General features: G+C 41.7%; 58 protein-coding genes and 2 pseudogenes (2 of these 60 running past the window's edge). 28 read left to right on the forward strand and 32 right to left on the reverse strand.

Annotated elements, in window-relative coordinates:
• The 7 genes from V7L05_RS16420 to V7L05_RS16450 form a co-directional block, all read left to right on the forward strand.
• Positions 1–1177: the 3' end of an NACHT domain-containing protein gene (locus V7L05_RS16420; protein WP_335165492.1), read on the forward strand. It extends 1334 nt beyond the left edge of the window; the window shows 1177 of its 2511 coding nt (coding positions 1335–2511); the start codon falls outside the window, past its left edge; it ends in the stop codon at positions 1175–1177.
• A gap of 41 nt (positions 1178–1218) precedes the next feature.
• On the forward strand, positions 1219–1458 hold the full coding sequence (locus tag V7L05_RS16425) for a type II toxin-antitoxin system HicB family antitoxin (protein WP_335165494.1): 240 nt from the start codon (positions 1219–1221) through the stop codon (positions 1456–1458).
• Positions 1459–1486: 28 nt separating this feature from the next.
• On the forward strand, positions 1487–1702 hold the full coding sequence (locus V7L05_RS16430) for a type II toxin-antitoxin system HicA family toxin (RefSeq protein WP_335165625.1): 216 nt from the start codon (positions 1487–1489) through the stop codon (positions 1700–1702).
• A gap of 388 nt (positions 1703–2090) precedes the next feature.
• Positions 2091–3527 carry a carotenoid oxygenase family protein gene (locus V7L05_RS16435; protein WP_335165495.1) on the forward strand — a complete coding sequence of 479 codons (1437 nt, stop codon included), beginning with the start codon at positions 2091–2093 and terminating at the stop codon, positions 3525–3527.
• Between the two features lie 128 nt (positions 3528–3655).
• Positions 3656–4237 (forward strand): Uma2 family endonuclease, encoded by a 582-nt coding sequence (locus V7L05_RS16440; protein ID WP_335165497.1) that lies wholly within the window; start codon positions 3656–3658, stop codon positions 4235–4237.
• Positions 4238–4309: 72 nt separating this feature from the next.
• Positions 4310–5674: a tRNA (N6-isopentenyl adenosine(37)-C2)-methylthiotransferase MiaB gene (miaB, locus tag V7L05_RS16445; protein WP_335165499.1), complete on the forward strand. Its 1365-nt coding sequence runs from the start codon at positions 4310–4312 to the stop codon at positions 5672–5674.
• 735 nt (positions 5675–6409) lie between these two features.
• Positions 6410–7096: a DUF6875 domain-containing protein gene (locus tag V7L05_RS16450; protein WP_335165501.1), complete on the forward strand. Its 687-nt coding sequence runs from the start codon at positions 6410–6412 to the stop codon at positions 7094–7096.
• 251 nt (positions 7097–7347) lie between these two features.
• Here V7L05_RS16450 and V7L05_RS16455 read toward each other — a convergent pair whose 3' ends face one another.
• The 4 genes from V7L05_RS16455 to V7L05_RS16470 form a co-directional block, all read right to left on the reverse strand.
• The gene (locus V7L05_RS16455; RefSeq protein ID WP_335165502.1) at positions 7348–7761 is read right to left on the reverse strand and encodes a hypothetical protein; all 414 of its coding nucleotides are present in this window, start codon (positions 7759–7761) and stop codon (positions 7348–7350) included.
• Between the two features lie 3 nt (positions 7762–7764).
• Positions 7765–8619, reverse strand: coding sequence for an FAD-binding domain-containing protein (locus tag V7L05_RS16460; RefSeq protein ID WP_335165504.1), 855 nt, complete (start codon positions 8617–8619; stop codon positions 7765–7767).
• A 48-nt stretch (positions 8620–8667) separates the two neighbouring features.
• The gene (locus tag V7L05_RS16465; protein WP_335165506.1) at positions 8668–9744 is read right to left on the reverse strand and encodes a glycoside hydrolase family 10 protein; all 1077 of its coding nucleotides are present in this window, start codon (positions 9742–9744) and stop codon (positions 8668–8670) included.
• A 471-nt stretch (positions 9745–10215) separates the two neighbouring features.
• Complete coding sequence (locus V7L05_RS16470; RefSeq protein WP_335165507.1) at positions 10216–10440, reverse strand: hypothetical protein; 225 nt, start codon at positions 10438–10440, stop codon at positions 10216–10218.
• A 35-nt stretch (positions 10441–10475) separates the two neighbouring features.
• Between V7L05_RS16470 and V7L05_RS16475 the strand changes: the two genes are divergently transcribed.
• From V7L05_RS16475 to V7L05_RS16500, 6 genes are all read left to right on the forward strand, one after another.
• Positions 10476–12506, forward strand: a complete 2031-nt coding sequence (locus tag V7L05_RS16475; RefSeq protein WP_335165508.1) for a S9 family peptidase — start codon at positions 10476–10478, stop codon at positions 12504–12506.
• Between the two features lie 576 nt (positions 12507–13082).
• A complete protein-coding gene (locus V7L05_RS16480; protein ID WP_334950631.1) occupies positions 13083–13529 on the forward strand; it encodes a hypothetical protein in 447 nt (148 codons plus the stop codon).
• A 255-nt stretch (positions 13530–13784) separates the two neighbouring features.
• Entirely contained in the window at positions 13785–14711 is a 927-nt protein-coding gene (locus V7L05_RS16485) for a histone deacetylase family protein (RefSeq protein ID WP_335165510.1), read from the forward strand.
• Between the two features lie 162 nt (positions 14712–14873).
• The gene (locus tag V7L05_RS16490; RefSeq protein ID WP_335165512.1) at positions 14874–15593 is read left to right on the forward strand and encodes a hypothetical protein; all 720 of its coding nucleotides are present in this window, start codon (positions 14874–14876) and stop codon (positions 15591–15593) included.
• A gap of 250 nt (positions 15594–15843) precedes the next feature.
• Positions 15844–16611: a DUF1350 family protein gene (locus tag V7L05_RS16495; protein WP_335165513.1), complete on the forward strand. Its 768-nt coding sequence runs from the start codon at positions 15844–15846 to the stop codon at positions 16609–16611.
• Positions 16612–16764: 153 nt separating this feature from the next.
• Entirely contained in the window at positions 16765–17901 is a 1137-nt protein-coding gene (locus V7L05_RS16500; protein WP_335165515.1) for a PP2C family protein-serine/threonine phosphatase, read from the forward strand.
• Here V7L05_RS16500 and V7L05_RS16505 read toward each other — a convergent pair whose 3' ends face one another.
• The 4 genes from V7L05_RS16505 to V7L05_RS16520 form a co-directional block, all read right to left on the reverse strand.
• Positions 17902–18228, reverse strand: a complete 327-nt coding sequence (locus tag V7L05_RS16505; RefSeq protein ID WP_335165517.1) for an STAS domain-containing protein — start codon at positions 18226–18228, stop codon at positions 17902–17904. It lies immediately after the preceding gene.
• Between the two features lie 199 nt (positions 18229–18427).
• A complete protein-coding gene (locus V7L05_RS16510; RefSeq protein ID WP_335165519.1) occupies positions 18428–19735 on the reverse strand; it encodes a glutamate-5-semialdehyde dehydrogenase in 1308 nt (435 codons plus the stop codon).
• A gap of 581 nt (positions 19736–20316) precedes the next feature.
• Positions 20317–20766 (reverse strand): pyridoxamine 5'-phosphate oxidase family protein, encoded by a 450-nt coding sequence (locus V7L05_RS16515; RefSeq protein ID WP_334944806.1) that lies wholly within the window; start codon positions 20764–20766, stop codon positions 20317–20319.
• Positions 20767–21011: 245 nt separating this feature from the next.
• On the reverse strand, positions 21012–21761 hold the full coding sequence (locus V7L05_RS16520; protein WP_335165520.1) for a DUF6920 family protein: 750 nt from the start codon (positions 21759–21761) through the stop codon (positions 21012–21014).
• A gap of 552 nt (positions 21762–22313) precedes the next feature.
• On the opposite strand from V7L05_RS16520, the gene V7L05_RS16525 reads away from it, so the two are divergent.
• Positions 22314–22499, forward strand: coding sequence for a hypothetical protein (locus tag V7L05_RS16525; protein ID WP_335165522.1), 186 nt, complete (start codon positions 22314–22316; stop codon positions 22497–22499).
• Between the two features lie 107 nt (positions 22500–22606).
• On the opposite strand, the gene V7L05_RS16530 is transcribed toward V7L05_RS16525, so the two are convergent.
• Genes V7L05_RS16530 through V7L05_RS16540 form a run of 3 tightly spaced genes read right to left on the reverse strand, consistent with a single transcriptional unit; the run spans position 22607 to position 23515 of the window.
• Entirely contained in the window at positions 22607–22957 is a 351-nt protein-coding gene (locus V7L05_RS16530) for a DUF5615 family PIN-like protein (protein WP_335165523.1), read from the reverse strand.
• A 42-nt stretch (positions 22958–22999) separates the two neighbouring features.
• Positions 23000–23317 carry a DUF433 domain-containing protein gene (locus V7L05_RS16535; protein ID WP_335165525.1) on the reverse strand — a complete coding sequence of 106 codons (318 nt, stop codon included), beginning with the start codon at positions 23315–23317 and terminating at the stop codon, positions 23000–23002.
• 57 nt (positions 23318–23374) lie between these two features.
• Positions 23375–23515 carry a hypothetical protein gene (locus tag V7L05_RS16540; protein WP_334944816.1) on the reverse strand — a complete coding sequence of 47 codons (141 nt, stop codon included), beginning with the start codon at positions 23513–23515 and terminating at the stop codon, positions 23375–23377.
• Between the two features lie 141 nt (positions 23516–23656).
• Here V7L05_RS16540 and V7L05_RS16545 point away from each other — a divergent pair, with 141 nt between their 5' ends.
• From V7L05_RS16545 to V7L05_RS16555, 3 genes are read left to right on the forward strand one after another with little or no spacing between them, the layout of a single operon-like run.
• Positions 23657–26920 (forward strand): leucine-rich repeat domain-containing protein, encoded by a 3264-nt coding sequence (locus V7L05_RS16545; protein WP_335165527.1) that lies wholly within the window; start codon positions 23657–23659, stop codon positions 26918–26920.
• A complete protein-coding gene (locus tag V7L05_RS16550; RefSeq protein WP_292755260.1) occupies positions 26917–27252 on the forward strand; it encodes a DUF6883 domain-containing protein in 336 nt (111 codons plus the stop codon). The genes V7L05_RS16545 and V7L05_RS16550 overlap by 4 nt, the downstream gene beginning before the upstream one ends.
• 5 nt (positions 27253–27257) lie before the next feature.
• Positions 27258–27944, forward strand: coding sequence for a DUF4926 domain-containing protein (locus V7L05_RS16555; RefSeq protein WP_335165529.1), 687 nt, complete (start codon positions 27258–27260; stop codon positions 27942–27944).
• A gap of 190 nt (positions 27945–28134) precedes the next feature.
• On the opposite strand, the gene V7L05_RS16560 is transcribed toward V7L05_RS16555, so the two are convergent.
• The 7 genes from V7L05_RS16560 to V7L05_RS16590 form a co-directional block, all read right to left on the reverse strand.
• Entirely contained in the window at positions 28135–28533 is a 399-nt protein-coding gene (locus tag V7L05_RS16560; protein WP_335165531.1) for a type II toxin-antitoxin system VapC family toxin, read from the reverse strand.
• Between the two features lie 16 nt (positions 28534–28549).
• Complete coding sequence (locus tag V7L05_RS16565; RefSeq protein ID WP_335165533.1) at positions 28550–28777, reverse strand: hypothetical protein; 228 nt, start codon at positions 28775–28777, stop codon at positions 28550–28552.
• Positions 28778–29085: 308 nt separating this feature from the next.
• Positions 29086–29427 (reverse strand): XisI protein, encoded by a 342-nt coding sequence (locus V7L05_RS16570; protein ID WP_335165534.1) that lies wholly within the window; start codon positions 29425–29427, stop codon positions 29086–29088.
• Positions 29415–29828, reverse strand: coding sequence for a XisH family protein (locus V7L05_RS16575; RefSeq protein ID WP_335165535.1), 414 nt, complete (start codon positions 29826–29828; stop codon positions 29415–29417). The genes V7L05_RS16570 and V7L05_RS16575 overlap by 13 nt, the downstream gene beginning before the upstream one ends.
• Before the next feature lie 234 nt (positions 29829–30062).
• Positions 30063–30824, reverse strand: coding sequence for an SDR family oxidoreductase (locus tag V7L05_RS16580; protein ID WP_335165536.1), 762 nt, complete (start codon positions 30822–30824; stop codon positions 30063–30065).
• A 132-nt stretch (positions 30825–30956) separates the two neighbouring features.
• Positions 30957–31310 (reverse strand): DUF5335 family protein, encoded by a 354-nt coding sequence (locus tag V7L05_RS16585; RefSeq protein ID WP_335165538.1) that lies wholly within the window; start codon positions 31308–31310, stop codon positions 30957–30959.
• An 84-nt stretch (positions 31311–31394) separates the two neighbouring features.
• On the reverse strand, positions 31395–31820 hold the full coding sequence (locus V7L05_RS16590; protein ID WP_335165540.1) for a hypothetical protein: 426 nt from the start codon (positions 31818–31820) through the stop codon (positions 31395–31397).
• A gap of 79 nt (positions 31821–31899) precedes the next feature.
• Between V7L05_RS16590 and V7L05_RS16595 the strand changes: the two genes are divergently transcribed.
• The 6 genes and pseudogenes from V7L05_RS16595 to V7L05_RS16620 all read left to right on the forward strand — a co-directional run bounded on the left by V7L05_RS16595 (position 31900) and on the right by V7L05_RS16620 (position 35901).
• Positions 31900–32163: a hypothetical protein gene (locus V7L05_RS16595; protein ID WP_335165542.1), complete on the forward strand. Its 264-nt coding sequence runs from the start codon at positions 31900–31902 to the stop codon at positions 32161–32163.
• Between the two features lie 167 nt (positions 32164–32330).
• Positions 32331–32627: pseudogene (locus tag V7L05_RS16600) on the forward strand (ATP-binding protein); the annotation flags it as partial.
• A 128-nt stretch (positions 32628–32755) separates the two neighbouring features.
• Complete coding sequence (gene cbiM, locus V7L05_RS16605) at positions 32756–33508, forward strand: cobalt transporter CbiM (RefSeq protein WP_335165543.1); 753 nt, start codon at positions 32756–32758, stop codon at positions 33506–33508.
• Between the two features lie 28 nt (positions 33509–33536).
• Positions 33537–33911 carry a PDGLE domain-containing protein gene (locus tag V7L05_RS16610; protein ID WP_335165545.1) on the forward strand — a complete coding sequence of 125 codons (375 nt, stop codon included), beginning with the start codon at positions 33537–33539 and terminating at the stop codon, positions 33909–33911.
• 184 nt (positions 33912–34095) lie between these two features.
• Entirely contained in the window at positions 34096–34875 is a 780-nt protein-coding gene (cbiQ, locus tag V7L05_RS16615) for a cobalt ECF transporter T component CbiQ (RefSeq protein WP_335165547.1), read from the forward strand.
• A gap of 231 nt (positions 34876–35106) precedes the next feature.
• Entirely contained in the window at positions 35107–35901 is a 795-nt protein-coding gene (locus V7L05_RS16620) for an energy-coupling factor ABC transporter ATP-binding protein (protein WP_335165548.1), read from the forward strand.
• 274 nt (positions 35902–36175) lie between these two features.
• On the opposite strand, the gene V7L05_RS16625 is transcribed toward V7L05_RS16620, so the two are convergent.
• From V7L05_RS16625 to V7L05_RS16650, 6 genes are all read right to left on the reverse strand, one after another.
• Complete coding sequence (locus V7L05_RS16625; protein WP_335165550.1) at positions 36176–36784, reverse strand: Uma2 family endonuclease; 609 nt, start codon at positions 36782–36784, stop codon at positions 36176–36178.
• Positions 36785–36863: 79 nt separating this feature from the next.
• Positions 36864–38333, reverse strand: a complete 1470-nt coding sequence (locus V7L05_RS16630) for a hypothetical protein (RefSeq protein WP_335165552.1) — start codon at positions 38331–38333, stop codon at positions 36864–36866.
• Between the two features lie 86 nt (positions 38334–38419).
• Positions 38420–39541: an ABC transporter permease gene (locus V7L05_RS16635; RefSeq protein WP_335165554.1), complete on the reverse strand. Its 1122-nt coding sequence runs from the start codon at positions 39539–39541 to the stop codon at positions 38420–38422.
• Positions 39542–39720: 179 nt separating this feature from the next.
• Complete coding sequence (locus V7L05_RS16640; RefSeq protein ID WP_335165556.1) at positions 39721–40827, reverse strand: ABC transporter permease; 1107 nt, start codon at positions 40825–40827, stop codon at positions 39721–39723.
• Between the two features lie 181 nt (positions 40828–41008).
• On the reverse strand, positions 41009–43012 hold the full coding sequence (locus V7L05_RS16645) for an ATP-binding cassette domain-containing protein (RefSeq protein WP_335165626.1): 2004 nt from the start codon (positions 43010–43012) through the stop codon (positions 41009–41011).
• A 291-nt stretch (positions 43013–43303) separates the two neighbouring features.
• Complete coding sequence (locus V7L05_RS16650) at positions 43304–44674, reverse strand: HlyD family secretion protein (RefSeq protein ID WP_335165558.1); 1371 nt, start codon at positions 44672–44674, stop codon at positions 43304–43306.
• Between the two features lie 122 nt (positions 44675–44796).
• On the opposite strand from V7L05_RS16650, the gene V7L05_RS16655 reads away from it, so the two are divergent.
• Positions 44797–45444: a TetR/AcrR family transcriptional regulator gene (locus V7L05_RS16655; RefSeq protein WP_335165560.1), complete on the forward strand. Its 648-nt coding sequence runs from the start codon at positions 44797–44799 to the stop codon at positions 45442–45444.
• A 59-nt stretch (positions 45445–45503) separates the two neighbouring features.
• On the opposite strand, the gene V7L05_RS16660 is transcribed toward V7L05_RS16655, so the two are convergent.
• On the reverse strand, positions 45504–46577 hold the full coding sequence (locus V7L05_RS16660; protein ID WP_335165561.1) for a WD40 repeat domain-containing protein: 1074 nt from the start codon (positions 46575–46577) through the stop codon (positions 45504–45506).
• 124 nt (positions 46578–46701) lie between these two features.
• Here V7L05_RS16660 and V7L05_RS16665 point away from each other — a divergent pair.
• Both V7L05_RS16665 and V7L05_RS16670 read left to right on the forward strand, forming a co-directional pair.
• A pseudogene (locus V7L05_RS16665) lies at positions 46702–47166 on the forward strand (CYTH domain-containing protein).
• Between the two features lie 180 nt (positions 47167–47346).
• Positions 47347–48501, forward strand: a complete 1155-nt coding sequence (locus tag V7L05_RS16670; RefSeq protein WP_335165563.1) for a PD-(D/E)XK nuclease family protein — start codon at positions 47347–47349, stop codon at positions 48499–48501.
• Positions 48502–48883: 382 nt separating this feature from the next.
• Here V7L05_RS16670 and V7L05_RS16675 read toward each other — a convergent pair whose 3' ends face one another.
• The 4 genes from V7L05_RS16675 to V7L05_RS16690 form a co-directional block, all read right to left on the reverse strand.
• A complete protein-coding gene (locus V7L05_RS16675) occupies positions 48884–50632 on the reverse strand; it encodes an NAD+ synthase (protein ID WP_335165564.1) in 1749 nt (582 codons plus the stop codon).
• An 81-nt stretch (positions 50633–50713) separates the two neighbouring features.
• Entirely contained in the window at positions 50714–51460 is a 747-nt protein-coding gene (locus V7L05_RS16680; RefSeq protein WP_335165566.1) for an NUDIX hydrolase, read from the reverse strand.
• Positions 51421–52020, reverse strand: coding sequence for a nicotinate-nucleotide adenylyltransferase (locus V7L05_RS16685; RefSeq protein ID WP_335165567.1), 600 nt, complete (start codon positions 52018–52020; stop codon positions 51421–51423). Before V7L05_RS16685 ends, V7L05_RS16680 begins: the two co-directional genes overlap by 40 nt.
• 50 nt (positions 52021–52070) lie before the next feature.
• The gene (locus V7L05_RS16690) at positions 52071–53489 is read right to left on the reverse strand and encodes a nicotinate phosphoribosyltransferase (protein ID WP_335165569.1); all 1419 of its coding nucleotides are present in this window, start codon (positions 53487–53489) and stop codon (positions 52071–52073) included.
• A gap of 453 nt (positions 53490–53942) precedes the next feature.
• On the opposite strand from V7L05_RS16690, the gene V7L05_RS16695 reads away from it, so the two are divergent.
• Positions 53943–54095 (forward strand): hypothetical protein, encoded by a 153-nt coding sequence (locus tag V7L05_RS16695; RefSeq protein ID WP_335165570.1) that lies wholly within the window; start codon positions 53943–53945, stop codon positions 54093–54095.
• Positions 54096–54431: 336 nt separating this feature from the next.
• Here V7L05_RS16695 and V7L05_RS16700 read toward each other — a convergent pair whose 3' ends face one another.
• Complete coding sequence (locus V7L05_RS16700) at positions 54432–55076, reverse strand: DUF938 domain-containing protein (RefSeq protein ID WP_335165572.1); 645 nt, start codon at positions 55074–55076, stop codon at positions 54432–54434.
• Positions 55077–55119: 43 nt separating this feature from the next.
• On the reverse strand, positions 55120–55740 hold the full coding sequence (locus V7L05_RS16705) for a Uma2 family endonuclease (RefSeq protein WP_335165574.1): 621 nt from the start codon (positions 55738–55740) through the stop codon (positions 55120–55122).
• A 144-nt stretch (positions 55741–55884) separates the two neighbouring features.
• On the opposite strand from V7L05_RS16705, the gene V7L05_RS16710 reads away from it, so the two are divergent.
• On the forward strand, positions 55885–56208 hold the full coding sequence (locus tag V7L05_RS16710; RefSeq protein WP_335165575.1) for an addiction module antidote protein: 324 nt from the start codon (positions 55885–55887) through the stop codon (positions 56206–56208).
• A 137-nt stretch (positions 56209–56345) separates the two neighbouring features.
• Here the strand turns inward: V7L05_RS16710 and V7L05_RS16715 are convergent, their stop codons facing one another.
• Positions 56346–57671, reverse strand: the 3' portion of a protein-coding gene (locus tag V7L05_RS16715) for a trehalase family glycosidase (protein WP_335165577.1). 192 nt of this gene lie beyond the right edge of the window; only the last 1326 of its 1518 coding nucleotides appear in the window; its start codon lies beyond the right edge, outside the window; it ends in the stop codon at positions 56346–56348.

Below are 57671 nucleotides of genomic sequence, written 5' to 3' on the forward strand. Positions count from 1 at the left end.
TCAAGACTTGTCTAAAAACCGAGCTACGCTTTACAGTGATGCTCTTGATATATTACTCAAAAAATGGGCGGCTGAAAAACGCATTCAAACCGATCCAATTTATCGTCAGCTTGGCATAGATTTAGAGAAAATTATGCTAGCTGAGATTGCATATCATAGCTTTAAATCACAACGGCTATTCTTATCTCACCAAGAACTTGTGAGTCAAATTAAAGAGTTTCTGCACAATAACGACAATGCACCAGAGGATTTAGAGGCTGAGGCAGTTCTAGATGCGATCGCTATTCAACAAGGTATTTTAGTAGAACGAGCAAGGGATATCTATTCATTTTCTCATCTCACCCTACAAGAATATTTAACAGCACAGTATATTGATGACCATCGTCAAGTTGAAAAATTAGTTACTGAACACCTGATAGATAAACCCTGGAATGAGGTGTTTTTATTGGTAGCTGGGTTGATGCGTGGTGGTGCAGATAATTTGCTGTTGCTGATGGAAAAGAAAGCGCAAAAATATATTAACACCCCGAAGTTGCAAGCATTATTAAACTGGGCAGAACAGGTAACAGTTGGATCAGCAGGTAATTTGAAACCTGTACGCAAACGTGCATCTGCGATCACCAGGGCCTACACCAACGCCATCATCATCGCCAACGCCATCACCAGCGCCTATACCAACGCCTACACCAACGCCTACCTCATCGCCAGCACCAAGACCTACGCTAACGCCATAGCCAATGCCAACGCCAATGCCATCGTTAACGCCAACGCCATCGCCAACGCCATCGACATTGCCAACGCCATCGCCATTGCCGACCCGAAGGCCATCGCCATCGCCATCAAAAATACTGGTGAACTAAAAAAATCAGAAATCTTCAATAACGTCAACTTTACTATGCTGATCGCCCAACTAGAAGCACTTAAAGCTACAATTCCTGATGAGAAACAGCCAAGGGAAGTGCGTCTGGCATTTGCTAAACACCTGCAACAAACCTTACTCAAAGCTTTCCATCTCACCCTAGAAATGATCGATTTATCTGAGGAAGAAATAAAAGCACTGGAAAATTATCTCTACGCTAATCATCTGATTATCCAGTGCAACCAAGCAGCGTTGTGGGTGTTACCCCAAACCTGGGAAGCGATCGAGGCGCGGATGTTGTTGGTTCCAGGTGGTTAAGCAACAATAGGAAAATCAAAAGATAGCCAGATAAACGCTCCATGAGTTCATTACAACAGGCTAAAAATACAAAAACTCGAACCTTTACAGCAATCTTGCATTGGGAAGAGGATGTTTATGTAGCTGAATGTCCAGAGGTGGGAACCGCTAGCCAAGGAGAGACGATAGAAGAAGCGATCGCTAATTTGCAGGAAGCAACGGAACTGTATTTGGAAGAGTTCCCGCTTTTTGAAACAGCACCTCGTCTTTTACTAACCACATTTGAGGTAACTTCTGCCTAAGCTACCCAGAATTAGACCTTCTGAAGTTATTGGTGTTCTGGAACGCTTAGGTTTTGTTCAAGTACGACAACGTGGCAGTCATGTAATTTTGAAAAAACAACTTGTAGAGGAAGGTGAAGGACAGAAAGTCATTGAGGTGGGTTGTGTTGTGCCATTACATCGTAAAACTATAGCTGTTGGAACACTAAAGAGTATTTTGAATCAAGCTAGAGTCTCTGTTGAGGAGTTTCTGGAAAATCTTTAGTTGTTAACACACCAAAAACTATCATAGGACTTACGCACTAGTTACGGAATAACGAACCGCAGAGGACATGGAAAAATCAGAGTTTGAGAGATATTTTGCGTAAGTCCTATATCATTAGAAAAATTAAAGTTGTCGTTACTACACTTAAAATGTACTTATTAATGCATCAGATGTGGTTATCACACAAATTGTTGTTGTTACCACACTAAATTCTGTGGTTATGAATGCAAAGGCTGTTGTTTTCCCTCTTCATCATAGATTAACGAGTAATATCATGTCAAAACCTTTACATATCTACAGCTAGAGGCTTTGTTAAAAAATTCCAACAAAGATGAAAATGTCAGAATGAAACTGTGTACATCAATAATTAATCAAGCAAAAATTTGATATGCATACCATTGAGAAAAAGTCAACAACAAAAGCCTGGGCAGGTGCGATCGCAGAACCGGCAAAAGAATTTCCCTCTACGCAATTGCCAATGATCTCTGGCAAAATCCCAGATGGCTTGCGTGGCACACTTTACCGCAATGGCCCCGGACGGCTAGAACGCGGTGACAATCGTGTGGGACACTGGTTTGATGGAGATGGAGCAATTCTCGGCGTCCATTTCACTGATGCAGGAGTCACAGGAGTCTATCGCTATGTGCAAACAGCAGAATATCAAGCTGAAACTAAAGTAGATAGGTTCCTCTATGGTGTTTATGGTATGCACACCCCAGGGCCGATCTGGAAGCGCTGGGGACAAAAGATCAAGAATGCAGCGAATACCTCAGTGTTGGCTTTACCTGATAAACTGTTGGCTTTATGGGAAGCAACCAATCCCTATGCCCTTGACTTGGAAACTTTAGAAACGAAGGGATTAGATGATTTAGGTGCTTTGGACAATGGATTACCTTATTCTGCTCATTATAAGCGCGATGCAGACACAGGCGAGATTTTTAACTTTGGAGTCAGTATGGGAAGTTCTGTAGAACTGAATCTCTACAAAAGTGATCGCACTGGCAAAATTATCCAAAAAGCTGCTTTTAAACTAGATCGCTACTCAATAATACATGATTTTGTTTTAACTCAAAGGTATCTGGTGTTTTTCATGCCACCGATGCGGTTGAAAATGCTGCCAGTTATGTTAGGTCTGACTACCTTTAGTGAATCTTTTTTGTGGGAACCTCAGTTAGGAACCCAGGTGTTAATCTTTGACCGCGAAAACTTATCCTTAGTTAGTCGTGGCGAAACCGATCCCTGGTTTAATTGGCATTTTGGCAATGGCTATGAAGATGAAGACGGTTCTGTGATTCTGGACGTGGTGCGATATTCAGATTTTCAACAAACTAATGAATATCTCAGAGAAATCCCAACTGGTGAGACACACACAGTTGAAACAGGAAGATTATGGCAAGTGCGTCTCAATCCCCAAACAGCTAAAGTGACAGCAACGCAAGAAGTTATCAACCGCAGGTGTGAGTTTCCCGTAGTGCAGCGATCGCAAGTTGGGCAACCTTGGCGATATACTTATATATCATTAATGCCCCAAGGAACGGATACAGGTAAAGAATTGCTTGGTGCGATCGCCCGCTTCGACTACAAAACCCAAACCCTCACCGAAGCAGACTTAGGAGAAAATCGCTATCCTTCAGAACCCATCCACGCCCAAGACAGCCAAAACCCTGAACAAGGTTGGGTGCTAACCGTTGTCTACGATGGTAATTCTCATAGTAGCGAAATTTGGGTATTTGATAGCGATCGCCTGGATGCCGAACCCATTTGCAAACTAGGATTACCCAGCGTCATCCCCCACAGCTTCCACGGCACTTGGAACCCAGCCTAAAAACCCCTCAGCGTTACCTCTGCGCTTCCCTCAGCGTTCCTTTGCGTTAAAAAAACAACCCTATTGACCAGACGTAATTAATCGCATCTGGTCAATGCAAAATCAAAAATCCCAAAAAATCTTGCCCTATGCAATTACAAGAAAAACGCCATTATTCTCCCACAGAATACCTAGAACTAGAAGTCATTTCCGAGTATCGTCATGAGTATATAGATGGTCAAATTATACCCATGACAGGTGGAACACCAAATCATAATCAAATAGCTCTTAATCTAAGTGCAACCCTGAATTTTTCTTTGAAGCGACAATCTTATCGAGTATTCGTTGCTAACCAACGTCTATGGATTCCTAAAAAGCGAATTCATACATATCCTGATGTCATGGTTGTTGCAGGATCATTAGAATTTTCTGAGGGACGTACAGATACAATTACGAATCCCTTAGTGATTTGTGAAGTGTTATCCAAATCTACCAGAAGCTATGATAGAGATGAAAAATTTGCCGCTTATCGCACCATCCCCAGTTTTCAGGAATATGTTCTGATTGATCAGTACAAAAATCATGTAGAACAATATTCTAAAACTGACGAAAATAAATGGATTTTCTCAGAGTATGAAGAAGAGAAGAATATTCTAATCCTATCTTCTATTCAATTTCAAATCTCTCTATCAGATATTTATGATAAAGTTGACTTTGAAGCTAAAGAATAACCACACTCTAATTCGTTATAGAATAGAAATAAACATTATATACAACATTACGCTGATTAAGCAGAATTGCCCATGACCACTTCTAAACGTCACTACCACATCACTACCTTCGGTTGTCAGATGAATAAAGCTGACTCAGAACGCATGGCTGGCGTTTTGGAAGACATGGGCTTTGAGTCGTGCGAAGATCCGAATAATGCAGATGTGATTCTCTACAATACCTGTACAATTCGGGATAATGCTGAACAAAAGGTATATTCCTACCTTGGCAGACAGGCGAAGCGCAAGCATGAGCAGCCTGATTTAACCCTGATCGTTGCTGGTTGTGTTGCCCAGCAGGAAGGGGAAGCGCTATTGCGACGAGTCCCAGAATTAGACTTGGTAATGGGGCCACAACACGCCAACCGTCTGAAAGATTTGCTGGAGTCAGTGTTTGACGGCAACCAAGTTGTGGCAACCGACTCAGTTCATATTATTGAAGATATCACCCAACCGCGACGGGATAGTAAAGTCACAGCTTGGGTAAATATAATTTACGGCTGTAACGAACGCTGCACCTATTGCGTCGTTCCCAATGTGCGCGGTGTCGAACAATCTCGAACGCCGTCAGCTATCCGGGCTGAAATGGAAGAATTAGGACGCCAAGGTTACAAAGAAGTTACTCTACTCGGTCAAAATATTGACGCTTACGGCAGAGATTTGCCAGGAACAACGCCAGAAGGTCGGCATCTGCACAACTTCACAGATTTACTTTATTATGTGCATGATGTGCCGGGGATTGAAAGGTTAAGATTTGCTACTAGTCATCCCCGTTATTTTACAGAGAGATTAATTAAGGCTTGCGCTGAATTGCCCAAAGTCTGCGAACACTTCCACATTCCCTTTCAATCTGGGGATAATGAACTTTTAAAAGCGATGGCGCGGGGTTATACCCATGAGAAATATCGCCGGATTATCGATACCATTCGGCGGTATATGCCAGATGCTTCGATTAGCGCTGATGCAATTGTCGGTTTTCCTGGTGAGACAGAAGCACAGTTTGAAAATACCCTGAAACTGGTGGAAGATATTGGCTTTGATATGTTGAATACAGCAGCATATTCACCCCGTCCAGGGACACCAGCCGCTTTCTGGGACAATCAGCTAAGTGAAGAAATTAAAAGCGATCGCCTGCAACGGCTCAATCATTTAGTAAACTTGAAAGTCGCCGAGCGATCGCAACGTTACTTCGGACGCATTGAATCCGTTTTAGTAGAAGACCAAAATCCCAAAGATCAAACCCAGGTGATGGGACGCACTGGCGGTAATCGTCTGACATTCTTCAGTGGCGACATCAAAGAATTGCAAGGGCAGTTAGTCAGGGTAAAAATTACCGAAGTTCGTCCTTTCAGTCTGACGGGTGAACCAGTTGAAGTCAAACAAGCCTTGTGTGTCTAAGAAAATGCTTTAAAAGTATTGGGCGAATATAATGAGACTGTTGGCGAATTGATCGGGGGTCTAACCCCTCAGCCCCAATCGATCTTAATTCCTTTAATTTCAGTGCGTTTCAATGTACTTTAGCTATTAGGCCGCAATTTATTGCAGGGCGAGAAAGCAACGCAAAACTGAGATTTTAAGGATGGGGGGGTTAAGATAATTTACCTAGATTCAATTATACTAGCTTGATAGTCAAGCTGTAGCTATTGTTAAAGCAATGCTAAATTTTTACAGTAAAAATAAATATACAATATAAACTTTACCTAGAGAAAACTATACGAACTTGATAGTAAACCTGTAGTTGCTGTTAAAGCAATACTAAAAGTTTACAGTAAAAATAACTATTTACACATAAGCTTTATAATATATTTGTTAAAAATATTAGAAACTTAATAGTGTAAAAAAAAAGTAGGAGCATCTGCTGGATAATACATATGCATTCTAGTTAGAATGCCAAAAATAAATAAACATAAGTCGCTTGGTGCGAAAATATGTTTGTCTATTTCTTGGTGTAAATTTCTTTAAATTCACAAAAATGCTAGAGCATTTTTATCTGCTACAAGCCACAGATAAACCAAAAATAAAAAAATCAAGGCTTGTTTTGTTTACTTAGATAATAATTAGTTTCCGGTACATAATATTGTGAAACTAATTTTCGATTCCGAATTAAACAATTATTCCATTTCACTCAAGCTCATGCAACTCTATACAACTCTTGAAATCGAACAACTCCAACAACACGAAGACCTTCCTTACTTAATTGAAACTATAGAGTGGGTGAAAAATTTTTTAGGAAGACCTCATCCTAATTTAGGAAGACCCGGCGCAGTTTGCCCTTTTGTACCTTACTCTCTCAAGTCAAACAGTATTCATCTGGCAGTTATTCGCGCCAAAGATTTGTATCCAGAACAAGTAGAAGAGATTGTTGGAGGCTACCGAGATATCTTCCTTGGGATGGAAGTTAAAAAGCAGGAATTAGCAATCAATAGAGCTTTTTTACTTATCTTTCCTGACATCCATATAGAAGAAGCTTCTAAACTAATCGATAGTGTCCAACAAAAACTTAAACCTTTGTTTGTTGAGTCAGGACTGATGATCGGAGAATTTCATAAACGTAATGAAAGTCCTGGTCTGCACAACCCAGACTTTCGTCCACTTCGTAGCCCTATCCCCTTGTTGGCTATCCGGTTTATGGTTGAACTTGACCTCCCCTTTCTTGAGAGTCCGGCTGATCCCCGCTTACGTATTCGGTATCTGGAAGCTTATTTAAAGTGTTTTGGTAATAAATTTACAGATGAAACAAAGTTTAAAAATGCTCATCAGGCATTGGCTTTAGCAAAAGAACAACTTAAAGGCGAAAATTTGGTGAGTTATTGTATATAAATAAATATCAAAAAAAGGTGGTGGGAGATAGTTGCCATAAACGTTCCGGCAGGTTGAGGCGATGAAACAACTCCTTTACCTTAGCGATCGCTGCCACCTTTACTTCACAATCATCATCGTGGTAAAGTAGGGGAATACCGTAAGTATGGGCAAGCTCAACTAATTGCTCAACTTGTTCGTATCCTTTTGACGATCGCCACCAAACTTTAGTAGAAGAAGCGATCGCCAGACATTATAATTTCACAATTGAGCTATCTAAGATAATTTTGAGCCACTTTCCAATAGCGCGAGAACCGCTTCAGGTCAATATAGCCATCATAGTCAAAAAATGGTTCCACCTCTAGCACTTTTACTGTTAGCGATCGCTCCATTTGATTGCAGATATCATCAAACCGGGGGCTGGGACTGTTAGCTGTGACAACTAAATTCGCATCATGTTCTTTCGCAAAAGCTAAAATTTCTTGTGCCACATCGCCACGGCGGATAACAACGGGTAACTCTAGCAAGCATTCGTAGATGAAAGCGAGACGTTTGAGACTCAGTTGCCATTCCTCTATCAAAGCCTCGTCCCAAACCCAGATAGCCGGGGCATTTGGGTATTTTTGCAGTCCGGGGTTGTATGGACTGAGGCAATCTCCATGCACCCAAACAATTGGTTTATTCATTTTTCATTTTTTACCTTTCTTCCCATGCTGCCAACTTTGGCTATTGGCTTGTTTGCTAAATTCCCCTTGAGGAAAAAGTCGCTGTTCTAATTCTTCATAGCTGCCTTCAAAATCACAATGACCGTAAAGGGGACATTTCTGGCAATAAACGCTTTTGGTGTAGCGTTCTAAGTTTTCACGGTTGAAAAAATACGGTTTATGACTAAAGGTGCTGGCAACCCACTGCCATGACATATTATTACTAGCAGGATCTCCATCTAAAAGGTGTTCGAGAAACCACTTAGCTCCTACTTGCCAACGAATACGCCGCCAATGGACAATGTAAGCCGCTAGCCACATCCGTGCATGGTTATGTAGATAGCCAGTTTCTCTTAAATCACCGCTAAAACTGTCGATGCAAACTCTACCTGTGGTTCCTTGTCTGATATCTTGCGGCAATTCGGGTGCATATTCGCCCACAGAATAACCAGTTTTGTACTCTTCCTGGTCTTTCCAGATTCCATCCCCTAACTTCACATACAACCGTTGCCAGTAGTCGCGCCAGCCTAACTCGTTAATTAGTTTAGTAGCATCGTCTTGGTGCTGTACCCGGTCAAGGACATAATCTCGAATTTCTCGCAAACTCAAAACGCCATAGCGGATATAAGGCGAAAGGCGCGTGACTGCACCTGTGAAAAAATTACGTGTTTGCGCGTAGAGTATTGGGTCGATTTTTTGCAGTGCTTTTTGTGCCGCTTTTCGTCCTCCCAGAGTTTCGCTGATGTGGTCATCGCGTTCTGCTACATCTGGGAATTGTTCGCGGAGGTAGGCTACCAACTCATCGCGGTTGGTAAATTGGCGTTGCATATCTTTAGTCATGTAAACTTTGAAGAGTGAGGATAGATATCATGAATTTGGCTTAGGTACTTATCCGCGAGATACAGAATTAGGAAACATTCTTTGAATAACTTTTTCTCGTACAATAGGGGCTTCGTCTGACCAATTCCAGAGGCTTTCATAGAAAAAGAATGAGACTCCGGCTAAACCATGTTGGCGTACTTCTTCAACTTGCAATTTAATTTGATTAATCGGTAATGAACTAGATTTTAAACCGCTTAAAATGCCAATAGAAACTGGTAAATGAGTTTTAGCTAAATCAACTTCTGCTCTTTCTAATTCTGTCAGAAAACGAGCTAAATCGGAACGATATACTTGTAAAACTATTTCGGAAATATATTCTCGTCTTTCCCAGGTAAACCAATCTTGTAAATAAGCAGGTAAAGAAAAATGTAAAGGATTAGGAGAAATAGAAATTATACAATCTGGTTTAACAGCTTTAATTTGAGCCGATAAATGTTTCATAAATTCATTAATTTTATCAGCACGCCAACGCACCCAGAAAGTTTCATAAAAATCCTTAGAAGGAATTAAACCCTTTAATTCTTTCGTGTACATTGCTACAGTATAATCATCATAACCAAACTCAGAAGGTAAGCTAAAATGATCATCTAATTGAATTCCATCGAGATCATATCTAGCTACAGCTTCCATGATTAAATCAATCATAAACTGCTGTACTTCTGGATGAAAAGGATTAAGCCAAGCTTGATTATCACTATCAACTTTAGTACCATCATAACGATTAGTTAACCAATGAGGATGTCGTTTAGCTAATTCGGAATCTATGGGAGTCATAAACCCATATTCAAACCAAGGAATCACAGTTAAACCTTTTTTATGTCCTTCTTTAATAACTTCTTGAAGAATATCTCTATCTTTTAATTCAGGAATTGGCTCGATAGATTGACCTAATACTTTTTGAGCTACACTACTAGGATAAAGTGTATAACCACCATTCCAAACTGTAGGATAAATAGTATTAAAATTTAATTTAGCGAGACGATTTAAAGCATTTTTGAGATTTTGAGATGAAAAAAGTACCTGACTATCAACATTAGTAAGCCACACACCCCGCACTTCATGTGTTTGGGCGGCTGTACTCATTTTACTTGTTCCTAATATGACCAAAATAGTTATAATTAAAGAAGAAACCAGTAATATTAATCCGCGTTTGATTCTGAAGAATTTAAACATTTTGAGATGTTGCTGAAGAAGTTGAAAAAATTAAATAATTATTGTTATTTTATAGGTTTGAGTAGCAAACACAAAAAAAGTGCCGTTAAGGATTTTGCGGTCGCCGTAGGCGCACCGAAGGTGAGTATGATTTAGTCCTGCGTCAGAAAACCATAATAATGATAGAGAGAGAGCCGCAGGATAGACATGGAAATTAATTTAGGAGAAACTTTTTTCCTAAACCCGATTCCGCACGATTAACACAAAACGTGTAATCGCTATGAGAACGGAAAAATGAAAGTAGACGGCAACGGACAAGGCAAGATTTTAACCCAAGAGGAACTAAAGCGATTATTCACGTCAGGATTTATCACTAAGAGCGATCGCTCTTAAGGCGAGCGGTTACGCCATCGCGCTCTGGAAAGGAATTTGCCTGTTTACTGGTTGTCGCGTATCAGAAGCACTAGCACTCCAGACGACTGATATCAAATGTTGTGCTATCACTTTGAGCAAGTCTACCACCAAAGGTAAGCATAAAACCCGGATTGTGGACATCCCACCAGGGCTAGCCGCAATGCTGAGGCAAAGCTTTATGACCAAGTTATTTACCAATTTCTCTAACTTCAAAAAAATGTGCGAACCCCCAGTTATGATATCTAGTTATGAAAAAGCTAACAAAAATCGCTTTAGCAAGTAGTGTTTTAGCGATGACACTCGGTATAAATATTTCGGCTCAAGCCCAAGAAAAACGTCTGCTGACGATCGAGGATCAGTTTGCCTTTCGCCAAATTAGCGATCCCCAACTATCTCCCACTGGAGACTGGATTGCTTACACAATAACTAATACCGATTTGAAAAATGATAAACAAGATAACCATATTTACATGACTTCTTGGGATGCTTCCCGAACATTACATTTAACTAACGGTAAGGATAGTGAATATAACCCTCGGTTCAGCCCAGACGGAAAGTATCTAGCTTTCATCTCCAGCCGTGAATCTGGAAAACAGCAAATTTGGTTGCTCAATTTATCAGGCGGTGAAGCCGAGAAAATATCTGACTTTGCTGGTGATGTTAGCGATTTTGTCTGGTCTGGTGACAGTAGACGACTAGCCGTAATTGCCTCCTCACCAGCCCCAGAAACTCCCTTTAATGGTAAAACCCCATCACCGATTGTTATTGATCAATTTCACTTCTTAGAAGACGGTGTCGGTTTTATCGATAAAAGTCGAGAACATCTTTATGTATTGGACTTAGCAACTCGCAAAACAGATATTCTCACTCCAGGTTCATTTAATGAGTCTTTACCTGCTTGGTCCCCTGATAGCAAAAATATTGCTTTTGTGAGCAAACGTGGTCAAGAGAGCGATCGCAATAATAATTGGGATCTGTATGCAATCGCTGCCCAATCGGGAGCCAAAGCCCGTCAGCTAACTACCTTTATTGGGCCTGACTCCGCTCCTGATTGGGATAGCCGTCCGGTTTGGAGTCTAGATGGGAAGTCAATTGCTTATTTGCAGGGAGGTTCACCCAAACTTATTGAGTACGCAGTTCACCATCTCGCCATTATCCCCGCCGAGGGTGGTACTCCCCGTCTACTGACTGCCAACCTTGATCGCAATGTTGCCAAACCGCGCTTTACCACAGATGGTAAATCAATACTGTTTTTAATCGAAGATGATGGCAATGTTCACCTAGCAAAAATACCTGTAACTGGTGGCAAAATCGAGCGATTCTTAACAGGAAGACGAGAGATTAGTAATTTTGATTTAGGACGCGATGGCAAAATCGCTTTACTTTCCTCAACGCCACAACAACCAAATGCAGTCTTTGCCTTTGATGGTAAAAATTTGCGTTTAATATCACACCAAAACGATCAGTTACTAGCGCAGTTAAATTTAGCAACTACAGATGAAATCAGCTTTAGGAGTAAAGATGGTACAGAAATTCATGGCTTTCTTGTCAAGCCACCTCACTATCAGCCAGGGAAGAAATACCCAACACTGCTAATGTTGCACGGCGGGCCTGTCGGTCAGTTCACAAATCAGTTTAAGTTTAATTGGCAACTGTTTGCGGCGAAAGGTTATGTCGTTGTCGGTGTTAACCCGCGTGGAAGTTCAGGAAGAGGTGAAGCTTTCTCCAAAGCGATTTATGCAGACTGGGGAAACAAAGACGCTCAAGATATTATTGCCGGTGCTAATTATGCGATCGCTACCGGAATTGCTTCGCCATCGCGTTTAGGAATTGGTGGGTGGAGTTACGGGGGAATGTTGACCAACTATACTATTGCTCAAGATAACCGCTTTCAAGCCGCAGTCAGTGGGGCTGGTGAATCAAATATTCTGGCGACCTATGGTACTGATGAGTATATTGATGACTATGAACAAGAGCTTGGTGTACCGTGGAAGAACCTCGATGTCTGGCTACGAATTTCTTTCCCATTTCTTCACGCTGACCGCATTGTTACACCAACACTATTTCTGGGAGGTGACAAGGATTTTTCTGTACCACTACATAACTCTGAGCAGATGTATCAAGCCCTGAAAAGTCTGGGAATTGATACCCAGTTAGTAGTTTATCCAGGACAGTCCCACGGAATCAGCAAACCGAGTTATCAACGTGATGTCCTAGAACGTTATTTAGCTTGGTATGATAAATACTTGATCCCCTCAACCGCAACTAATGGAAAATAGTCTTAAAGAAGAATTCAGTGCTTCTGAATTCAGGAACAAACCCGGAGACTTCCGAAAGCTCCGGTCAGAATCAATTCATTTGGGAATTCAGACCCCTACTGACACAAACAACCCATAAGGTATCAACAAAACGAAGATGGCAAATCGCAGGCTCCACCCGCAGAAACTAAAGTTCAATCATTGGGGCTTTACTATACCTCTAGGCTAAGTCATGATTATGGCGGATAAATATAAGCAATATCTCAATATCTAGTGAGCGTGGCATTTTCATTACTATTTGCTTATCTGTTTCACTTGCACTTTGAAAGACCATTTATATCTAGTTTCTCAAAAGAAGTCCGCAAGTAAATGCTGTCTACGCCACTATCGAAACTGGATGATGATGATGGGTATTGTAACGCGTGAATTTTAAATTCGGAGCGATCGCGTAGCCTCTGGCACAGAAGCGACGTGACCCTGATTATGCACTGTATTAATACTCACCAAGTTTAACGAATTATAACAATACTATTTTTGGGAACTTGGGCAACTTGGGATCAGCGATACACTATAGGAAAATTCCTTGAGGAAGCGTTGATGGCACGGTCAAACGGGGTTAAAAATGAAACGTCTGCACAGGAATTGCCTACAATTTCAGACAAAAATACAGTGACAATTGAAGATTCGCCTGCACAGGAATTGCCTACAATTTCAGACAAAAATACAGTGACAATTGAAGATTCGCCCGAACCAGTCGAGGATGCCCAAGATATTGACGACATCTTGAACTCACTCAAAACCTTACTGAGTACCCTAGAAAAGCTCCAAAAAGTCCGGCTGGAGGTGGGCGACATCAAACCGTTGATTGGGCGGATGCTTGATGGAGAACTGGTTGCTGGTGAAGAACTTGAGCAACTCAAGGCAGGTGTGAGCAGTCTTTCTCGCCTTGTCCGTGCTTATAATGACCATCAAGCAGCGTTGGCTAAAGCACAACCTGCTAGGAACTTGCTAGATCAAGTGCTTAAAGAGCGTAAAGCTAATTGAAACAAGATGCGATGTCTACGACGGGCTACGCCTAATTACCCAAATGCGTAGACGTAGAGCGGCTTGTCGTCAGATATCGCTGTAAACAACCGCCCATGACGCAAAGAGCGCAAAGTTTAAGAGGTAAAGAAGATAAATTTAAAACTGATTCACCGATCAAAACTTTTGCGACAGACTAATAGTACAAGGAAAAACTGTTTGTACAAGTGAGGATACAATAGCATTGATTGTCCTGCTGCCAACCTTTTTCCTTCTATGCTGCCAGTCATTTATTCCGACGAATTTTTAGATCACAAGACTGGAAAATACCATCCCGAAACACCAGAACGCTTAAGGGCGATCGCTACTGCCCTAAAAACAGCGACATTCGCAGATAAAATTAGCTGGCGTGAGCCGAGACCAGCATCAGAACAGCCATCACTAATGTCTATGTTGGTGAAAGCACATAGCCCAGCCTACATCAAAAAACTTTGGCAAATCGCTTCTAGTGGCGGCGGTCTTTTGGATGGAGATACGCCAGTTTCCCCGCGCAGTTATGATGTGGCATTGTTGGCAGTCAGTGCCTGGTTAGATGGAGTTGAGGCTGTCTTAAAGTCGGCTAATCCGGCTTTTGTATTGGCGCGTCCCCCAGGACACCATGCAGAAAGTGATGCGGGGATGGGCTTTTGCCTATTTTCTAATGCAGCGATCGCCGCTTTATTTGCCCTGGAACAACCGGGAATTAACCGCGTCGCCATCCTCGATTGGGATGTGCATCACGGTAATGGTACTCAGGCGATCGTTGAAACTGAAGCACGCATCGCCTACTGTTCCCTACATCAGTACCCATGCTATCCCGGTACTGGAAGATCGACAGAACGCGGCTTTCATAATAATGTCTTAAATTTACCTGTACCCCCTGGTAGTGATATTGCAGTATATCAGCCACTATTTGAAAGACAAGTCGTACCGTTTTTAGCTAACTTTCAAGCGGATTTACTGATTGTCAGTGCTGGTTATGATGGCAATGCCGCAGATCCTTTGGCAAGTATCAATTTGCAGCCAGAAGACTACGCTTTGTTTACTGATTATTGTTTAGGGGTAACTCGGAAAATTCTGTTTGGTTTAGAAGGTGGTTACGACTTTGATACTCTTTCTCGATCAGTTGTAGCGACGATTGAACGCTGTTTACTTTCAGAATAATTCCGAATTTAGGAGTCCGAATAAAGTATCGTATTGTACAAAAAATCCTGGCTTTACTAAAAGTATTGACTTGCCTGAAAAAGTTTAGACAAAATGCCAGCATTCTAGAAATTTGATTGCTATATTGGATTAAATAACTATTCTGGCAAGGGTTGAAAAGCTGTGCGGGATGATTTACAGGGCTTGGAAATTAGTCAGGATGAACTACAAAAGCTGACTAATTTGCCTGTCAATGAGGAACTTTTAATCATCACAAATCCTCTAAAACTATTAGCAAATATATATATTCAAAAGCTGAAAAGTTCTGAAGGCGCAACTGTAGTTTTCATTGGATTTTCTACATTTGTTTTTGTCTATATTTTATTTGATATAATTATTAAAATTTTTGTGACGTGGATCACAATTCCATCTTGGATATTGTTAATTATCTTAGGTCTTTGGGTTGGCGGACTGACGCAAACTATCTTATATGTAATCTGGAGAACTAGAAATAAAATTGTCAAAATTAATATGACAAAATCTCTGCAAATTCTGTTAAATGAGGTGAGTAGATATAATACTGTTATTAGAGTAATCGATATCAATGACCAAATAGAAGAAGCTGGTAATCCAGAAGTAGTTATAAAGGAAAGGGAGGGTGTGATCGAAGCGCTTAAACTCACCAAAGCTGATTTAGTTCGCGCTTTGAAGACAGAAAGGATTTTGAGGGAGCATAAGAGCTTTATCCTTAGTAATACAGAATTATTCGTCAACAATTTAGCAACTTTAACAGCCATGCAAGTAACCGAACAGGCTACCGAACATGGAAGGTTGCTCAATGAAGCATTACAAATTGCATTAGATGTGCAACACGAAATGAAAAGATTACAGACTCAGCGTTAAAATAATTCGTAATTCGTAATTCGTAATTCGTAATTCGTAATGGGGATTTAGAAAGCACTCTGAATTCACTCAGCACTAAGTAAGAGTTGGAGAAGGCGTAGATGCTCAGGGTAAGTCCATAGACGCTGTTGGGTGGGTTGGATTGCAACCGACTCACCAGATATTCTCAATGGCTTTTTCCATAATCCTTCCCACGGTTGCGATCTCCGGTCTAACATAAAGAATATTCGTAAAGCGATCGCTTATCCGCATGGACTGGAAAGAAGTCAGAGGCAACTGGGTAATCATTCCCCGAAATCCCATAGGTATCATCCATTTTTTAGGAGGTGCATTTGTCGCCACTGCACCGCACATCACTTATCGCTGGTTACTGGAAGAACTGGCAAGTAAAGGTTATGTTGTAATTGCTACGCCTTTCGTCAATACATTGGATCATACCGCGATCGCACAATCCGTACTGCTAAACTTTGACCGCACTCTCGAACGCCTACATGACTCTGGGGCATTACGCAAGCTTTATTTCCCCATCTACGGCATTGGACACAGTATGGGTTGTAAACTTCACTTGCTCATTGGTAGCCTCTTTAAAGTAGAACGCGCAGGCAATATTTTAATATCCTTCAACAACTACGCCGCAAAAGAAGCTATTCCCCTAGTAGAACAGTTCAATTCTACTTTGAAAATCGAGTTTACCCCCTCACCGTTGGAAACTAACAAGCTGATCCAAGAGCGTTACAATATCCGGCGCAATTTATTAATAAAATTTAGCAATGACACCATTGATCAATCGGTAGCTTTAACCAAAATCTTACAAGAACGCTTTGATGAGATGGTGACAACACAAACGTTACCAGGAACTCACACAACACCTCTGGGTCAAGATATTAAATGGCAAACTGGAACATTTTTCACTCCCTTTGATGCTTTAGGGCAATGGTTCAAGCAAGAAGCATACCGAGACTTGAACCAGCTAAAAAGCAACATCCTCTTGTGGCTAAATCCTCTGGCAGCGCCATAATTTTTTATGACTGTTAAACAGTCATGAATTCTACGTAAAAAGAGAAAATAGTTAGTGGTATATCTGGATATACTACTAACTAATTAGCCCATATGGTATTTTTATTTTCTATTTTTACAGCAAATTATTAATGAGTGTTTACTACAACTTTCTATGTTTCAAATACTAGTAATTGATGACGACTATTCAATAAAAACACTCCTGAAAAGGATGTTGGAAAAACAGGGTTATGAGGTAGTTACTGCCAGTAGCGGCGAGGAAGGAATAGAAAAGGCACTGGCTTACAATCCAGCACTAATTATTTGTGATTGGATCATGCCGGGGTTGACTGGACTGGAAGTTTGCCATCGCATTAAGAAAGACCCCAAATTTTCCACTACATTCTTTATTTTATTAACATCCTTAGATTCCGTTGCCGATTGCGTCAAAGGTCTAGATGCTGGTGCTGATGATTTTATCTCCAAACCTATCGAGCACAATGAATTACAAGCACGGGTAAGAGCGGGATTACGCCTGCATCAGTTGAGTAGAGATTTGCAGGCTCAAAAGTTGCTTTTAGAATTAGAAATGTCAGAAGCCGCAGAATATGTGCGATCGCTGCTGCCTCTTTCCATGACTGAACCCTTCAATATAAATTTCCGATTCATTCCCTCGCGACAACTTGGCGGTGATTGTTTCGATTACTACTGGCTCGATGCTGATTATCTGGCAATTTACTTAATGGATACTGCCGGACATGGCCTCAAAGCAACTCTTCCCTCTGTTTCAGTGCTGAATCTGCTGCGTTCTCGTGCGCTCAAAAGTCTGGATTATTATCAACCTAGTGATGTATTGAAGGCTTTGAATGATACTTTTCAGATGAATTATCAAAATGACAAATACTTTACGATTTGGTACGGAGTTTACAACCGAATCAACCGCCAGTTAATTTATGCTAGTGCAGGTCATCCACCAGCAGTTTTAGTAACCGGTACATCTCCAAGGAAGTCTGAAGTTAAACTCTTGAAAACCCCAGGTATGCCAGTTGGGATGTTTCCAGAGGCAAAATATGTTGATGGGTTTTGCAATATTGAAAAATTCAGTACCCTTTACATTTTTAGTGATGGCGCTTATGAACTCACTAAATCAGATGGCACACTTTGGAGCTTGGATGCTTTTATTCAGCTACTAGTTAGCTTACAACATCCTGTTGATTGCCAACTTGATCGCGTACTGAGTTATTTAATCGCTCTGAACTCCAAAGATGCTTTTGATGATGATTTATCTATTTTGCAAATTAACTTTAATTAACTAATTATTTGAGACTAAAACCTGATTAAATGCGTCTTGGCTGGGGAAGATTTCAAATACTTTATCCATATTAGTCAGTTCAAATAATATCCTGACTTGCTGATTAACTGAGCAGAGAACGAGCTTAGTATCTGCTGCCCGCAAGGTTTTGAAAGCTAATACTAAAGCTCCCAAACCTGAGCTATCCATAAACGTGACATCTTGAAAATCAACTAATACAATTTTCGCACCACTTACTAAAATATCAGTAATCTTTTGCCGAAACTCTTGTGAAGTTGTGGCGTTTAAATTACCGATGAGCTTAATAACTTTTACTTGCTCTCTCATAATACCTCACTCTGATTTGTGTAAATGGTACTCTGTTGTTGTTAGTATATCCCAATCATAGATCATTTAAAAAATGCTTACCAGTTGAAGAAGTATTCAGAAGTCAGAATTCAGGAGTCAGAATCAAGACGCTATTCTGAATTCTGAATTCTGAATTCTGCTATATCGCATTACCAAAGCCCATAATTTTGAGGATGTTTTACCCCAAATCCTGATGAGTAAAGGATTTAGCATTAGCTCCGGTGTAAGTAGCTACAATATGACCATCGCCAGTCATTTGATATTTGTATGTCACTAATCCTTCTAAACCAACGGGGCCGCGAGGAGGCATTTGTTGTGTACTAACCCCTACTTCTGCACCAAAACCATAGCGGAAACCATCAGCAAATCGGGTAGAACAATTGTGGAATATATTGGCTGAATTGACAAGTCCAAAGAAAGTTTCAACAGATGCTGAATCTTCAGTAATAATCGCGTCAGTATGACGAGAACCATATTCGTTAATATGGGCGATCGCATCTTCTATAGAATCTACAATCTTAATCGACAAAATAAAATCGTTATATTCAGTTTTCCAGTCTGTTTCTGTTGCAGTTGCAATGTTAGGCAAAATTCTTAAGGTACTTTTATCACCTCTTAATTCCACATGGCGTTCTTGCAAAGCATCGGCAACTTTTGGTAAAAATTCTCTAGCAATAGAGGAGTGAACTAACAAAGTTTCAATTGCATTACAAACAGCAGGATATTGCGCTTTGGCATCGACAGTAATCGGAACTGCTTTAGAAATATCAGCCACTTTATCTATATAAAGATGACAAATTCCATCTGCGTGACCTAGTACCGGAATGCGCGTATTTTCCTGCACAAACCTCACAAAAGAATTAGAACCTCTAGGAATAATTAAATCTACATATTTATCTAATTTCAAAAGTTCCAGAGTTTCTTCTCTAGTTGTTAGCAACTGTACCGCATCAGGGTTAACAGCAGTATGAGATAATCCTTGCTTAATTGCCTTAACGATCGCTTCACAAGAACGTACCGCTTCCTTTCCGCCTTTGAGGATTACACCATTACCGGATTTGATCGCTAAGGAAACAATTTGAATCGCCGCCTCTGGCCGGGCTTCAAAAATAATCCCCAAAACGCCTAAAGGACAAGTGATCCGCTTGAGAGTCAAACCAGTGTCTAGTTCGCGGTGAATCTGTACTTTACCCACTGGATCAGCTAGCTTACCAACATCTCCTACCCCAGCGATCGCATCTCTTAATTTATGTTCATCCAACTGCAAGCGTTTATAAAGCGGTTGGGGAATTCCGGCCGCAGTCGCAGCTTTACAATCAGCAACATTTGCTGATAAAATTTCATCCCTAGCTGATTCTAAAGCTTGAGCGATCGCAACAAGTGCTTGATTTTTTGCCTCAGTGGAGAGAATCGCTAGCTTACTTGCAGCTTTGCGGGTTTGCCCTGCGATCGTAATTAGGGGAGAAGCAATGTCAAGAATAGTCATAGTACAAATCTTTACTTTTTCCTCATCTTATCAATGTGAGTTCATTATTGGTTATCGTCTTCCTCCAATCGGGTGAACCATCTGGGTAATCAATAATTACTCTGATCGGGTGAAGCAAGATTTGGGTCAAAACATTTATTCTGTGATTATCGAACACAGACAAATTAAAGGTAGTCAATTCACAGTATTAAGAATATTTTAAGTATTATTACAGGCATTATTTGAAAATCTTAAATATGATTTATGCGTTCCCTAGACTAGAGAGACATAGTAATTTATGTTTCTCTAGTCTTTTACTTAAGTAAAATAATTTATCCTGCCGAAGGGTCGAAGTATTGCTTTTTTTACTCAGCACGGGCTAAACCTTAGCTATCCGCTAACGGAACTCAGCACTGTTTTGTTGGTGGAGTTTTTGCCGCGTAGCTTTCTTGACCAGAGGTAGAACCTCTCGGAATACATTCCCAGCCTGGAGGCTGGGAACGAGGCAAAACAAGGCAAACTTCGCTAAAAACAAGTTACAGGATGTAGAAACCTCTAGCTGGCAACGCCATCGCTAGAGGTAGTTCATGGTATCTTGGTTCTTACCGACTACTGACTCCATCAGTCGTGCGTCCGCTCATCTGGCCTGAATAGATCCGGTAGATGGCAATTACCTCTGCACGTCCCGATGAGTCGATCCAAGTTCGATTGATCGCAGGAGAAAGCACTGGATTGCGCTCTTTGATCAAGTGCATAGCATGATCGATATCTTGCTGCTCTGTGAGACGCTCGGCTCGACCATTAACAATCACGCTGCGCCAATGAAGCGGATCGTGAATTTCTTCAACCTGTAGGCAGATTTCTGGATTGGCATCTATGTCATGAGTCTTCATGCCGACCGTTGTAAACAGGTAGATGTCCGAATCTTCGAGATAATAATACATTGGCATCACGTAGGGTTTGCCTTCGTGTATGCAGCCAAGATGACCGTATCCTACTTGGTGTAGGAAGCCTTGTATTTCTTTTTGTCCCATTTCATCAATATCTAACATCACCATTCTCCTTCTCAAGATTCAGTCAATTGATATTGTTTCAGATGTGTTGACGACGATAGCTAGACCTAGTACCGCAAGGCGGAATTCAAAATTCAAAATTCAAAATTCAAAATGAATAGAGCGTAAGCGTTTCATGGTGACAGAGCAGTTCAACAGAGCTACCTGTGCGTGTTAGAGCAAATAGAAATTCCTGCATCGTCAGGCTCCGCTAGTCGTAACATACTCTTTGATGTTTGATCAATCTACCGATAGATTGCATCATCGATTGTGGCTCGGAAGAACTCGCCTTCCAATTTAAACCGCTCAGTGCCGAAGTACCAGCCAACCCGCAGACGGGTGGGAATGGTGTAGCCCCAGAATGTGCCCTCCGACTCTACGATCGCACCGAAGTCCAGATCATGAAACTCACCACCTTCTGGATTGCCCCAGCGCGGCAGCTTGACAGTCTTGAGCCGACCCGTTTGATCAATGGTAAAATCAAGTTCCGCTCTCTCGCCTTGCACTACGAAACTCGAATGTAAATCTGATGAATCCATTGTTGTCCATGACACGTCATCACCATAAAACACAGATGGCAAACAGATTGACTCTGCCTGGAGACGACCAACATTAGATCGTGTAATATCAGCACCTGAACCTATCATCACCGGGAAAACTCCTAAAAGCTTCCACTGCATAGCGCCTACGCCGTCTATGAGGCGATCCGATCCCCAAATCGGTAAGCCGTTCATCCATGCTGTAGCACTCCAAATCAGTCCACGCTCCCAGCAAATGACTTGTTCTGCTTTGAATGGAATCCAACTCTTCAATTTGATTTCGCAGTGCATCTGCAATCGAACCGCAGATGCGATCGCAGTTCCAGGTGCGATCGCGTGTTCAAGATATCTTCTTGCTGCTTCTGGCAGGTGAGAGAGTCCATCTGAATGGAATACACGATCCTTCGATATTGCTGAATTCCATAGCGTATTGAGAGAAATTTCTTTAGTCATCATTGCCTCCAGTATTTTTAATTCAGAATTTGATAGATTGTGATGATAAGAATAATTGCAAAAATAGCTGTATAGATCGACTTAGTATATTTGGCTAGCCAATTGGGAAGATAAATGGAGAAATTGTCTTTTGTGGAATTTGAATATTTACGGGCAATCAGAGTTAATGGGCAGACGAATTTAAAAGTCAGTAGGGTTATACCTTCTAGAAATACAAATCGATAACCAATCCAGAGCCAGACATCAAGCTTATTGGCGTAGCTTGCCGCCGTAGGCATCGCGGCATAAAGCATATAGAAAATTACAAAGTTGAAAAATACCCATATCAACGTGTGAATGACTTTAATTAGCGTCAATTTTGTTTCATTTTCCATATTAGTATTAGTATTAGTGTGACGGGAGTTTGTTCTATTTACTGAATGAATTGATTGAATACGATATAAAACATAACAGTCGATTTTGTAAAGAATGCTAAACCTGTGTAATTCATTTTGAGACTGATTCAGTGATTCGTTATAATATTAGACAATAAACTTTGCTAAAGATGGGAAATGCATGACTAGCCGCGAGCAGCTTATCCAAGAACTTGCAGAGGTTCCAGATGAGTTAATTAAAGTAATGTTAGATTTTTTGCATCGGGTTCAGACAACGCGTAGTCATCATCCTCTAGCGAAATTTGCTGGTATTTTGAGTGATGATGAGGCGGCTGATTTACAGAAAGCAATTCAAACTGATTGGTAATGATAGCTATTATGTTTTGCGATCGCCTTTTGCCATCATCTCAATGCGCGTTAGGGTAGCCCGCCGCAGGCATCGTTTAAGTCCGCAATATTCAACAGCGATCGCAATCAACTTTTACCATACTCCTGTACGAAAAAAATCTGTCCGACTGCTTTTATATTTTGCTTCATAACCCGCAACAAACGATTCTCTAAGGTTCGACTATCCTCATCCAAAAAATCAATTATTGCCTTGACTTTCCCAGCATAATCACGATCGTGTTTAAAAATAATCATGCCAGCATGATTTGGTGCAGTGGGATGTAGTTCGATAAAATCTTGGCGATTTTCCGTAATCAAAATGCGACCTGTCGCTGTGGCATACTGCAAAACAACATCGTCAGGAATCCCTTGATTTGCTTGACCTGCTTCGTAGGAAGTTAATACATCGTGTCCCTTCGATCTGAGTAAGTTTACCATTGCGATCGGAAAATTTTCATGTTTTGTAAAATTGTAATGCCATTAAACTAAATCATCTTGGGCAATTTCTCGATCGATTTGTTCGGGATTTTGTTCGTAGTAATGCCAAGCTGCACTTAAATCTTCCGCAGTCAATCCAGGATAATTTGACAATAATTCTTCATCCGGGGCACCTTGTTGACGATATGCTACCAAAGTCCATACGGGAATTCGTGTATTTCTAATTCGCGCTTGTCCCCCGCTAACTCTTGGTGTAATCTGAATCGGATTTTGCAACATTTGCACGTAATTTAATGCTTGATCAACTAATTCCTCTGGTAAAGCTGCAATTACTTCGAGCAGTTGAGTCCTCTTATTCATGACAACAAAATCTCTCTCGCTTATTTCATCCTAACTTGAAATTTTATAGTAATTATCCTAGCGACTGTTTTGAAGCCCAATCTCAATTTCGGATAAGCGATACCACAAAGTGGTTGCCAAGGGCATCGCCAATACTAAAACTGACCTATATGTTTTGCGTTGGCGTAGCCCGTCGTAGACATCGCCTTTTCCCATCATCTCAAGGCGCAATCGCCTAAATCCGCAATATCCCAAACAGAGAACTGACAGATCGCCAAAAAATGATGGTCTAGCATTTTCCCTAATCAGTTAAGATCATCTTCATCAATCTTCTTTCCTTTTACCGTTTTCCTTGGAATTATGACGCAGGATGAGTTATTGGTACTGATAGATCGCGCCGTGGCTGAGGGTTGGCGAGAGTTAGACTTGTCGGGGCAAGAGTTGACTGAGTTACCTGTGGAAATTGGTAAGTTGCAGCAGCTTGAGTCTTTGATTTTGGGAAAGAAGGTTGAAGGTTATGAACGAGTAGGAGGCCGTCATGTTGAAAAGGTTTCAGGCAACAATTTAAAAACGCTTCCTCTGGAACTATTGGGTTTGCCTAATTTGCGTAAGTTGGATATTAGTGGCAATCCTTTAGAGAGCATTCCCGATGTGGTAACGCAAATACTACATTTAGAGGAACTTATCTTAATTCGAGTAGAGCTAACTGAAATACCTGATGCGATCGCTAATTTAACCAATCTGACGCAGCTTCACCTCAGTGACAACCAAATAACCCAGATTCCAGAGGCGATCGCTAAATTAACCAATTTGACGCAGCTTCACCTCAGTGACAACCAAATAACCCAGATTCCAGAGGCGATCGCTAATTTAACCAATCTGACGCAGCTTATCCTCAGTGACAACCAAATAACCCAGATTCCAGGGGCGCTCGCTAAATTAACCAATCTGACAGAGCTTGACCTCCGTTCCAACCAAATAACCCAGATTCCAGAGGCGATCGCTAATTTAAACAATCTGACGCAGCTTAACCTCAGTTTCAACCAAATAACCCAGATTCCAGAGGCGATCGCTAAATTAACCAATCTGACGCAGCTTGACCTCAGTGGCAATAAAATAACCCAGATTTCAGAGGCAATCGCTAAATTAACCAATCTGACGCAGCTTATGCTCCGTAACAACCAAATAACCCAGATTTCAGAGGCGATCGCTAAATTAACCAATCTGACGCAGCTTGACCTCAGTGGCAATAAAATAACCCAGATTCCAGAGGCGATCGCTAATTTAACCAATCTGACTATATTTTACTTTGGTGAAAATCAAATCACGGAAATACCAGAAGCGGTTACAAACTTAGCCAATCTATCTAGCCTTTATCTTTCTAATAACCAAATCACGGAAATACCAAATGCAATTGCTAATTTAACTAATCTCACTGAGCTTAAACTCTGGAATAACCAAATCACGGAAATACCAAATGCGATTGCTAATTTAACTAATCTCACTGAGCTTAATCTTTTTGATAACCAAATAACCCAGATTCCAGAGGCGATCGCTAATTTAACCAATCTGACGCAGCTTATCCTCAGTGGCAACAAAATAACCCAGATTCCAGAGGCGATCGCTAATTTAACCAATCTGACGCAGCTTCACCTCAGTGATAACCAAATAACCCAGATTCCAGAGGCGATCGCTAATTTAACCAATCTGACGCAGCTTATCCTCAGTGATAACCAAATAACCCAGATTCCAGAAGCGATCGCTAATTTAAACAATCTGACGCAGCTTATCCTCTTTAACAACCAAATAACCCAGATTCCAGAGGCGATCGAAAGTTTGCCGAAATTGAAAAAACTAGATTTACGAGGAAATCGGCTTCCTATTTCACCAGAGATTTTAGGATCTTCTGATTATGTTGGTTCAGTTAAAAATATTTTCAATTACTCGCAATTACTAGGATCTTTTGATGGTGTTGGTTCTGTTGAAGACATTTTCAATTACTTGCGATTACTCCGTAGCGGTGAAGTGCGTCCACTCAACGAAGCCAAACTCTTACTCATCGGACAAAGCAGCGTCGGCAAAACATCGCTCATCGAGCGACTAATCCGCAATAAATATGATAAAAATCAATCCCAAACCCACGGACTCAATGTAGAAACTTGGAACGTGCAGGTCAATAGCAAAGACATCCGCCTGAATGTTTGGGACTTTGGCGGACAGGAAATTTATCATGCCACCCATCAGTTTTTTCTGACTAAGCGCAGCCTCTATCTCCTAGTTTGTAATTGTCGCACCAGCGAAGAAGAAAACCGCATCGAATATTGGCTAAAACTAATCGAAAGCTTCGGCGGAAAGTCCCCCGTGATTATCGTTGGCAACAAAAAAGACGAACAACCCCTCGACATCAACCGCAAGGCATTACGCGAAAAATATCCTAACATCCAAGAAATTATCGAAACCTCCTGCCAAGATAATATCGGCATTGATGAACTTCGCACCGTTATTTTGCAGCAAGTTGGCAAGCTCAAAGAAGTCTACGATCTTCTACCCCTGACATGGTTTGAGGTTAAACAACAACTCGAAGCCATGACTGAAGACTTCATCACCTACAACCGCTACATCGGCATCTGCTACAAAAACAATATTCCCGAAGAACAAAACCAAGATCAACTCATCGATCTCCTCCATCGACTTGGCTTAGTTCTCAATTTCCGCGATCATCCCATCCTCAAAAATACCAACGTTCTCAAACCCAACTGGGTTACAGAAGGCATTTACGCGCTCCTGAGCGATGAAAACCTCAAAACTAAAACCAAAGGCATTTTCACCCCCGCCGATCTCACCCGCATCCTCAATCCAGAGCGATACCCCACTAAGGATCATGGCTATCTAATCGGGCTGATGAAAGAATTTGAGCTTTGCTTTGAATTGGATTGTAAACCACCACAATTTCTGATTGCGGGACTTTTGCCCAAAGACCAACCAGACGAAACAGAACTAGAAGGCGAAACCCTGGAATTTCAATACCATTACAAAGTTCTCCCCGAAAGCATCATTTCCCGCTTCATCGTCAACACCCACGAAAAAATCCATAACCAAATCTATTGGCGCAGTGGCGTAATGCTGCAATATCAAGAAAACAAGGAAATCTACAACATCGCTCGGATCAAAGCCGATCCCGAAGATAAAAAAATCTTCATCACCATTAGCGATCGCAAAGAAACCCGCCGCTTATTTCTCGGCATCCTCCGCGATGTCTTCCAAAAAATCCACAAAAGTCTCCCCAATCTCGAAATCACCGAATGGGTTCCCGTTCCCGGCCATTCCAAACACGATCCGCTCAAATACTCAGAACTACTCGGACTCGAAGAGATGGGAGAAACCCATAAAGTTATTGGTGAACTCAAGCTCAAACTTGATTTGCGTCAACTTTTAGATGGCTATGAAGACATTGGAATGCGTCAAAGAAATTTTAAAGGCGATCGATTTGTTGATATAGAAACAGATGACTCACCTCTTACAGTTAATGTTAATGTTAGCGATCGCCGTTCTAAAACCTTTAACCAACATGGAGAAGGCGATAATTTTGGTGGTGATCGGGTCGAAGGCAATAAAACAGGATGAAGTTACCCAACTTTGAATTAGCGTTTATCGATCGCAACAAACTGCAAAACTATAGCCTCAACTCCCAACACGATCGCGGAAAGCACAAAGCCAGACTGTTTGCCGCTATTCTAGATTTAGGTAGGGATGATGCAGAAATTTTGCAACTGCTAATCCAAGATGCGATTCAGAATTATGAAGCGATTCCCAGCCTGTTAGATGAATATGGTCAACGCTATATCGTCGATTTCCCTATCACCCGCAACCAAAACACTGCTAACATTCGCACAACTTGGATCGTCCACCCCACCGAAGATTTTCCCCGTCTCGTTAGTTGCTATATTTTGAGGTAATGCTCATGCTTGCGACCCCAAACAAACTCAATTTATTAGATATTGTTGCACTTAAAACTCCCTTATCCGAACATAACCTCCTTGCAGGTCAAGTGGGAACCATTGTCGAAATCCTTGCCCCCGAAGTATACGAAGTAGAATTTAGCGATGATGACGGTCAAACCTATGCCATGCAAGCCTTACCAGCCCATCAACTCCTAAAACTCCATTACAAACCCCTAAAAACTATGTCTAACAACATCCATCAATACGGCAAAGGCGATAATGTTGCAGGTGATAAAATCCAAGGTGATAAAATCCAAGGTGATAAAAACGAAAATGACTTCAACGAGGCAACTATTGGATTTGTCGCTCAAAACCAAGCCCAAGCCACAGTAAGCAACCTTAATCAAACAAGCGGCGCAAGCGTAGCAGAACTAATGCAACTGATCGGCAACTTACGCCAAACTGCTGCCCAATTTCCACGAGAAACCCACGACGACATTATCATCGATATTGATGATGTAGAAGTAGAAATTCAAAAGCCAGAAAAAGAACGCAATTTACCCAAACTCCAAAAGCGTCTAGTAGCTTTACTAACTGCTGCTACTGTAGTCGCTGCCCCGATTGCAAGCATGACAGGCTTTACAAAGGATGTTATGGAAATAGGAAGCAAATTAGGCATAGAACTAAAGCTTCCCCCTGTTAAATAGACTTTTCTAACTCCAGAGGCGATCGCATAGGTTGAAATGATACCCGCCTTTGATTTGATGAAAATAGGACTTACGCACGAGTTACGGAATAACGAACCGCAGAGGCGCAGAGTACACGGAGAAATCAGAGTTTCAGAGATATTTTGCGTAAGTCCTAGAAAATTGAACTAGCGATCGCAAAGCAAAATAATTACCAAATAATTGTTACCAACTTTGCAGCAAAAATATTTTGATCGCAAGTTAATAAAGCTACTTGATTTCCTTGACTCTCTAGAACTAAAGCTGTTGATACAATTTGGCGATCGTGCATTTCATTGATAGAGGTTAGTTCTACACTTTTTTCAATGACATCAGAATCCAGTGGATGTATAAAAACTCGTTTATCATTCTTAACAACCTTTAACAAAGCATCAACAGAAGGAATCGAAGTTTTACCACGACTAACGATCCATACCGACTCAGCCAAGGCGATCGCAGGCAAAATTAATTCACTGGTTGCATCAGAAAGAATAGCTTTTACAATAGGGCTTAAACGAGAATTACCTTCTAAAAACCAGATTAGAGCATGGGTATCAAGTATATATTTCATGTTGATAGATTCATGTCTAACTTCGAGCTTCGTTAGCATCGCCATGAAACTCAGCATCTTTGAAATCAGACTCAGTGGATTGCTGAGAACCTGAAAACATACCAAAAGACATAAGCTGACTATCTAAACTGACTGATTTAGAAGTTAAAAAAGTTACAAAAACTTGGCTTTCAGTAATGTCTTGCGGGACTTCAGCTAATTCGATTTTGCCGTTCCTGTATATTCCTTGAATTGTTTGTAACATAATGGGTTGCGTTGAGGAACTTGAGCGATCGCTAATAAATCATGGCACTATAACATTTTAGCTAAAATTTGACGGACTCAAAACCTTCTGTATGCTGTAATATTAGTAGGACTTACGCAAAGGGAACGGAAAACGAACCACAGAGGACGCAGAGGTCACGGAGGAATGAGAGTTTGAGAGGGTTTTTGCGTAAGTCCTAATTAGTTGTGAATGGCGCGATGGCTTCGCCGGTTCGCAAAGCGACCATCGCATGGCTGGAAATGATACCCGCCTTTGATTTGATGAAAATTGAACTAGCGATCGCTAACCTAACCTACAGCAAACTCAGTATCAGAGCGCACCCTAGCAGGTTGAAAACCTAAAACTATATCTTGATGTGGTACACCTAATTTTAATAACTCATAGGCGATACCATCTTCCGTACCATCATATTGAATCCAAATCTTGCCATTCTTAATATCCAAATGTAGCAAACATCCATAATCCCTGATATCGTTCCGCTTCCAACCCACATACACCAATTGATAGCGGTCGCGCTCCGTATCAAAAATAGGTTGAGCCTCAACATCTTTTGCCGATTTCATCGAGCGATCGGCTTTTGCTTGGATTAGTTGTTGAATATATTGCCTGTAGAGAGCTACTTTATCCATTGCTCAATCGTCTCCTTTTCTAAGTCATAAACTAAAAGTTTAATTTGACTGCGTTGTACCACACTATTAATAAAAGCTAAGTTAAAAAAGGTTTCATAAACAAAACGAGGTACTGCTAAATATAAAATTCGCTCTGGATCTTCATCTTCTAAAGCATAGCGATAATCTAAAAACTGTCCATGCGCCAAATGAAAATCAGAAATCCTTGAGGGACTAATAAAACTTTTCACCTCAACCGCAATTTTATCATTTCCCCTTTCAGCACCAATAATCTGTTCCGCCCCAATGACTAGATACATTTCAACCCCACCTATACGCAATTCGTATGGATCGTGAGTTATTTGCCATCCGTCTTTTTCTAGAGCGCGTTTAACTTGCTCATGATACAAATCTTTTGCCATATTATGGTTTGCGTTGAGGAACTTGAGCGATCGCTAATAAATCACGGCACTAGAAGATTTTAGCTAAAATTTCACGGACTCAAAACCTTCAGCGCGATAAGCCTGACGGCATGGCTACGCTTACCGCCATGCACGAAAAATCTATGCTGTATAGCATTCGCTATCGTCCCAATTACAAGATTGCGATCGCTCAACATCGATAATTTTTAGGCTACGTCTTTTGTAAGCCTAAATCTAAAGTTCTTGACGAGTCGGACGGATGATGATTTCATTCACATCAACATCACCGGGCTGCTCAATAGCATAGGCGATCGCACGGGCAATAGCATCTGCATCAATGGCGATCGTATAAAATTCATTCATTCTCGCTGCTGTATCTTGATCGCTAATCGTGCTGATCAACTCAGTAGCAATGGCTCCCGGTGAGATATTAGTCGAACGGATTTCACCGTTTGACTCTAGCCGCAGCCCTTCAGAGATTGCTCGCACTGCGTACTTGGTAGCACAATATACTGCTGAACCCGAAAACACCTTATGTCCGGCCACTGACGATAGGTTAATTATGTGACCAGACTTTTGCTGACGCATAATTGGCAACACGGCAGCAATCCCATAGAGAACGCCCTTGATGTTGACATCAATCATCTGATCCCACTCTTCCACCTTTACTTGGTCGAGGGGAGAGAGCGGCATCAACCCAGCATTATTAATTAGCACGTCGATCCGGCCATAAGTACTCAAAGTCTCCTTCGCCAAGGCTTCCACCTGTGCGCGATCTACCACATCCGTAACTCGGTAGGTTGCAGTCCCTCCTGATTTAGCGTTCGCGAAGCCTCCGCCTTGCGGAATCGCTGCAACCAGTTCTTTAAGGCGATCTTCGCGGCGGGCGGCCAGCATCAGTTTGGCTCCACTAGCAGCAAGTCGCCTTGCAGTCGCCTCACCTAACCCACTGCTGGCTCCGGTGATGATTACCACTTTGTTTTGAATAAGAGACATATTGATTCCTGCGGGTTATAAAAATCTTGGCTGAAAACCCCGCAATTAAAACCTAAAAACTTTTTGGGTTTTTAGGTTCTAATGTCTTTTAAGTCGGGCATAAAAGCCGTGGGGGAAATTTATTCAACCAGATCAATTAGCTTGTAGCTTGATCAATGTTTTTCTCTCGGCAGCGTCACTGATCCAAATCGCTATAATCTCACCGTTTGAGTTCTGTCCCGTTAAAACTTCAGTTGGTGAATCGACCGTGTGAGCATAGCTGACTTCATGTTGACCGACTTCAATTACTAAATCATCTCCCTTGCCAGGGCGATCGTAAACTATCGCCAGCAAAGGTGCGTTCTGAATCAGTTCTTCGTCGCCAAGTTCGGAATCGATGATTTCGATCGAAATATGCCGTCCACGATTACCATCTGAAAACTGATCAAAAAATTCACCCCATCGCTCATGAGACACAGATTTGCTGATATCAATCTTACTCACCATACAATTAATTCCTTGTGAAAAACTAGTAAAAAGAAACGGAGCATTGAAATAGTTACTAAGTACAAAACTGTAATTAATCGTGTCTTAATTCCCCGTAGTTGCCGCAGCAGCTTCAGCATCTAATCTGGCAGCGATCGCTTCCAAGGTTGCTTTTTCAGCTTCTTCTATTGTCGCTATGGCTAAGAGGGTCGCCGTAGCTGCATAGTCTTCAGCTTTATCTGCCCGATGTTCGAGTTTCTTAACTTCGCGACTTGCTTTCCATTCTTCGACACTCGACTTTACCTCAGATTCTTTTTCCTCAAATTGAGTTTTGAGCTTTGCGCGATACTCATCGAATTCTTGTTTCTTGGCGTCTAGTTTTGTCTTCGCTTCGTCGAGTTTCGATTGAATCTCAGCTTGAGTTTTTTTCGGCGCAGATTGAATGCTTTCCTTCAGCGATTTGGCGCGATCTTCAACTGCTTCTAAATTGTCATGAAGTTTTTTGGTGAAGTTATCTATTGCAGTACTCATGATGATTCCTCTAGTATGTTAAGCTTCTGCATCGAGTTTCGATTGAATCTCAGCTTGGGTAACTTTTGCCATCAATTGATTGTTTGCAAAAGTTGCCCAATATAACATCTACCTTTTGAATGGTTTAGTAGAACTTATACAATTCAAACGCTTGCTAAAACACTCGAATACCATCGGTATAATTCTAAGAGCGATCGCTACTGGCTACCTGACAGCAGAAATCATGTATTTGAACCACATCTGTCGTAGGGGTACAGCAGTGCTGTGCCCCTACCGCGTGGTCTATTTACCTGAAAATAGCTGTAAGCAAAATCCTCCTGATTTGCTGAGTGCTGAGTACTGATGTGCTTTGGGTTTTAGCCCCTTGCGGGCAGAATCTTTTTTCAGGAGGTGGTTGATACCCTTTCCCCTCTTGATTCATACCGGAATTTCAATGAAGAATTCTGTACCCTCATAGGACTTACGCACGAGTTACGGAATAACGAACCGCAGAGGCGCAGAGGACACCGAGAAATCAGCGATCGCTTCATTATTCCCGACAAACTTTATGGACGAGAAACCGAAATATCAACCCTACTCCAAGCATTTTAAAGAGTCAGCTTTGGGGCAACAGAAATGATGTTGGTAGCTGGTTTTTCGGGAATTGGTAAAACTGCGGTTGTCAACGAAGTTCATAAACTGATTGTTAGACAACGTGGTTATTTTATCAAAGGCTAATATGACCAATTTCAACGAAATATTCCCTTCAGTGCCTTTGTGCAAGCATTCCGAGACTTAATCGCGCAGCAACTCATCTCCAAATTGGATATTTACTCGGCTCAGGGTTAATTTGCACTTTTTATGCCCCCCTACCGGATTGAAATTTTTAGAGAATACATGGTCTACTGAGAAACTAGACTATTAAATAATCTGGTTGCAAAGGACACTTCTTAAATATGAACACAGTAGCGTTCACGGGTATTTCGTCCTGCGGCTGGCTGTACTGGATAATACAGCCGCACTTAGCCATGCACATTCCAGATGGCTTCTTGAACTTACCTGTTATCCTTGTCACCTGGGTAATTGCTATCGGTCTAATTGCACTAGCTATTAGACGATCGCAGGCAGAATACCAAGAACGAGCTGTACCTTTAATGGGAGTTTGTGCAGCATTTATCTTTGCAGCCCAAATGATTAATTTTCCGATTCCTGGCGGCACTTCTGGACACCTTTTAGGAGGAACGCTAGCAGGAGCTTTATTAGGTCCGTGGGCTGGGTCACTAGTGATGGTGACAGTGTTCATCGTGCAGGGTGTTCTGTTTCAGGATGGTGGACTGACGGTATTAGGCGCTAACATCTTTAACATGGGATTAATCGGTACATTTGGTGGTTATTATCTCTATCGCACAGTTAGATTTGCTACAGGGCGCGATACCTTGCGAGGAGTAGTAATTGGCGCTGCGATCGCAGCTTGGACAAGTGTAGTAGTAGCTTCAGTTGTGTGTGCCTTGGAACTTGCTTTGTCGGGAACGATTCCTCTAGCGGTGGCTTTGACAGCTATGGCTTCTTGGCACGTCCTAATTGGCATTGGCGAGGCACTGATTACTGTAGCAGCACTCAGTTTTATTTGGCGGACTCGACCAGATTTATTTTACGATCCGCCCCGTCAGACAAAATCATCTGTCTCTGGTCCCATCTCCCGGAATTAAAAGGTATTTATGGAATCAAAACTGAATTATGAATAGCAACCTCTCGCACTCGCGCAACCGCGCTTTTGTGATCGCTGGCTTAGGTATTGCTCTGCTGATTGCAATTTTCCTTTCGCCACTGGCGAGCAAAAATCCCGATGGGCTAGATAGAGTCTCAAAAGACCTGAAGTTTGACAGCAAAGAACTAGAACAGAAACCTGCTCAGAAACTACCCTTTTACGGCATATTTGATGAGTATGCTCTCAGAGGTGTACCATCTGCGATCGCCACACCATTGGCTGGTCTAGTGGGAACATTAGTAACTTTTGGTTTAGCTTGGGGTATTGGCAAATTAGTTGTGCGTGGTTCTACTTCATCTTCCACAGAGGATGATACTCATTCGGACTCAGATGTGCCAGATTAAAAAAGAATCCAGAATCCAGAATTCAGAATTCAGAATTCAGAATTCAGAACTGAGAACTGAGAATGCAATCAGTCAGGGATTTAAACCCCTTGATTTCAGACGCTTGTGGACTCCAATTCATGCTGAATTCTGACGACTGACGCCAATATTGCTGTTTGTTAAATACAGATAGGAACTTAAGATCATGCTGCTGCACATTGGGGCATTTGTGCTGGATGTCGATAGTAAACAGACTACTCTCTGGCACAAACTGGCTCCCCGTACCCGGATACTCTGTACATTGTTGTTCGTGTTTGCCATTGTCTTAACACCAAATGGGCATTGGTGGACTTGGGCTATTTATGGATTAGTTCTCTTGAGTTTAATATTACTGAGTCAAATCACCCTATTAGTACTACTAAAACGATTGGCAGTTGAGCTAACATTTATTGGTGTCGTTCTCCTGGGTACTTTGTTTCGGGGTGGGGGCGAGGTGTTATGGTCTTGGGGACCATTACAGATTACGACAGTCGGGCTAACTATCTTGGGGAGTGTGACGCTTAAGGCATTGCTATCACTATTGATACTGAACTTACTGACTTTAACAACTTCGGTAACGGCACTGCTTCACGCTCTGCTGGAACTGAGAACTCCACCACTATTAGTCGCAATTCTCGCATCTATGTATCGCTATATCAGCGTATTGATTGGCGAGTTTAACGCGATGCGTCGAGCCGCCGAGTCCCGAAACCTGATGAACAACAACCGCTCAATCCGGTTAATTTTTGGCAATATGATTGGAGCGCTGTTTATCCGCACTTATGACCGGGGAAATTTGGTTTATCAGGCGATGCTATCACGGGGTTATCAAGGAGTACCACCAATGATGGAAAAAGTTTCATCAGGGGGACGATCTGACGTTGTGGCTTTGAGTTTAACTATAATTTTGGCACTGTTTGGTCAGGGCATTTACTGGCGGAATTGAAGAAGAATGCAGAATCCAGAATTCAGAATTCAGAATCAATACTTCGGCAGAGCCACGTAACCATCAGTCGGGGATTGGAACCCGCCACTACGAAAGTTGACCACCAAATCATAGATTTGGTGGGGGTCTTAAACCCAGTTATTCATCCGCTTTTTCGGTCAAAATACCTTTCCTGTATTCTAACGACTGACTCCTGAATTCTGTTCGATAACATTTCTTCACGTTGTATTAATGCATCATAATCCCATATCAATTCAAAATCTTAGCTATACTTACCCTGACGGAACTCAAGCTTTGAGGGACATTAATTTGTCTATCAAAGCAACTGAGCGAGTGGCATTAATCGGAGCCAATGGTTCGGGAAAATCTACGTTGCTGTTACATCTCAATGGAATTCTCATGCCTCAGTCGGGACAGATCACGATTGGAGAATGTCCTTTAACTGTTGAGAATTTGCGAAAAATTCGGGATTTTGTCGGGTTGGTATTCCAGAATCCAGATAATCAGTTGTTCATGCCAACCGTTTGGGAAGATGTTGCTTTTGGCCCGATGAATCTGGGTTTCCAAGGCGAGGAATTAATACAGCGAGTTCTGCAAGCGATGGCAGCAGTTGATATTGATCCCCAATGGTATGGGCAACGCTATATCGGTAATTTATCTGGAGGTGAGAAAAAACGGATTGCGATCGCTGGAGTTTTGGCAATGAATCCACAGATATTAGTATTTGATGAACCCTCGGCTCAATTAGATCCCCGTTGTCGTCGTCAATTCATTGAGTTGCTGCAAAGCTTACCTCTGACGCAACTGATTGCAACCCACGATTTAGATTTAGCTTTGGATTTGTGCGATCGCACGGTTGTTCTCAGTCAAGGTCAGATCGTCTATGATGGCAAAACTGAGAAGGTAATGAGCAATCCAGAGTTTTTGCTTGGACACGCTTTAGAGTCACCACTAAGCTATAGTCGCCCCTACTGTCAGCTGGAACATGCACCTGTCAGCCCATTGCGATACAGGGAATTTGTTTGAGCCAGTCACACAATTTTGGATTTTGCGAAAAGTTGCGTGCGGGGGTGGAGGAGTTTGAGCAAACTTTTCAAGACAGATTTTAGATTTTAGATTGACCCCAGCAATCAAGTCAGGGGCAAGTCAATCAATTTTGGATTTTAGATTTGCGATTTTAGATTTGTTCCGCCCACAATATGCGGTGGCTCTGTACCAAAGAAATAATCCAAAATCCAAAATTTAAAATCTAAAATTGGCACGGTTAACCCTAACAATAACTTTTTATTATCTGTACTTTCTATTCGCCTGGTAATTCTGGTCTGTTTGCGCTGTTAAACACCTGCTCTACTGTTAGCGCCCAATCAGCAATTACCACTGATTCCATGCAAGTCGCACCTGTAAATACTTTATCCTCATACTGTCCCTCCACCCACTGGCAAATTGTAATTTGTTGCATCTGTGGGTCAACAATCCAATATTCCAATATTTCCCTAGCGGCATACTCCGTCCGCTTGTAGCGATAATCACGAACGCGGTTCGCTGTTCCCGGAGAAACAATTTCAATCACTAGCGCAGGCGGCGGCATATCACGGGTGAGGGTAGCACGAGTAGCACCGATAAGGGCAGCATAAGATTCTTCTGTGTGAACCATTAAGTCAGGTAAACGACATCTCGCCCGTCGCCCCGCCACCTCAATTTCTGCATCCTTGTGAGCAACTAAATAAAAGGGGAAATGTTTTATTAGTTCAACGAATAGAAATCTTGCCAGATTGCTATTTTCTTGACTTTCAGGTGGCATCTCGACTAGTTCCCCATCCACCAACTCATAGCGGGTGTCTGTACCATCATCATAGTTAAGATACTCCTCAAAGGTCAGCAGTTTTTGGGTTTTCGTCGTTTGGGTCATTTGCTTTGCCTTCTTACCGCTTCTAAAAATCTGGGTAAATCTGATTTAACTCCACGGTGTAAGTTTAAAACGTCCTTTCCTAGTGCAAATGAGCTTCCCCATTGCTGAGGTTGTCCAGGAAACTCCAGTTAGAAACAGTAAAATAATCGTGTCTGCGATTAATTTCACTGGAACGTTTGATTTGCTTATTCAGTTGACTCCAAAAGCTCCATACGTGCTTGTCTTCATTCACTGAAGCATAGGCGGTTATGGAGCTTTGCGGCTTTTCAGATAGTCTCATCCCGCGACGGGCAACTACCAACGCCGCAGCACAATCGCTAGATAGTCCGTACATCCTCATGTACTTCACCAATCCAATCAAACTAGAATACGCTGGGTTGACTGTGATAAGCTCAATGCCACGATTTGACAGGATTGATTGAAGTAGTTCGTAAAATCTACTGTACGCCCAACTGGATAGCATCCGAGCGTACTTTCTAGATTCTTCACCATTTCCCTCTTTTTTGTTACTAAAATCTAACTCCTCACAGACAATAGGACACTCAAAAGAAATTGCTAATCCTGCAAGTTGAAGACACGCATCAACAATGTTTGAATCTTGTTTACCATTAGGTAATCCCATCTGTAGGGGGATTTGTCCTTTAGCTTTGAGATTACCTTCACTGTCAACATAAGCCCAGCCAATTGAACCAGGGTTCATGTCAATACCTATACACCCATAGCTAACAGTTTGTGATTGCTGTTTTACAGGTTTTGGGGTGAACTGAACAGCGGCGACCCATTTGCCGTTTTTATAAAAAAAGTGCCAAGTCTTTGAACCAGATTCCGGTAATCGGTTTATATTCCGATCAAAATCACCAATATTGGAAGTGACTGTTTTACCAAATCTAGACTCTAAGCATTGAGTAACACGAATCTTGATTGCTTGCCCATCCCATTGTGCAACTTGATTTCCGCGAGACTCATCTTTAGAACCAACTATAAAAATATTACCAAGTGGCACAGAAACCCGAATAGGTTCAACTTTGAGATATTTTAATTTATTTTTAAATAATGCTAGCTTGCGTTTCTTCCCATGAATCTGGAACCTCAAGTTACTCCAATTGGTATCACGGTATTTTAATGAACAAGACAGAGGAAAATTACATCCAGCTTTAGAATCCTGCCAATTCTTTTTAGCGTAAAACTTCCGTGCTAATTTGAGCTTGCGTTCCGATGATTTAAGCCATTTCTCAATCGACTTTATCTTACCTGCAATAGTCTTGATATGTAGTTCTCTGTGAGTCTTGGCAGCATCTACTCTGCCTTTGGCAAAGCTAATTACACCATTGATATGTCGCTTGTTGATGCCATAACTTTTCTGTAAATGGGTGTTCCATTCAGATTTGTTAAACTCATCACTTGATAGGTAATAATTAACTGTTTCAATCGCGGCACTACGAAAAATTGGTGCGTAAGATTCTAGAAACATTTCTAGTTCTGTAAACCCTAACGCATTCATTTCTGACTCTAGCGTGGGTAGTCCTTTGCAGTAGGTTAGGATTGACATTGATTCGACCTTTCAATGTGTTTATTTCTTTATATAATACTGTTATTATAAAGATTTTGCAAGCCCTAGTACCGCGATCGCTAACTTTAGCTTAACTGACTGCGAAACTTACTAATACTAATAGTTAATAACACAACAGCAAAGGCGACTAAAACCAAAACATTCATCCACAGTACATCTAAGCCAACGCCTTTGAGCAAAATACCTCGAACGATCGCAATGTAATGGCGGAGGGGATTGAGTAAGGATAGGACTTGAAAGAAGGGAGGCATGGCTTCAATGGGTGCGATCGCGCCAGAAGTTTGTACCATTGGTAAATTAATAAAGAAAGCTGTCAGGACTACCTGTTGTTGGGAACTACTCACAGTCGCCAACATAATACCCAGGCTAATCCCGACAAATACATACATACTTGATAGGGCGAAAAATAGCAGAAAATTACCTCGAAATGGTACATGAAATACTATTGTTGCTAATGTGACAGCTAATAAGACATCTCCCATTAATAAAAAGGCTAAAGGGACTATTTTCGATAGTAATATTTGCCAGTTAGCAGCCGGGGTCATTAATAATTGTTCTAAAGTTCCCGTATCTTTTTCCCGAACAACAGTAATTGCTGATACTAATGTGCTAATTAATGTTAAAACTAAACCCATAACTCCTGGTACAAAAAACCAACTACTTGTCAGTCCAGGGTTGTAAAGAAACACAACTTCCGGTGAGACTGGGGGACTTGCTTCACCTTGGGTTAATTGTAGATTATATTGCTGGATAATTTGATTCATATAATTTCCTGCAATCCCGGCTGTATTGGCATCTACAGCATCGATAAATACTTGAATTTCTGCGGATTTTTGTGCCAGTTGACGCGGGAAATCGGGAGGAATTATGACTCCAACATCTAGCTTTCCTTCTTCTACCTGACGACTCAATGCTTTTTCACTGTTTGGTACAAATTTTAAAGTGAAAATTTGATTTGATGTCATGGCTGAAACTAACTCTCGACTGGCGCTGACGTTGGCATAGTCAATGACACCTAATCGTAAGTTATGAACGTCGGGATTTAGGATAAAGCCATACAGTAATAATTGGACTGTCGGGGGGATAACTAACAAAACAATTAATTGCTTATTGCGGAGAATTTGACTAATTTCTTTCCGCAACAATGCCCAAAAGGGACTATTAAATAATCGCTGAATAAGTTTCATAAAAAAATTCCTTTTTATCGAACCACAGAGACGCAGAGAACACAGAGAGATTAACGGGAGTATCTCAATGAGTGTAAAAAGCCTTGTAAAACCTCACCCCAACCCTCTCATTACCAAGGAGAGGGTTGGGGTGAGGTTTTTCATCTGGTATATTTGCTTTCACTGAGATGCTCCCGATATTAACTAGGTAATTGCATTCGACTTAAAACTCGGCGTGATACGTTGAAAAATACTAATCCTAAAGCTGCAAGCATGATTAAATCAAACCAAACTCCGGCAAATCCTGTACCGCGCACGAAGGCATCACGAGTAATATTAATGTAATAACGCGCCGGAATTATGTTAGGTAGTAGTGATAAGGGGAAAGGAATATTGTTGAGGGGATAAATAAAACCTGAGAGTAATAAGGATGTGGTAAAGCCTACCAGGGAAGCGCCTTGTACAGCAGCATTTTGGTTACTGCTACGGACTCCTAAAAGTAACCCAAAAAGAACGCTATCTGTCAGAAATAGTAATGTGCCAAGTAGTAATGTTATGGGGTTGCCAACTATGCCAACTTGGAAAATAATTGAGCCTAATATCATAACTATTAATGTCTCGATGATGGCAATTAATAAGTATGCTAATCCTTTACCAAGTAATAGTTCTGTGGCACTAATACTCGAAGCATAAACTTGTAAAATTGTCCCTTTTTCTTTTTCCCGCACCATTGCGATCGCAGACAGCAATGAAGGAAAAATCCACAGGACAACCCCGTATACTCCTGGCACAATATACAGCGATTCTAATCTCCCAGGATTAAACCATAGACGCATTCGTGCTGTAATACTATTAGTAGCGGGTATCAGTCCATGCTCTTGCATAAAAAAGTTTGTAACTCTCTGAATACTATTTTTAATTACACGGGCATTGTTAACATCAGTTGCATCGATTAATACTTGCACATTTGTACTTCTTCCTGCTTGAATGTCGCGGCTAAATTCCGGTGGAATAATTACAGCAGCTTTGGCAATTCCCTTATCTATTGCATCGCGTGTGGGATTGCCACCATACCATTGTTTAGGCACAAATTGATTAGTGGCATACAATCGTTCAATATAGCTGTTACTTAGGTTTGTGCGGTTGAAATCTTGCACAATTAAGGGAATATCTTTACTTTCCAACCTAATAGCGAAGCCAAAAATTATTAAGGTGATAAATGGCAATAAAAATGCTAATGCCAACGTCAGGCGATCGCGCCGAAATTGGGCTATTTCTTTCACACATTGAGCAAAAATTCTTTTCATATAGTAATCCGCTTTGATTATTGAACTGACTTGCTTAGGCTGGGAGTAGGGAATAGGGAGTAGGGAGTAGGGAATAAGCCTTTTCAATTAGTACTTAATTTGTTCAAAAATCAAATAAGAGTCCTATATATACTAAGTAAACTTTCTCTCCACTCCCCACTCCCCACTCCCCACTCAATTCCTATCCTTGCGATCGCTGTACAATACCAATAAAAGCATCTTCTAAAGAAAACGGAATGGGACGCAGAGAATTGATGGTAATTTGATTAGCTTCTAAAAGTTGAGTTAGCTGATTTATTTCTTCTTCGGGATGATCAAGAACAACGTGTAAACTATCAGCAAAAATCGAGATGCGCCAAGATTCAAAGTGTTGTTTGAGTAACTTGGAAGCAGCTTGGTTTTGATTAACAATAATTTCTATTAGTTGTCCCGGTTGCGAGGCTTTAACAGAACTTGGCGAACCTTCGGCGACGGTTTCTCCTGCAACCAGAAAACTCATGCGGTTGCACTGTTCAGCTTCTTCTAAATAGTGCGTTGTCACTAAAATAGCTGTACCATTGTGGGCGAAGTCATTAATTAGCTTCCAAAACTGGCGACGTGCTAACGGATCTACCCCCGATGTTGGTTCGTCTAAAAATAAAATATCTGGTTCGTGCATCACGCAAGCACCGAAAGCAACTCGCTGTTTCCAACCTCCCGGTAGCTGTCCAGTAATCATATTTGCTTGTCCTTCTAAGCCACAGGTAGCAATTACCCAATCAATTTTTTCTCGTCGGAGTTTGCGAGGTACGCCGTAAACTCCGCTATAAAATTCTAAATTTTGCAGAATAGTTAAATCGTCGTAAAGGGTGAATTTTTGACTCATATAACCAATGCGTCGCCGTAAGTCTGCACTCCGCAGATTTCCGGTTTCACCACCCAAGGAAATTTCACCGCCGCTTGCTTCTAGTAATCCACACAACATTTTAATTGTAGTGGTTTTCCCTGCACCATTAGCACCCAATAAACCAAAGATTTCGCCGTAGCGTATTTCGACGTTGACATCTTTAACGGCTTGGAACTTGCCAAAAACACGACTAAGTTTGTGAGCGTAGATAGCTAATGAAGAAGGGGAGATAGAGGGAAATTCTTTAATTTTGAATTTTGAATTTTGAATTTTGAATTGATTCGTCCCCTGTCCTCTTTTGCGAGAACGAGGAAATGGTAAAAATTGCGGTACGGAACCTTGTTGTCGCAGGCGCGTGACAAAGACATTTTCTAATGTGGGTTCGCCATGCTCGATAGTGGGAGAAGGTAACTGATGCTGTTGCAGTAGTTCGCGGACTTCGGTTTCGCCGGATTTTATATCTTTCACGAGGACATCTAAGCGATCGCCAAAACTTTGCACATCTACTATATTTGTTTGGGTAGTCTGGGAGAGTATTTCTTCTGTCGCTTGCAGATTTGCTGTTCGCACTTCTAAACGATGCAAGCCTAAGTTAGCCCGTAAGTCTGCGGGTGTGCCAATTTCATGAATTTCCCCACCGTACATCAAAGCTACGCGGTGACAGCGTTCAGCTTCATCTAAGTATGGTGTAGCGACTACAATGGTCATCCCCTCGGCTGATAATTCTGCTAGCACATCCCAAAATTCCCGCCGGGAAACTGGATCAACACCCGTGGTAGGTTCATCTAATAACAATACTTCTGGTTGAGAAACTAAAGCACAACACAGCGCCAGCTTTTGTTTCATCCCACCAGAAAGTTGTCCCACCAAGCGATCGCCAAATCGCTCCAAATTCATTAATCTTAAATATTTATTGCGGCGTTTTTGTAATAAATCGTCTGCTACTTGCCGCAACCCTGCTGCATAACGCAAGTTTTCATCAATACTCAAATCCAAATACAGCGAAAACTGTTGGGTGAGATAACCTGTGATTAATCGGGCATCTCGTGCAGGTTGATCAAATATTTGTACGTCTCCCGCCGTTGCTTCCATCACACCGCCCAAAATGTGAAAGGTGCTAGTTTTTCCCGCACCGTCTGGGCCAATTAATCCAAACATTTCACCTTTATGGACGCTGAAATCAATTCCCCGTACAGCAGCTAAGTTTCCATAGTGCTTGTGTAAGCTATGAACTTTAATTGCTGTGGTGCTAGATGATTGCGGTGAGTTTGGAGTAACAACTGTTCTTTGCTGTTGCATCATTTAGCCTCTTAGAGGATGTTTGAAAAGTTTTTCGCTGTGACTTTAGGCACTTTTAGATCCCCCCTAACCCCCCTTAAAAAGGGGGGAACCGGAATCAAAGTCTCCCAATTTATCGGGAGATTTAGAGGGATCTAAAACTTTTGATACCGACAAGAGGACTTTTCAAACATCCTCTTAGCTTGAGAAAATGGTGGAGAATTGAGGGTGGAAATTTAAACGCAAAGGGGCGCGGAGGGAAGCGCAGAGGTACGCGGAGAATTTGCTATGAATTAATGAAATGTTGTTCTCTTATCTGCTTTCTGACTTCAAATTGATTTCGGCATCTGCTGGCATCCCCATTTTGGCGCAAGGTAAATCTGATTTAGTATAAGGATTTTCGGGGTTAAAGCAGTTATCAGGATTTTGAACTTTGATCCGAATTCCTACTACTTGTCTGACTCGATCTTTTTGAAAGTAAATATTCTCTGGTGTAAATGAAGCTTGCGGATCGATCGCAATTACTTTACCTTCTAGTGGTTTATCTGGCGCAGAATCAATCAAGATTTTCGTTGTTTGTCCTAGACGCACTCTGCCAATATCGCCTTCGGGAATAAAACCTCTAAAATACAGTGTCTTGGGGTCAACAATTGTCAAAATATTAGTCTGACTGCTAACTACTGCACCTGGTTCGACACTACGGGCTGTCACTACTCCATCTAAGGGACTAACTACATTTAAATCTTTTTTGGAGTCTGCAACCTGGGTGAGGATTTGCTGATTTGATGCTTGGGCATCTTTGACTTTGGCACGGGCAGAGTTGACTTTTGCCTGTGCAGATTTAAGTTGAGCATCACTTTGCTGCTGTTTTCTGACTAATGCTGTTAACTGGGCGTTGCGAATGTCAGGATTGAAACCTGTAGTTTGAGCTTGAGTTAACGCCCCTGACGTAGCACTTAACTGTTGACGTTCGGCATTAACTGCTGCCTGTCGTGCTTCTAGGGTTGCTACTGCTGTATCTAGGGTAGTTTGTGCTTGATCGAATTGTTGTTGATTAATCGCCCCTTCTTTTACCAATTGGGCGTAGCGATCGCGGTTGATTTTTGCTAAATTAACTTCTGCGGCTGCCTGTTTAACTTGCGCTTGTGCTTGCACTAATGTGGCTCTGGCTGCTGCTACATTTGCTCGTGCCTGCTCAATTCTGCCTTTGGTATCCCCTTGGGACTGCCGAAAATTCAGTTTGGCTTCGTTAATTTGGCTGTTAATTTCTTGAGTTTCTCTGGCGACTTGCTCGACATCTGAAATTGCCTGCTGTTCATCATACTTAGCAGATGTCACTCTCGCTTGACTACCAAGCAGTTGTCCTTGCAGCAATTGATCGTCTGTGTTGTCTAACTTAATTAACTCTTGCCCCTTTTTAACTGCTGCCCCTTCCCGCACGACAATTGACTCAATTCTTCCAGAACGCTTGATCCCAATCTCGGTTTCATAACCCTCAATCCTACCGCTAACTTGCAGTATATTCACTGATCCTTGCGGTTGACTGCGCCACACAGCGTAGCCAATGCCAACCACCACCAGCACCCCCCCGATCAGTAAAGGAATCGGTTTCTTGGAGCGCTGCGGCTTCGATACTGGGGGATCTTTAAGATTTTCCGGGGATGTCGGGATAGTCTGAGTCATGGTAGCACCCTGGATTGTAAAAAATATTTTGTAAACGAAAATCGAAAATTCTGAATTATTGGTCATCATACTAGACTGTATAGTATGATAAAACAAGAGATACGTCAAAAAATTTACTCTTCATGTCCAAAAATCCTACTTCCGAAATAGGAAATCCTTTATCTGCGATCGCTCCCAAGCAGGAGCAAATCTTGCAAGGAGCTATACGGGTATTTTTGAAGGAGGGTTACGCTAGAACAAGTATGGATCGTGTCAGCGCGTCAGCTGGAGTGTCGAAGCAAACAATATACAGTCACTTTCAAGATAAAGAAGGGCTGTTTAAAGCGTTGATAGAACGGTTGACGCTGGCTTGTTTTGAAAGTATTTTTTGCACAGAAAAATTGCACGGCGAACCAGCGATTTTGTTGCGTCAAGTTGCGGAAATTTATTTAACCAAAGTCGCTGATAATCCCGATTATTTGGCCTTGTTGCGGTTGATTATTACCGAGTCACAAAACTTTCCTGAACTAGCCAAACTTTATACCCAAACGGTTGTGCAACGCGGTCGGCAAATGCTGAGTCAGTATTTCGTATCTCATCCAGAATTAGGGATTACCGACCCAGAAGCAATGGCTCAGATTTTTTTTGGCTCGCTGGTATCTTACGTGATTATACAAGAAGTTTTGTATGGAAAAGAACTCATGTTTGTATCACGCGATCGCCTGGTAGACAGCTTAATGAATGTGGTTATGAGCCAGTCTCTAAATACGGAAATATACCTTTCTAGGTGATTCGTAAAATCTATTTTTTTGGCGTTTAAATTTCCATCTGTAGGTAATAGCTAATGCAGTTAGTTAATTTTCCAAATATGTATAATGCTATCCTCATTGCTACTAGCAAGAGTTTTACCATCTGGGCTAAGTGCAAGCCCTAAAACAGAACTGGAACCATCTTGAAAGGTATCCAACAGTTTTAAAGTCTCTAAGCTCCACAGTTTAATAGTGCCATCAAAATTGCCGCAGATCAGAATTTTTCCATCGGGGCTGATGACAAGAGAATCAATTGAACTAAAATTGTCAGTAAACTCATGCAGCAGTTTTCCAGTTTGGAGATTCCATAACTTCAGGGTGCTAATTGCCCGATTTCCAGAAACTAGCTGACCAAAACTGCCAGTGACGAGCTTTTTGCTATCTGGAGTAATGGCAATAGCATTAACTGCGGTTTTGTGTCCTTTAAGAATATGGCGTGTTTTTTTAGTTTGCAGTGAAATCAGCCTAATTGTATTGTCATCGCCACCCCCAGCACTCACAAGGGTTTGCATATCAGGGCTAAATGCAACCTTACTCACAAATTCTGAAGTTGCAATAATGGTATCAAGCAACTTAAGTTTGTGTAAATCCCAAAGCTTGATTGTATGATCATCACTGCCACTAGCAATCAATCTACCATCTGAACTAATAGCAACGGTTTCTACTGGCTGGGTATGTCCACTTTCGAGGTTAAGCCTAAGCATTAATTGAGTGCGTAAATCCCAAACCTTCATTGTTGGGGTGGTTATCCCACCACTTACAATCCGCTTGCCATCTGGACTAATCGCAATTGAAGTAACACCATCTGAGTGAGCATCTAAACTATGCAGCAATTTTCCATTACGTAGATTCCAGATTTTAATTGTATCATCTCTACCTCCACTAATCAGGGTTTGCCCATCTGGGCTAATCACAACTGCTGGAACACCAAAAGTTACTTTTTTATGCGCCGTCAGTGTGTGAACAAGTTGAATATGTGATTGTGCCTGAGTAATTGTACTCCTACCAATGGGAGGATTTGAACTGGAAGAATGTACATTAATGACAGTGATGGTTAGTGCGATCGCTAAGGCTGTAATCACTGGTTTGGATTTGAGGAAATTCAATAATTTCATGGCGGTGAGGAACGCAATTATTAATAGGGTTCCCATTTAATCGGGCGGGTACGCGATCGCACCTCATCTGATAGACTACAGTCACTTGACAGTATAAATTATTAGACAAAAGCAAATAAATATAATGGCGAAAGAAATAGAGCGGAAATATTTAGTCAGAGGAGATACGTGGAGAGGATTAGCTGAAGGTAGTGTATATCGTCAAGGATACATTGCCACACAAGACAAAGCGACTGTACGTATACGTATAGTCGGGGAAAAAAGTTATTTGACCATTAAAGGCCCCAATATCAAATATTCGAGATTAGAGTTTGAGTATCCGATTCCGGTTGAAGATGCTCAAGAAATACTTGAGACATTGTGTGAACGTCCCTTTATAGAAAAAATCAGATATAAAATAGAATCGGGCGGTTTGATTTGGGAAATAGATGAGTTTGATGGTGTTAATAAAGGACTAATATTAGCAGAAGTTTAACTCAGTGATGAAAACCAACAAATTGAACTACCAACCTGGATTGGAGAAGAAGTTTCTGATGACTCCAGATATTTCAATAGCAATTTAGTAAAACACCCTTTTTCACAATGGTAATGGCTGAAATATTGTCAAAGTCTCTCTGTATATCCATTTGAGGTCATTTTATCGCTGTTTTTTGTCTAAGTCCCACTAATCAAGGCAATCAAAATTGTTGAGCGTAGCGCGATCGCATAAGGACAATACCTTTGTCTATATGCTATGTTGAAGGCTTTAAAAACTATGGAGAATATAGGCTTGTCAGATAGCTTGTTTAGCGCACTACGTAAATATCCCAAAAGCCAAGAGCTTGATCCAATTGAGAATTTTCTGACTGAAGGTTTTGCTTGGTTGCTGAGAAATAAAGAGATGCTTGCTCGTGAATTTGTAGATTATCTCAGTTTAAAATTACCAGAACCTCTTCCTTTAACTCATAAACTACCAGAGTGGAAAACACAATACACCTTCCCTGGTGGACAAATAGATATGTTGGCAGATTGGGGACAATTTGCCTTGATATTTGAACACAAGGTATGGTCAAATCTTAGTCCAGGGCAACTAGATAGATATCGTAACTATGTAAAAACAAACTTAAAGTGGTCACAAGGATATAAATTAATTCTTATTACTGGATTAACTCGACAACATGAACAAAATCCTGACTTAGCTCTGACTTGGAGTGATATATATAAATTTTTGAAGCATTGGTTAGAAACAAAATCAGATGATAGTCTGGTTCGTGATTTTATAGATATGCTTGCTGAGGAAAATTTAGGCCCAGCAGCACCAGTTTCTTATGAAAGTATAGTTTCTTATTTACCTGCTCAATCACTACAGCCTAACCTGAAGAACATAACCTTACGTGCTGCTGAAGTAGATTGGCGTTGGGTATTAGAAAGAATTGGATTTAACAAAGATGTACCTATAGCGAAATATGAATCTGGGTGTGGGCGATTAGGCTTAGAAACTTTAGATGTTTCCTCTCTGAGTATATTCGTTGGTACTCTTCTAAATGGCTCCCATTTTAAAGTGCAACCTTCAAATTTACATCTCGGCCCAGATTTTTGTTTAATTTTAGGTTTTTATATGAAGGAATGGAAGTTCATTGAAGAAGATTTTCTTCATTCTGATGAATATACTAAATTGCGCTCAAGATTAAAAGAGAATTCAAGGACATGGGATTTTCACGATCACAGATTTAACGTAGCGCAACCAAATTTTTACCATCCTCTTCATTTAAGAAAACCATTAGCTGAGGTCTTCCGAGGTACTATAACGTTTGAAGAGCAAGTTGACAGATTTATTTTACATGGCCGTGAAGTTATTGAATTGCTGCTTGCTGGTGGTGAGTTAGAAGCTTTAACAAACCGCTTTCATCCTATTGCCAAAAATAGTATTTTTCCTGTTAAATGAGTTGTTTTGAGATATAGAGTGCTTTCGTTGTGGGGAACTGCGATCGCACGGCTATTTGGTGCATATTTAATTCGTAAATAAGTGTTGAGAAGTGAAAAATAATCTCAGGTGGTAGAGAGTCTAAAACATTTTAATTTCTTTAATTTCAGTGCGTTTTAACGCACTTTAGCTATTAGCCCGCAATTTATTGCAGGGCGGGAAAGCAACGCTATCACCGAGGTTTTAGGGATGGGGATTTAACGCATCATCAATTGACCAACAATCTCAGTATATTCGCTGCTGATTTTTACCAAAATGGTATATTCCAAATTTTAAATAATTCGTAATTGAATTAGTTGGTGTATAAATCCCCAACTAATTCAACTGTGGTTAGCATCACTAATTACTTGATTTGCGGATGGGCATTTTGTCCATCCCAACAGACTAAGGTAGGTGTAGCTATGGTTTGAGTCTGGTAAGCGTTTTTGACACCAACCCAGTTACTAGCAATTGGCATTCGCCAACCAGTTCCAAAGGCGCGATCGGTGATTTTCAAGCCTGGGGGTGCTTGTCGCCGTTTAAATTCAGCCCGCGCTACCATTTGGATTACTCGGTTTACAATCATTGGATCGTGACCGGCTGTAACAATTTGCGCTGCTGATTGGTGGTTGTGAATCAGGCGTTGCAAAATATCGTCCAAAATTTCGTAGGGCGGTAGAGAATCTTGATCAATTTGACCGGGTTTGAGTTCGGCGCTAGGTGGTTTAGTCAAGACGTTTTGCGGGATGATTTCATTATTGCGATTTAACCAGTGGCAAAGTGAATAAACACAGGTTTTAGGAACATCTGCAATTACCGCTAATCCGCCATTCATATCGCCGTAGAGGGTACAGTAACCAACTGCCATTTCTGACTTGTTACCGGTAGATAAAAGCAGATAGCCAAATTTGTTAGCGATCGCCATTAATAAATTACCCCGAATCCGAGATTGTATATTCTCCTCTGCTATTCCAAACTCTGTACCTGCAAACAAATCACCTAAAGTTTGATCAAAGCCTTGCATTAACTCGCCAATTGGTAAAAGATTAGTCTTAATCCCCAAATTTTCGGCTAATGCCATAGCATCACTAATAGAATGCTCAGAACTATAAGGGGAAGGCATGAGAACACCGAGGACATTTTCTTTACCAAGTGCAGCAGCTGCGATCGCAGCTACTATTGCCGAGTCAATCCCGCCACTTAAACCCAACACTACCTTAGAAAAGCCACACTTACGAGCATAATCTCGCACTCCTAAAACCAAAGCTTGCCAAATTTCTTCATCTTCCGATTCATCCACAGGTGCTACAGAACCTAACTGTAAATCTCGTTGCGCTTCGTCAAATTCGACCACCACTAAATCGGTATCAAAACCACGGGCGCGACACATAATTTCACCTTGACGATTCAAAGCAAAACTACGTCCATCAAAAATTAGGTCATCATTTCCGCCAACCTGATTAGCGTAAATAATCGGTTGTTGAAAACGGACTGCACTATGTCTGAGTATTTTTTCTCGAAACTGCTGTTTGCCGACCGTGTAGGGGGAAGCAGACAAATTTACAACCAAATCTACACCCAGAATTGCTAAGTCAGCAATCGGATTCACTGCATAACTACGTTTGCCCCAAAATTCCTCATCATTCCATAAATCTTCGCAAATAGTTACGCCAATATGGATATTATCTAGAGTGAAATAATTAGCCTGCAATCCTGGTTCAAAATAGCGACGTTCATCGAATACATCGTAAGTAGGCAAAAGTCGCTTGTGAAAAAGTTGCTTGACCTTGCCATTCTCTAACAAAGCTATACTGTTAAATAAAGTTTTACCGCCACTAATAGACGCTTTGAGATTCTGTTCAACAGTTCCTACCAACACAGCTAAATTTGGTGGCAAATCCCGCGCTAAGTTTTGTAAAGTGATGCCCATTGCTTCCACAAAACTGGGATTTAGTAATAAATCTCTTGGTGGATAGCCACACAGAGAAAGTTCTGGTGTCAACAATAAACGCGCACCGCTAGATGCTGCTCGTTGTGCCGCCTCCAGGATTTTTTGGGCATTTAAAAGCAAATCACCAACTGTCGAATTAATTTGAGCGATCGCAATTTTCATTGTATTTAGTCATTAGTCATTGGTCATTGGTCATTGGTAAATGCTCAAAATAAGTTACACTGGACTTTGGGTAACAATTACTTAAATAAACACCAAAGGTTTATCTTTTAAGGGAGCAAAAGCTTCGGCGTCAAACTTATACAAACTAGCTGGACGACCAGCACCCCGTGATACCTTAATTCTGGTATCGCATAAAAAACCTAACTTGAGTAGACGTGCCCGAAAATTAGAATAATCGGAAAAGTTGTCACCTAAAACTGTGGCGTATAACTGATATAAATCATTTAAGGTGAACATTTCTGGTAAGACTTCAAAAGCCACCGGACTATACTCTAATTTATTTCGTAATCGCCTGTGTCCATAGGCCAGAATTTCATTATGATCAAAAGCTAATTGCGGAACTTGTTTTACTGGATACCAAGCTATACCAGTCATGCGATCGGCAATCAATTCGGCTTCCTCAAATCGCACTAGGGCAAAGTAACTAACTGATAGATAACGCACACCATAACTATCGGTTGCTTCCCGTGGATCGCGATTTGGCCCGCCAAATGTATATAGCTGTTCTAAATAGAGATTGTTGACCTTAATTTTCTCTGCCATAATGCGATAAGCAGCATCCTCTAAAGACTCACCTGGACGCACCAAAGTACCAGGAAGACTCCAATGATTTAAAAATGGTTCTTGCTGTCGCATTATTAATAGAACTAACAGCCGATTTTGTACAGTATCTACAGAAAAAATTACATTATCAACACCAACCTTGAAATCGGCCAAAGGTTGTTGGTTTAGCGGAGTTGGTATCTTTTTTTGGGAATGTCCTGGCATTTGTACAAATGCTCTCGATTAATATAGGCAACTACAGGGGCTGTGAGGGCTTCAGAATCTCCATGTTCGCGGTATGCTGTTGAGGAAACATCTAGACCAGTAAAAGAGGCGATCGCAATTTTCCCTCCCAGCTTTTGCACTACCTCTGAACTAGACTCATCTATTGCATATCCCGGTCGCGGCACGATCAGTAGTTGCACTTCCTGTAACAAATCTTCAACGTGATACCAACGTGGTAACTGACTCAGTAAATCTGAACCAACGATCAACGTCAATTCCGCGTCCTCACCCCAAGTTAGCTTCGCTTTTTCCACTGTTTCCAGTGTTCTAAAGCTACTCAATTCTTGTTCCAAAGCAATATTATGCCGTGGCGCGTCTATATCCGCAATCAACAGTTGCAGCATTGCCGCTCGATGCTCTAAGGGTGTTTGATGGGACTTAAATGGATTATCTGCTGCCCAAACCGCTATCCAATCATAACGCTCAGATAACCAACTCAGAATCGCCTGATGTCCAGCAGTTGGTGGATCGGCACTAGTACCAAACAAAGCAATTCTCATAGTAATTCGTAATTCGTAATTCGTAATTAAGACAGACTGAAAGAGTACTTTTACCTCTGTGTTCTCTGCGCCTCTGCGGTTCGTTTCTTAGTCTTCTCCGTCAACTCTTGCAGTGCAGCAGAAACTTCCACTTGTATCCCCACAGGATGATCCAAACGCCGTGTCTGTTCTGGCAAACTGGCAACTGAGGCGGCGGTACGCTGACGAATTGTTGCCAACGACTCCAACGGCTGCACTCGTTTACCTTCTTGCACTACCAACTGCAACAAAGGTTCTTCTTCCAGAGGAATTTCACCTAAAAGTCCCAACCTGTCTGCTTTTACTTTACCTCCCGTAAACGAGCGAAAAATCTGCTTGCGCCCTGGATAAGTAACCTTACCACTCGACTGTTTCATCACTGGAATGCCATCAATGTCTACAAGTTTATAAACTCCATTTACCGGCGAACCTGTAACTAGTCGCGTTCCCAGCCCATAACCATCAATCTCGGCCCCAGCAGCTTTTAATCTGGCAATTTCCCACTCGTCCAAGTCGCCACTAGCAAAAATTGGCACACCGGGAAGGAGCGATCGCACCTGTTTTGATAAGGTAACTAAATCTCCTGAGTCCAATCGCACTCCTGACAATTGCATTTCCCCAGAATTGACTTTTTCGGCCAAGCGCTGGGCAGCAGCAACGGTATCGTAAGTATCAATCAACAATGGCGCACCCGGAAAATATCGATGAAATGCACTAAAAGCTTGTTCTTCAGTGCCTTCTATTGCTGACAACGCCATCACCAGGGCGTGTGCCATCGTACCACTTGGCTTTTCTCCCAGTTGTAGCGCTGCTAACACATTGGAAGTGGCATCTAACCCACCTGCCAACGCCGCCCGCGCTGCCCACAAAGCAGCCTGGGGACTAAATGCTCGTCGTGTCCCAAATTCTAAAAGTGTTGCTCTCTCCCCCGCTACATCCCGCAATCGTGCTGCTTTTGTGGCAATCAAAGTCTGGTAATTAATCGTATTCAGCAGGTAAGTTTCCACTAGTTGCGCTTGCCAAAGAGGTGCTTCCACCCGCAAGAGTGGTTGATTGGCAAAGACGGCTGTCCCTTCTGGTACTGCCCAAACATCACCCGTAAACTTTCCCTCAGCTAATAATGACCAAAAGCGATCGCTTGCGTGAGCAAAAATTCCCGTTGCCTGTAATGCCGCAATTTGCGAAGCATTAAAGCGGAATTTGGCTAAATATTCCAATGCCTGCGTCAGCCCCATTGCAATTAAATAACCAAAACCCTCTGGCAATCGCCTGACAGACAATTCAAAGCTTGCCCGTCGTTCTTCTATACCTTCACCTGTGTAACAAGCTGCCATCGTCAACTGGTAAAGGTCGGTCAGCAAGCTGTAGTCATCCGCAGACAGGTTTAGTTCCTGGTTCTGCTGGCTTTGCTGTTTATGTACATAGTCCAAATCTGGCAAAAAAGTTGTCATCCAAGAGCTTCCTTACAAGATGCTTCTGCTACTTATGGTAATATTTACCATAAATAATGTCAACTCCCGGCGAATATATTTCAGAGATTGCTGCAAAACCGTAGATTTACAGGTAAATTAATCCTAACTTCATAAAATACTTAATATGTTTTAATAGTAATAGCTAGCAATAATGTTAATTTTACAAGTCGGCTAAGAAAGCAAACAATATCCTGTCAGAGAAAGTTGGTTTACCAGCCTCTTTGCCAGGCTGGGGTTGGATAAATAACTATGTTACGATTAGAATAAGTGAGAAAAGTTTGGCTTTTTGACAAACTAAAGAATTGCGAAGTTATCTGAATAAACATTGCGTATAATCTCAATATATTGAGAATTAGAGCCAGTCAAGAATATCAGGATTAGAGTAGTAGGTATCACAAATTAAAGCGACTCGAAAATAAGGAGTCTAATACTATGGCTATTTCCAAAATCATTGCGAACATAACCAAGTATATTTCTGAAGCTGCAATGCGGATTTTTGGGCCTAATGATGATTCTTATCCTAATATTGGCGTACAACCTTTTAAAGGTGAGCCTTATGATAGGCGTAAAGATGATAATTCGTAGGTGCTGAATATAGGGATACAAGTTGAATAATTATAAGCATACTGAGACTGAAATGTTTGTCCAGTAAGGCTTTTCTCTGGAAAAGTTCTCATGAATCAAACTGGAGTCTTAAGTAAGTGGGCGTGAATAATTAAAGGTTTATAGTAAGCGGCTAGAGCCGTTTAAAACGAGTGAATTTAATTAAATTCAAATTGTGTAACATAGTTTGATTTATTCTTGTCCACTTACTTAATATAGCAATCCTATTTGATTTACTTTCCACCGAGAGGCTCAGATCCCCGACTTCTTCAAGGAGTCGGGGATCTCGTTGTTCATTTGCAATTAAAAATATGAATTTTACGAATTATATCGTTCAAACACTACTGAAAGATTATTTGCTGGCATTTGGTAAGTCTGTTTGAAGGTAAGATTTTGGGCGCTAGCTACTGCGACAACATCATCCAAGTTACGTACACCCCACTCTGGATTTTGGGCGCGTAAAGATTCGTCAAAAGCTGCATTACTCGCTGCTGTATGTTCTCCACCTTGTTTAAAAGGCCCATATAAATAGAGGATGCCTCCTGCGGGTAAAATTCGACCTGCCCCTGCCATTAGTCCTAGACAGGCTGACCACGGTGAAATGTGAATCATATTGATGTTGACGATCGCCACAATTGGCTCCCGATTAAGCCAATCAAATACATGATTCTCCACTACCCAAACTGGTTCTCTGACATCAAGCTCAAGCGGTGGATAAAGATTAGAATAGCCAAAGTGTTCAGCCCATGCAGTAATGCTGGCTCGTAATTGTGGATTTGCATCTGTTGGCAACCACGAACGAGGACTCAGTTTGGGGGCAAAAAATACTGCATGTTCGCCAGTACCACTTGCTATTTCCAATATTGTGCCACTCTTTGGCAACACTTGTAAAAGTACTTCTATAATTGGTTCGCTATTGCGCTGGGTTGCTGGTGCGTATTGTCGTGCGTCTTGTGGTGTCATCCGTATCGTTATATTATAAAATCTGACCGCATCTTATATCATTTCACTCAATGACAGATCGGCCAGCCATAAAGATTTGTTGTGCCGTTAGTTGCAAGTTGGGAAAGATTGAGGAAATAAGTTGATCGTTGTTTTGATATAACTGTTTTTCATACTCATCCTCTATTAGCCTACAAATTGTCACCGTTGGCTGTTTGGGTTTGCCAATATATTCTCTGCCACCAATGCCCAGATAATCAACAATCCAATATTCAGGAACTCCTAACAGGGCGTAATCTTCAGCTTTGCGGGCGTAATCGTTCTGCCAGTTTATGCTAACAATTTCAGCAATCAGTTTAATTGAGTTTCCTGATGTAATTAGGGGTTGTTTTTGCCATAATGGTTCATTAATTAATTGAGTTTGGTCTAACACGATCGCATCGGGACGAAAAGCTGTTTCTGTTCCTAATAGTTTGATTAGACAGCGATGGGGGATAAAGTAGCGTAGATCCTGACGATCGATTTCTACATTCATTTTTCGCCCAATAAATGCCGATACTTGTTCGTGTGACCCGGTTGGTTCCATCTCAATTAATTCACCATCAATTAGTTCATAGCGATCGCACTCACCGTACTGGCTAATAAATTCATCAACGGCGAGAACTTTTGGGGCTGATTGAACCATTGTGATTATTCCTCATGATAGATTTATTGAGGCTTTGTCGCTTTTAAGATGCATTTTGTAATTCTCCTGTGTGGTGGCGAAAAGGACAGCCAGGACAGGGACATAGAAAAGGCGAAAGCATATTGGCAGGCTTATCAGGAGAAGATGAGCAAGAAACTGAGAAACCATGAAGAGGTGGTAATTGAGCAGCTGCGAAACCCGGAAATAGCAAAAGCCTACCTGGATGTCGCCCTTGAAGAGTACGAACAGGATGGTGATCTGGCATTTTTTCTAGAAGCGCTGCGGAACGTGGCCCAAGCACGGTCGGGTATAACCCACCTTGCGGAAACAACGGGTTTAAATCGCCCAAATCTTTATCGGGTCTTGTCGCCAGAAGGCAACCCTGAACTGCGAACCATTAGCCTTATCCTGCACAATCTCGGCTATCGCCTGAGTGTACAACCGATTCAGCCATCGCCAGGGAATTAACACGGACAACTCGGTAGGAATAAGATGAGATTACTCCCTTCCCGCCAAGAATGTCGATTGGGCGAGATACTCATGGTAGGTTCTCCTTTCTTTGGGGGTGGCTTAAAGGCGTGAGGAAAAAACTCACGCCTTTTTGTTTAAACTTTTTTCCCACGGGCTGCTAAAAGTTCCAAAATAACTCCATTTGTCCAGCCGAAACCAATTTCGTTAGAACTATATCCAAAACTGATATCGTCAGAAACGTTCGCAGAACAGCGTTCAACATCATATTTCTCAACTATGGTGTTGTGACGCCCGAATTCTTTAATTACCATAGCCAGGAATTTGTTGGCAATACGATCGCCCTCTGTATGATACCCATAGCGGTGAAGTCCCTGGACGGCAATTAACGTCAGTGGTGCCCAGCCAAAGGGGGCATCCCACTGGTTTCCGGTGACACGAGTACTGGTAAGGATTCCTCCTGGGGCTTCAAATAAAGAGAGATTTTCCACAACGCGCCGGGCTTGGGTTGGAGAAGCAATTCCCAGCCACAGGGGATAGAACGTGGTAGCAAATTCGTAACCCCGGCGTTTTCCACTCTGGAAGTGATAGTCCAGATAAAGTCCCTGTTGATCATCCCAGAGACGCAGATCGATGCGATCGCGGCGGATATCTGCGCGATTGCTCCATTTTTGTTCCAGTTGTTCGTTCCCCAGAATATCGTTAATTTGCGCCATGTCTTGTTCTACCTGATACAGCAAACTGTTCAGGCACACAGGAGCGTAGTGCAGGATATCAGCACTGAAAGGGCCAAATCGGTTGGTGATATCAAAACCAGACTCGCGCATGGTGCGATCGCCCTTATAAAATAGATTCGTCAGTTGGTCAGTTTCCTGGTTGTAATAAAGACTAACGTCATAATCCTCAACTTCAAAAGTTTTATAGTACTCCTTGACGCGATCGTAGTGGCTTTTTCCCTCCTCATCCCGCTCGGAGAACAAAACTTCTGGCGCGGGGCCTTCCCCAAGAGCATAGAATCTAGATAAGCCTGTTGCAGAATTCAGGTGAGGCGGTACTACCCAGTAATAGTAAAATTGCTCTAGCAGAGGTACGGTTGACCTTAACCACTCTTCATCCTGGGTGTGCTGGAATAATGCCAAAACCATCATACTGAGGACAGGAGGCTGCGATCGCGACAGCATATAAGTCCGGTTGGCATTGAGGATGATGCCGTAATTCTGCACCTGGTACAGCAGTTGGTCTACTTGGCTTTGCGCTAGCTCTAATTCCCCATCGTGCAAAAGTCCCAGTAATATAAAGTAGCTGTCCCAGCCATACATTTCATTAAAGCGCCCACCTGGTACGACATAAGGCCCTGGTAGGTATAGTAACCCATGCTCTTTAATAGCTTCGACTTCAGGTGGCAAAGTGCGAATTTCAATTCTTTGCATATCCTTGAGAGATAGCGATCGCTCCAACACACT

The sequence above is a fragment of the Nostoc sp. genome (assembly GCF_036917755.1).
Taxonomy (GTDB): Bacteria; Cyanobacteriota; Cyanobacteriia; order Cyanobacteriales; family Nostocaceae; genus Nostoc.

What these genes read in the sequence shown, in the direction of transcription:
- V7L05_RS16425 (WP_335165494.1), top strand. Translation starts at nt 1,219, where the DNA reads ATGAGTTCATTACAACAGGCTAAAAATACAAAAACTCGAACCTTTACA.
- V7L05_RS16435 (WP_335165495.1), top strand. Translation starts at nt 2,091, where the DNA reads ATGCATACCATTGAGAAAAAGTCAACAACAAAAGCCTGGGCAGGTGCG.
- V7L05_RS16440 (WP_335165497.1), top strand. Translation starts at nt 3,656, where the DNA reads ATGCAATTACAAGAAAAACGCCATTATTCTCCCACAGAATACCTAGAA.
- miaB (WP_335165499.1), top strand. Translation starts at nt 4,310, where the DNA reads ATGACCACTTCTAAACGTCACTACCACATCACTACCTTCGGTTGTCAG.
- V7L05_RS16450 (WP_335165501.1), top strand. Translation starts at nt 6,410, where the DNA reads ATGCAACTCTATACAACTCTTGAAATCGAACAACTCCAACAACACGAA.
- V7L05_RS16455 (WP_335165502.1), bottom strand. Translation starts at nt 7,761, where the DNA reads ATGAATAAACCAATTGTTTGGGTGCATGGAGATTGCCTCAGTCCATAC.
- V7L05_RS16460 (WP_335165504.1), bottom strand. Translation starts at nt 8,619, where the DNA reads ATGACTAAAGATATGCAACGCCAATTTACCAACCGCGATGAGTTGGTA.
- V7L05_RS16465 (WP_335165506.1), bottom strand. Translation starts at nt 9,744, where the DNA reads ATGAGTACAGCCGCCCAAACACATGAAGTGCGGGGTGTGTGGCTTACT.
- V7L05_RS16475 (WP_335165508.1), top strand. Translation starts at nt 10,476, where the DNA reads ATGAAAAAGCTAACAAAAATCGCTTTAGCAAGTAGTGTTTTAGCGATG.
- V7L05_RS16480 (WP_334950631.1), top strand. Translation starts at nt 13,083, where the DNA reads ATGGCACGGTCAAACGGGGTTAAAAATGAAACGTCTGCACAGGAATTG.
- V7L05_RS16485 (WP_335165510.1), top strand. Translation starts at nt 13,785, where the DNA reads ATGCTGCCAGTCATTTATTCCGACGAATTTTTAGATCACAAGACTGGA.
- V7L05_RS16495 (WP_335165513.1), top strand. Translation starts at nt 15,844, where the DNA reads ATGGACTGGAAAGAAGTCAGAGGCAACTGGGTAATCATTCCCCGAAAT.
- V7L05_RS16500 (WP_335165515.1), top strand. Translation starts at nt 16,765, where the DNA reads ATGTTTCAAATACTAGTAATTGATGACGACTATTCAATAAAAACACTC.
- V7L05_RS16505 (WP_335165517.1), bottom strand. Translation starts at nt 18,228, where the DNA reads ATGAGAGAGCAAGTAAAAGTTATTAAGCTCATCGGTAATTTAAACGCC.
- V7L05_RS16510 (WP_335165519.1), bottom strand. Translation starts at nt 19,735, where the DNA reads ATGACTATTCTTGACATTGCTTCTCCCCTAATTACGATCGCAGGGCAA.
- V7L05_RS16515 (WP_334944806.1), bottom strand. Translation starts at nt 20,766, where the DNA reads ATGTTAGATATTGATGAAATGGGACAAAAAGAAATACAAGGCTTCCTA.
- V7L05_RS16520 (WP_335165520.1), bottom strand. Translation starts at nt 21,761, where the DNA reads ATGATGACTAAAGAAATTTCTCTCAATACGCTATGGAATTCAGCAATA.
- V7L05_RS16525 (WP_335165522.1), top strand. Translation starts at nt 22,314, where the DNA reads ATGACTAGCCGCGAGCAGCTTATCCAAGAACTTGCAGAGGTTCCAGAT.
- V7L05_RS16530 (WP_335165523.1), bottom strand. Translation starts at nt 22,957, where the DNA reads ATGGTAAACTTACTCAGATCGAAGGGACACGATGTATTAACTTCCTAC.
- V7L05_RS16535 (WP_335165525.1), bottom strand. Translation starts at nt 23,317, where the DNA reads ATGAATAAGAGGACTCAACTGCTCGAAGTAATTGCAGCTTTACCAGAG.
- V7L05_RS16540 (WP_334944816.1), bottom strand. Translation starts at nt 23,515, where the DNA reads ATGATGGGAAAAGGCGATGTCTACGACGGGCTACGCCAACGCAAAACA.
- V7L05_RS16545 (WP_335165527.1), top strand. Translation starts at nt 23,657, where the DNA reads ATGACGCAGGATGAGTTATTGGTACTGATAGATCGCGCCGTGGCTGAG.
- V7L05_RS16550 (WP_292755260.1), top strand. Translation starts at nt 26,917, where the DNA reads ATGAAGTTACCCAACTTTGAATTAGCGTTTATCGATCGCAACAAACTG.
- V7L05_RS16555 (WP_335165529.1), top strand. Translation starts at nt 27,258, where the DNA reads ATGCTTGCGACCCCAAACAAACTCAATTTATTAGATATTGTTGCACTT.
- V7L05_RS16560 (WP_335165531.1), bottom strand. Translation starts at nt 28,533, where the DNA reads ATGAAATATATACTTGATACCCATGCTCTAATCTGGTTTTTAGAAGGT.
- V7L05_RS16565 (WP_335165533.1), bottom strand. Translation starts at nt 28,777, where the DNA reads ATGTTACAAACAATTCAAGGAATATACAGGAACGGCAAAATCGAATTA.
- V7L05_RS16570 (WP_335165534.1), bottom strand. Translation starts at nt 29,427, where the DNA reads ATGGATAAAGTAGCTCTCTACAGGCAATATATTCAACAACTAATCCAA.
- V7L05_RS16575 (WP_335165535.1), bottom strand. Translation starts at nt 29,828, where the DNA reads ATGGCAAAAGATTTGTATCATGAGCAAGTTAAACGCGCTCTAGAAAAA.
- V7L05_RS16580 (WP_335165536.1), bottom strand. Translation starts at nt 30,824, where the DNA reads ATGTCTCTTATTCAAAACAAAGTGGTAATCATCACCGGAGCCAGCAGT.
- V7L05_RS16585 (WP_335165538.1), bottom strand. Translation starts at nt 31,310, where the DNA reads ATGGTGAGTAAGATTGATATCAGCAAATCTGTGTCTCATGAGCGATGG.
- V7L05_RS16590 (WP_335165540.1), bottom strand. Translation starts at nt 31,820, where the DNA reads ATGAGTACTGCAATAGATAACTTCACCAAAAAACTTCATGACAATTTA.
- cbiM (WP_335165543.1), top strand. Translation starts at nt 32,756, where the DNA reads ATGAACACAGTAGCGTTCACGGGTATTTCGTCCTGCGGCTGGCTGTAC.
- V7L05_RS16610 (WP_335165545.1), top strand. Translation starts at nt 33,537, where the DNA reads ATGAATAGCAACCTCTCGCACTCGCGCAACCGCGCTTTTGTGATCGCT.
- cbiQ (WP_335165547.1), top strand. Translation starts at nt 34,096, where the DNA reads ATGCTGCTGCACATTGGGGCATTTGTGCTGGATGTCGATAGTAAACAG.
- V7L05_RS16620 (WP_335165548.1), top strand. Translation starts at nt 35,107, where the DNA reads ATGCATCATAATCCCATATCAATTCAAAATCTTAGCTATACTTACCCT.
- V7L05_RS16625 (WP_335165550.1), bottom strand. Translation starts at nt 36,784, where the DNA reads ATGACCCAAACGACGAAAACCCAAAAACTGCTGACCTTTGAGGAGTAT.
- V7L05_RS16630 (WP_335165552.1), bottom strand. Translation starts at nt 38,333, where the DNA reads ATGTCAATCCTAACCTACTGCAAAGGACTACCCACGCTAGAGTCAGAA.
- V7L05_RS16635 (WP_335165554.1), bottom strand. Translation starts at nt 39,541, where the DNA reads ATGAAACTTATTCAGCGATTATTTAATAGTCCCTTTTGGGCATTGTTG.
- V7L05_RS16640 (WP_335165556.1), bottom strand. Translation starts at nt 40,827, where the DNA reads ATGAAAAGAATTTTTGCTCAATGTGTGAAAGAAATAGCCCAATTTCGG.
- V7L05_RS16645 (WP_335165626.1), bottom strand. Translation starts at nt 43,012, where the DNA reads ATGCAACAGCAAAGAACAGTTGTTACTCCAAACTCACCGCAATCATCT.
- V7L05_RS16650 (WP_335165558.1), bottom strand. Translation starts at nt 44,674, where the DNA reads ATGACTCAGACTATCCCGACATCCCCGGAAAATCTTAAAGATCCCCCA.
- V7L05_RS16655 (WP_335165560.1), top strand. Translation starts at nt 44,797, where the DNA reads ATGTCCAAAAATCCTACTTCCGAAATAGGAAATCCTTTATCTGCGATC.
- V7L05_RS16660 (WP_335165561.1), bottom strand. Translation starts at nt 46,577, where the DNA reads ATGAAATTATTGAATTTCCTCAAATCCAAACCAGTGATTACAGCCTTA.
- V7L05_RS16675 (WP_335165564.1), bottom strand. Translation starts at nt 50,632, where the DNA reads ATGAAAATTGCGATCGCTCAAATTAATTCGACAGTTGGTGATTTGCTT.
- V7L05_RS16680 (WP_335165566.1), bottom strand. Translation starts at nt 51,460, where the DNA reads ATGCCAGGACATTCCCAAAAAAAGATACCAACTCCGCTAAACCAACAA.
- V7L05_RS16685 (WP_335165567.1), bottom strand. Translation starts at nt 52,020, where the DNA reads ATGAGAATTGCTTTGTTTGGTACTAGTGCCGATCCACCAACTGCTGGA.
- V7L05_RS16690 (WP_335165569.1), bottom strand. Translation starts at nt 53,489, where the DNA reads ATGACAACTTTTTTGCCAGATTTGGACTATGTACATAAACAGCAAAGC.
- V7L05_RS16695 (WP_335165570.1), top strand. Translation starts at nt 53,943, where the DNA reads ATGGCTATTTCCAAAATCATTGCGAACATAACCAAGTATATTTCTGAA.
- V7L05_RS16700 (WP_335165572.1), bottom strand. Translation starts at nt 55,076, where the DNA reads ATGACACCACAAGACGCACGACAATACGCACCAGCAACCCAGCGCAAT.
- V7L05_RS16705 (WP_335165574.1), bottom strand. Translation starts at nt 55,740, where the DNA reads ATGGTTCAATCAGCCCCAAAAGTTCTCGCCGTTGATGAATTTATTAGC.
- V7L05_RS16710 (WP_335165575.1), top strand. Translation starts at nt 55,885, where the DNA reads ATGAGCAAGAAACTGAGAAACCATGAAGAGGTGGTAATTGAGCAGCTG.